45 protein-coding genes, 16 tRNA genes and 1 riboswitch are annotated in these 45917 nt (G+C 47.6%); of the genes, 54 read left to right on the top strand and 7 right to left on the bottom strand.

Annotated features, from left to right (window positions below; genetic code table 11):
- The first annotated feature begins 149 nt into the window (after positions 1 to 149).
- The 23 genes from HQN90_RS34210 to HQN90_RS34320 all read left to right on the top strand — a co-directional run bounded on the left by HQN90_RS34210 (position 150) and on the right by HQN90_RS34320 (position 11145).
- Positions 150 to 225: transfer RNA gene (locus tag HQN90_RS34210), tRNA-Asn, on the top strand.
- Between the two features lie 3 nt (positions 226 to 228).
- Positions 229 to 320 (top strand) — tRNA-Ser (locus tag HQN90_RS34215).
- Positions 321 to 335: 15 nt separating this feature from the next.
- Positions 336 to 410: transfer RNA gene (locus tag HQN90_RS34220), tRNA-Glu, on the top strand.
- Positions 411 to 436: 26 nt separating this feature from the next.
- Positions 437 to 509 (top strand) — tRNA-Val (locus tag HQN90_RS34225).
- Positions 510 to 568: 59 nt separating this feature from the next.
- Positions 569 to 645, top strand: a tRNA-Met gene (locus HQN90_RS34230).
- A 35-nt stretch (positions 646 to 680) separates the two neighbouring features.
- Positions 681 to 757: transfer RNA gene (locus tag HQN90_RS34235), tRNA-Asp, on the top strand.
- A gap of 22 nt (positions 758 to 779) precedes the next feature.
- Positions 780 to 855: transfer RNA gene (locus tag HQN90_RS34240), tRNA-Phe, on the top strand.
- A 16-nt stretch (positions 856 to 871) separates the two neighbouring features.
- Positions 872 to 947 (top strand) — tRNA-Thr (locus HQN90_RS34245).
- A gap of 6 nt (positions 948 to 953) precedes the next feature.
- A tRNA-Tyr gene (locus HQN90_RS34250) sits at positions 954 to 1035 on the top strand.
- Positions 1036 to 1047: 12 nt separating this feature from the next.
- A tRNA-Trp gene (locus HQN90_RS34255) sits at positions 1048 to 1121 on the top strand.
- Between the two features lie 24 nt (positions 1122 to 1145).
- Positions 1146 to 1218: transfer RNA gene (locus HQN90_RS34260), tRNA-His, on the top strand.
- A gap of 29 nt (positions 1219 to 1247) precedes the next feature.
- Positions 1248 to 1319 (top strand) — tRNA-Gln (locus HQN90_RS34265).
- Positions 1320 to 1327: 8 nt separating this feature from the next.
- A tRNA-Gly gene (locus HQN90_RS34270) sits at positions 1328 to 1402 on the top strand.
- 10 nt (positions 1403 to 1412) lie between these two features.
- Positions 1413 to 1486: transfer RNA gene (locus HQN90_RS34275), tRNA-Cys, on the top strand.
- A 13-nt stretch (positions 1487 to 1499) separates the two neighbouring features.
- Positions 1500 to 1588 (top strand) — tRNA-Leu (locus tag HQN90_RS34280).
- A gap of 18 nt (positions 1589 to 1606) precedes the next feature.
- Positions 1607 to 1685, top strand: a tRNA-Leu gene (locus HQN90_RS34285).
- A gap of 128 nt (positions 1686 to 1813) precedes the next feature.
- Positions 1814 to 3607: a sensor histidine kinase gene (locus HQN90_RS34290; protein WP_173227363.1), complete on the top strand. Its 1794-nt coding sequence runs from the start codon at positions 1814 to 1816 to the stop codon at positions 3605 to 3607.
- Positions 3582 to 5198: a response regulator transcription factor gene (locus HQN90_RS34295; RefSeq protein WP_173227364.1), complete on the top strand. Its 1617-nt coding sequence runs from the start codon at positions 3582 to 3584 to the stop codon at positions 5196 to 5198. Before HQN90_RS34290 ends, HQN90_RS34295 begins: the two co-directional genes overlap by 26 nt.
- Before the next feature lie 191 nt (positions 5199 to 5389).
- Positions 5390 to 6364, top strand: coding sequence for an ABC transporter permease (locus tag HQN90_RS34300; protein WP_411830289.1), 975 nt, complete (start codon positions 5390 to 5392; stop codon positions 6362 to 6364).
- A 35-nt stretch (positions 6365 to 6399) separates the two neighbouring features.
- Positions 6400 to 7311: a carbohydrate ABC transporter permease gene (locus tag HQN90_RS34305; protein ID WP_173227365.1), complete on the top strand. Its 912-nt coding sequence runs from the start codon at positions 6400 to 6402 to the stop codon at positions 7309 to 7311.
- Positions 7312 to 7382: 71 nt separating this feature from the next.
- Positions 7383 to 8951 carry an ABC transporter substrate-binding protein gene (locus HQN90_RS34310; RefSeq protein ID WP_173227366.1) on the top strand — a complete coding sequence of 523 codons (1569 nt, stop codon included), beginning with the start codon at positions 7383 to 7385 and terminating at the stop codon, positions 8949 to 8951.
- Between the two features lie 136 nt (positions 8952 to 9087).
- A complete protein-coding gene (locus tag HQN90_RS34315; protein ID WP_173227367.1) occupies positions 9088 to 9858 on the top strand; it encodes a class I SAM-dependent methyltransferase in 771 nt (256 codons plus the stop codon).
- Between the two features lie 78 nt (positions 9859 to 9936).
- Complete coding sequence (locus HQN90_RS34320) at positions 9937 to 11145, top strand: ROK family protein (RefSeq protein ID WP_173227400.1); 1209 nt, start codon at positions 9937 to 9939, stop codon at positions 11143 to 11145.
- Here the strand turns inward: HQN90_RS34320 and HQN90_RS34325 are convergent.
- Complete coding sequence (locus HQN90_RS34325) at positions 11135 to 11929, bottom strand: alpha/beta fold hydrolase (RefSeq protein ID WP_173227368.1); 795 nt, start codon at positions 11927 to 11929, stop codon at positions 11135 to 11137. The genes HQN90_RS34320 and HQN90_RS34325 overlap by 11 nt on opposite strands.
- A 234-nt stretch (positions 11930 to 12163) precedes the next feature.
- On the opposite strand from HQN90_RS34325, the gene HQN90_RS34330 reads away from it, so the two are divergent.
- The 12 genes from HQN90_RS34330 to HQN90_RS34385 all read left to right on the top strand — a co-directional run bounded on the left by HQN90_RS34330 (position 12164) and on the right by HQN90_RS34385 (position 22966).
- A complete protein-coding gene (locus HQN90_RS34330) occupies positions 12164 to 12547 on the top strand; it encodes a hypothetical protein (RefSeq protein WP_079414360.1) in 384 nt (127 codons plus the stop codon).
- A 110-nt stretch (positions 12548 to 12657) separates the two neighbouring features.
- On the top strand, positions 12658 to 13893 hold the full coding sequence (locus HQN90_RS34335) for an MDR family MFS transporter (RefSeq protein ID WP_173227369.1): 1236 nt from the start codon (positions 12658 to 12660) through the stop codon (positions 13891 to 13893).
- Between the two features lie 127 nt (positions 13894 to 14020).
- Entirely contained in the window at positions 14021 to 14743 is a 723-nt protein-coding gene (locus HQN90_RS34340; protein ID WP_173227370.1) for a response regulator transcription factor, read from the top strand.
- Positions 14744 to 14889: 146 nt separating this feature from the next.
- Positions 14890 to 15786, top strand: a complete 897-nt coding sequence (locus tag HQN90_RS34345) for a sensor histidine kinase (protein ID WP_173227371.1) — start codon at positions 14890 to 14892, stop codon at positions 15784 to 15786.
- Between the two features lie 146 nt (positions 15787 to 15932).
- Positions 15933 to 16349 (top strand): copper amine oxidase N-terminal domain-containing protein, encoded by a 417-nt coding sequence (locus HQN90_RS34350; protein ID WP_173227372.1) that lies wholly within the window; start codon positions 15933 to 15935, stop codon positions 16347 to 16349.
- A gap of 436 nt (positions 16350 to 16785) precedes the next feature.
- On the top strand, positions 16786 to 16980 hold the full coding sequence (locus tag HQN90_RS34355) for a hypothetical protein (RefSeq protein ID WP_173227373.1): 195 nt from the start codon (positions 16786 to 16788) through the stop codon (positions 16978 to 16980).
- Positions 16981 to 17475: 495 nt separating this feature from the next.
- Positions 17476 to 18831: a molybdopterin-dependent oxidoreductase gene (locus HQN90_RS34360; RefSeq protein WP_173227374.1), complete on the top strand. Its 1356-nt coding sequence runs from the start codon at positions 17476 to 17478 to the stop codon at positions 18829 to 18831.
- Positions 18832 to 18925: 94 nt separating this feature from the next.
- The gene (locus tag HQN90_RS34365; RefSeq protein WP_173227375.1) at positions 18926 to 19570 is read left to right on the top strand and encodes an MOSC domain-containing protein; all 645 of its coding nucleotides are present in this window, start codon (positions 18926 to 18928) and stop codon (positions 19568 to 19570) included.
- Positions 19567 to 20178, top strand: coding sequence for a molybdenum cofactor guanylyltransferase (gene mobA / locus HQN90_RS34370; RefSeq protein ID WP_173227376.1), 612 nt, complete (start codon positions 19567 to 19569; stop codon positions 20176 to 20178). The genes HQN90_RS34365 and mobA overlap by 4 nt, the downstream gene beginning before the upstream one ends.
- Before the next feature lie 65 nt (positions 20179 to 20243).
- Entirely contained in the window at positions 20244 to 21248 is a 1005-nt protein-coding gene (gene moaA / locus HQN90_RS34375; protein ID WP_173227377.1) for a GTP 3',8-cyclase MoaA, read from the top strand.
- A 26-nt stretch (positions 21249 to 21274) separates the two neighbouring features.
- A complete protein-coding gene (locus HQN90_RS34380; RefSeq protein WP_338042424.1) occupies positions 21275 to 22537 on the top strand; it encodes a molybdopterin molybdotransferase MoeA in 1263 nt (420 codons plus the stop codon).
- 213 nt (positions 22538 to 22750) lie between these two features.
- The gene (locus HQN90_RS34385) at positions 22751 to 22966 is read left to right on the top strand and encodes a hypothetical protein (RefSeq protein ID WP_079414371.1); all 216 of its coding nucleotides are present in this window, start codon (positions 22751 to 22753) and stop codon (positions 22964 to 22966) included.
- A gap of 195 nt (positions 22967 to 23161) precedes the next feature.
- Here HQN90_RS34385 and HQN90_RS34390 read toward each other — a convergent pair whose 3' ends face one another.
- Together HQN90_RS34390 and HQN90_RS39125 are read right to left on the bottom strand one after the other, a co-directional pair.
- The gene (locus HQN90_RS34390) at positions 23162 to 23488 is read right to left on the bottom strand and encodes a hypothetical protein (RefSeq protein ID WP_173227378.1); all 327 of its coding nucleotides are present in this window, start codon (positions 23486 to 23488) and stop codon (positions 23162 to 23164) included.
- Positions 23489 to 23620: 132 nt separating this feature from the next.
- Positions 23621 to 24406 carry a stalk domain-containing protein gene (locus HQN90_RS39125; RefSeq protein WP_246362975.1) on the bottom strand — a complete coding sequence of 262 codons (786 nt, stop codon included), beginning with the start codon at positions 24404 to 24406 and terminating at the stop codon, positions 23621 to 23623.
- Positions 24407 to 24418: 12 nt separating this feature from the next.
- A riboswitch (cyclic di-AMP (ydaO/yuaA leader) is annotated at positions 24419 to 24571 on the bottom strand.
- Between the two features lie 160 nt (positions 24572 to 24731).
- Here HQN90_RS39125 and HQN90_RS34400 point away from each other — a divergent pair.
- The 6 genes from HQN90_RS34400 (at position 24732) to lepB (ending at position 28905) form a co-directional block, all read left to right on the top strand.
- Positions 24732 to 25028 carry a hypothetical protein gene (locus tag HQN90_RS34400; protein WP_173227379.1) on the top strand — a complete coding sequence of 99 codons (297 nt, stop codon included), beginning with the start codon at positions 24732 to 24734 and terminating at the stop codon, positions 25026 to 25028.
- Positions 25029 to 25056: 28 nt separating this feature from the next.
- The gene (locus tag HQN90_RS34405) at positions 25057 to 25698 is read left to right on the top strand and encodes a PspA/IM30 family protein (protein ID WP_173227380.1); all 642 of its coding nucleotides are present in this window, start codon (positions 25057 to 25059) and stop codon (positions 25696 to 25698) included.
- A 187-nt stretch (positions 25699 to 25885) separates the two neighbouring features.
- Entirely contained in the window at positions 25886 to 26548 is a 663-nt protein-coding gene (gene liaF / locus HQN90_RS34410; protein WP_173227381.1) for a cell wall-active antibiotics response protein LiaF, read from the top strand.
- 25 nt (positions 26549 to 26573) lie between these two features.
- Positions 26574 to 27638, top strand: a complete 1065-nt coding sequence (locus HQN90_RS34415; protein WP_173227382.1) for a sensor histidine kinase — start codon at positions 26574 to 26576, stop codon at positions 27636 to 27638.
- 42 nt (positions 27639 to 27680) lie between these two features.
- On the top strand, positions 27681 to 28328 hold the full coding sequence (locus tag HQN90_RS34420) for a response regulator transcription factor (RefSeq protein ID WP_216855547.1): 648 nt from the start codon (positions 27681 to 27683) through the stop codon (positions 28326 to 28328).
- 28 nt (positions 28329 to 28356) lie between these two features.
- Complete coding sequence (lepB, locus tag HQN90_RS34425) at positions 28357 to 28905, top strand: signal peptidase I (protein ID WP_173227383.1); 549 nt, start codon at positions 28357 to 28359, stop codon at positions 28903 to 28905.
- Positions 28906 to 28983: 78 nt separating this feature from the next.
- Here the strand turns inward: lepB and HQN90_RS34430 are convergent, their stop codons facing one another.
- On the bottom strand, positions 28984 to 29703 hold the full coding sequence (locus HQN90_RS34430) for a flagellar filament capping protein FliD (RefSeq protein WP_173227384.1): 720 nt from the start codon (positions 29701 to 29703) through the stop codon (positions 28984 to 28986).
- 166 nt (positions 29704 to 29869) lie between these two features.
- Between HQN90_RS34430 and HQN90_RS34435 the strand changes: the two genes are divergently transcribed.
- On the top strand, positions 29870 to 30316 hold the full coding sequence (locus tag HQN90_RS34435; RefSeq protein WP_173227385.1) for a GNAT family N-acetyltransferase: 447 nt from the start codon (positions 29870 to 29872) through the stop codon (positions 30314 to 30316).
- Between the two features lie 69 nt (positions 30317 to 30385).
- Here the strand turns inward: HQN90_RS34435 and HQN90_RS34440 are convergent, their stop codons facing one another.
- Positions 30386 to 30751 carry an LSm family protein gene (locus HQN90_RS34440; RefSeq protein WP_173227386.1) on the bottom strand — a complete coding sequence of 122 codons (366 nt, stop codon included), beginning with the start codon at positions 30749 to 30751 and terminating at the stop codon, positions 30386 to 30388.
- A 182-nt stretch (positions 30752 to 30933) separates the two neighbouring features.
- Between HQN90_RS34440 and zwf the strand changes: the two genes are divergently transcribed.
- The 5 genes from zwf to HQN90_RS34465 all read left to right on the top strand — a co-directional run bounded on the left by zwf (position 30934) and on the right by HQN90_RS34465 (position 37382).
- Positions 30934 to 32469 carry a glucose-6-phosphate dehydrogenase gene (zwf, locus tag HQN90_RS34445; protein WP_173227387.1) on the top strand — a complete coding sequence of 512 codons (1536 nt, stop codon included), beginning with the start codon at positions 30934 to 30936 and terminating at the stop codon, positions 32467 to 32469.
- Positions 32470 to 32572: 103 nt separating this feature from the next.
- Complete coding sequence (locus HQN90_RS34450) at positions 32573 to 33643, top strand: metallophosphoesterase family protein (protein ID WP_173227388.1); 1071 nt, start codon at positions 32573 to 32575, stop codon at positions 33641 to 33643.
- Between the two features lie 42 nt (positions 33644 to 33685).
- Positions 33686 to 35269 carry a peptide chain release factor 3 gene (locus HQN90_RS34455; RefSeq protein ID WP_173227389.1) on the top strand — a complete coding sequence of 528 codons (1584 nt, stop codon included), beginning with the start codon at positions 33686 to 33688 and terminating at the stop codon, positions 35267 to 35269.
- Between the two features lie 153 nt (positions 35270 to 35422).
- Complete coding sequence (locus tag HQN90_RS34460) at positions 35423 to 36685, top strand: glycosyltransferase family 4 protein (protein WP_173227390.1); 1263 nt, start codon at positions 35423 to 35425, stop codon at positions 36683 to 36685.
- Positions 36627 to 37382, top strand: a complete 756-nt coding sequence (locus tag HQN90_RS34465) for a YheC/YheD family protein (protein ID WP_173227362.1) — start codon at positions 36627 to 36629, stop codon at positions 37380 to 37382. Before HQN90_RS34460 ends, HQN90_RS34465 begins: the two co-directional genes overlap by 59 nt.
- On the opposite strand, the gene HQN90_RS34470 is transcribed toward HQN90_RS34465, so the two are convergent.
- Positions 37369 to 38727: a putative bifunctional diguanylate cyclase/phosphodiesterase gene (locus tag HQN90_RS34470; protein ID WP_173227391.1), complete on the bottom strand. Its 1359-nt coding sequence runs from the start codon at positions 38725 to 38727 to the stop codon at positions 37369 to 37371. The two genes, HQN90_RS34465 and HQN90_RS34470, sit on opposite strands and share 14 nt — an antisense overlap.
- A gap of 248 nt (positions 38728 to 38975) precedes the next feature.
- Between HQN90_RS34470 and HQN90_RS34475 the strand changes: the two genes are divergently transcribed.
- The 5 genes from HQN90_RS34475 to HQN90_RS34495 all read left to right on the top strand — a co-directional run bounded on the left by HQN90_RS34475 (position 38976) and on the right by HQN90_RS34495 (position 43867).
- On the top strand, positions 38976 to 40007 hold the full coding sequence (locus tag HQN90_RS34475; protein ID WP_173227392.1) for a LacI family DNA-binding transcriptional regulator: 1032 nt from the start codon (positions 38976 to 38978) through the stop codon (positions 40005 to 40007).
- A 67-nt stretch (positions 40008 to 40074) separates the two neighbouring features.
- Positions 40075 to 41235 carry a Gfo/Idh/MocA family protein gene (locus HQN90_RS34480; RefSeq protein ID WP_173227393.1) on the top strand — a complete coding sequence of 387 codons (1161 nt, stop codon included), beginning with the start codon at positions 40075 to 40077 and terminating at the stop codon, positions 41233 to 41235.
- A gap of 33 nt (positions 41236 to 41268) precedes the next feature.
- Positions 41269 to 41898: a ThuA domain-containing protein gene (locus tag HQN90_RS34485; protein WP_173227394.1), complete on the top strand. Its 630-nt coding sequence runs from the start codon at positions 41269 to 41271 to the stop codon at positions 41896 to 41898.
- A 21-nt stretch (positions 41899 to 41919) separates the two neighbouring features.
- Positions 41920 to 43014, top strand: a complete 1095-nt coding sequence (locus HQN90_RS34490) for a Gfo/Idh/MocA family protein (protein ID WP_173227395.1) — start codon at positions 41920 to 41922, stop codon at positions 43012 to 43014.
- 112 nt (positions 43015 to 43126) lie between these two features.
- Entirely contained in the window at positions 43127 to 43867 is a 741-nt protein-coding gene (locus tag HQN90_RS34495; protein WP_173227396.1) for an MtnX-like HAD-IB family phosphatase, read from the top strand.
- Between the two features lie 73 nt (positions 43868 to 43940).
- Here the strand turns inward: HQN90_RS34495 and sspI are convergent, their stop codons facing one another.
- On the bottom strand, positions 43941 to 44144 hold the full coding sequence (gene sspI / locus HQN90_RS34500) for a small acid-soluble spore protein SspI (protein ID WP_079414468.1): 204 nt from the start codon (positions 44142 to 44144) through the stop codon (positions 43941 to 43943).
- 161 nt (positions 44145 to 44305) lie between these two features.
- Here sspI and HQN90_RS34505 point away from each other — a divergent pair, with 161 nt between their 5' ends.
- The gene (locus tag HQN90_RS34505; RefSeq protein ID WP_173227397.1) at positions 44306 to 44965 is read left to right on the top strand and encodes a potassium channel family protein; all 660 of its coding nucleotides are present in this window, start codon (positions 44306 to 44308) and stop codon (positions 44963 to 44965) included.
- A 10-nt stretch (positions 44966 to 44975) separates the two neighbouring features.
- On the top strand, positions 44976 to 45779 hold the full coding sequence (locus HQN90_RS34510) for a TrmH family RNA methyltransferase (protein ID WP_173227398.1): 804 nt from the start codon (positions 44976 to 44978) through the stop codon (positions 45777 to 45779).
- The last annotated feature ends 138 nt before the right edge of the window (positions 45780 to 45917 follow it).

Below are 45917 nucleotides of genomic sequence, written 5' to 3' on the forward strand. Positions count from 1 at the left end.
GCTGACGAATACTAATCGGTCGAGGGCTTAACCAATAGCTGACTAAGCAGCAAATGAAACTACGCCAGTCGTAGTAGCGTTGATCTTACCTTTACGCACGTTTCGTATCTAGTTTTCAAGGAATAAATCCTTGTACTAAGTTTTTCTATTCCCTGATAGCTCAGTTGGTAGAGCACTCGACTGTTAATCGAGTTGTCACAGGTTCGAGTCCTGTTCGGGGAGCCATATGGAGAGGTGTCCGAGCTGGCCGAAGGAGCACGATTGGAAATCGTGTAGGCGTCACAAGCGTCTCGAGGGTTCGAATCCCTCTCTCTCCGCCACTATCTTTCTAGCAAGGCCCGTTGGTCAAGTGGTTAAGACACCTCCCTTTCACGGAGGTAACAGGGGTTCGAGTCCCCTACGGGTCACCATATATTCACACAGATTAACATCCCATGGAGGCTTAGCTCAGCTGGGAGAGCATCTGCCTTACAAGCAGAGGGTCGGCGGTTCGATCCCGTCAGCCTCCATCAAGTTTCCTTCAAAAGTGAGACTTGCAAAGCTTGGAAACGTGAATTATAATTAACGACGCGGGGTGGAGCAGCCCGGTAGCTCGTCGGGCTCATAACCCGAAGGCCGCAGGTTCAAATCCTGCCCCCGCAACCAATTTATCTTCATCATGAAGATATTTTAACTAGCATGGAGCTGTGGTGTAGTGGCCTAACATGCCTGCCTGTCACGCAGGAGACCGCGGGTTCGAATCCCGTCAGCTCCGCCATTTTTCTTCAAATGTTAAGCAAGGCTTTGTAGCTCAGTCGGTAGAGCAGAGGACTGAAAATCCTCGTGTCGGCGGTTCGATTCCGTCCAAAGCCACCATTTCTTAATTAAATACGCCGTTGTAGCTCAACTGGTAGAGCAACTGACTTGTAATCAGTAGGTTGGGGGTTCAAGTCCTCTCGACGGCACCATAGCATGGAGGCTTAGTGAAGTGGCTAAACACGGCAGACTGTAAATCTGCTCTCTCCGAGTTCGGTGGTTCGAATCCATCAGCCTCCATTTACTTTTTCTAGGGGCATAGTTTAAGGGTAGAACAAAGGTCTCCAAAACCTTTGGTGTGGGTTCAATTCCTGCTGCCCCTGCCAAAAAAGTAAAAACTTAATATTGTGGCGGTCGTGGCGAAGGGGTTAACGCACTGGTTTGTGGATCCAGCATTCGCGGGTTCAAGTCCCGTCGTCCGCCCATTATTACCTAATCAAGTATCAAGATAATGGGGATTAGCCAAGCGGTAAGGCAACGGACTTTGACTCCGTCATGCCAAGGTTCAAATCCTTGATCCCCAGTTTTATATGCGGAAGTGGCTCAGCGGTAGAGCATCGCCTTGCCAAGGCGAGGGTCGCGGGTTCGATCCCCGTCTTCCGCTCCATTATTACTAAGGCGCCATAGCCAAGTGGTAAGGCAGAGCTCTGCAAAAGCTTTACCCCCAGTTCGAATCTGGGTGGCGCCTCCACATTACCTTATAAGCCGGAGTGGCGGAATCGGCAGACGCACAGGACTTAAAATCCTGCGGTAGGTGACTACCGTACCAGTTCAAGTCTGGTCTTCGGCACCATTGTTTTACAACGTATATGCCGGCATGGCGGAATGGCAGACGCGCTCGACTCAAAATCGAGTCCGAAAGGGTGGAGGTTCGAGTCCTCTTGCCGGTATAGCAAAGAAGCTTATGAAATCAATTGATTTCATAAGCTTTTTTTATTTGTCTTGACGGCTGTCCATCACGAAGGTTACCCTAGAATTGGTATTCGGGGAAGATGTCACGTAAAGGATGCGATAGCGGTTGAACTGGAGAAAATCTCTGACTTTTAAATTTGTCGCCGGATTTGTGATCATTATTTCTCCACTTATTCTTTTCTTGTACTATAATAACCTATACGCGATTAGTGTCGTGAGGGAGCAAGTCTCAGGAGCCAACCGAAACCTGTTGGCGGATTATGTGAAGCAAGTGGATAAGCAGATGAAAGAAATCAATAATTACTTGAATTTGGTCAATGATCGCGAACCGGACGTGAATCTCTTGAATTTCATGGAGTATGGTACGGACGATTATATGCTGACGAAGCAAAAGATTTTTACGCGATTTCAGGTGGATTTGGGATACTTCCAGGTGATCGACACCATTTTTCTATATAATATCAAGGATAAAGATATTGTTCTGAATACACGATCCGACTATTACTTAAACGAGAAAGTGATCGCAGATTACATCGAACAGCATCCCAAAGATGACGAGATGCAGAAGATTGGGTCTTGGCAGCTCATTAAGGTGGGCGATGAGACCGCTTTCCTCAAACTAATCAGAAACAATAATTTAGTGGTTGGCTGTTGGATCAAGGCGAACACAGTGGCTGAGCCTTTGAAGTTCCTGGACGCGGAGAATGGCGGTGGCGGGGCTGCGCTAGTGAGTATGGAAGGCGAAGTGGCATCAGTAACCAAATTGACGGAGCAGCAAATCGCGTTGGCAGCCAAAGTGCCGGAGCAGCAAGATAAGCCGTATCAATCTGTAACCGATTACACGAAGGAGCTTTCGTATCTGCTTGTTGCTATTCCCGCAACGATGGTTCCTATCAAGTATGTTGTTCTGATTCCGGAAGCCAGCATGCTGAAGAATTTGCCCTTTTTTCGACTGGCCATTTATATTATTCCACTTGGCGGGCTGCTGATTTTATCCTTTTACTTCATTTTCGTTAGAAAAGTATTGCTAACGCCGATGAAGAAGCTTATCCGCGGGATGCAGCGCATTACGAGAGGGGATTGGGATGTTCAACTCGAACAGGACAATACGACGGAGTTCGCTTTTGTGATACGTACATTCAATAACATGGTCGGAGAAATTTCCAATTTGAAAATCGACGTCTATGAGCAGCAGCTGCTTACGAAGGAAGCCGAATTTAAACATTTGCAGGTGCAGATTAAACCGCATTTCTATTTGAATTCTTTGAACATTATTACAAGTCTCGCGGCAACCAAGCAATACGATATCATCCAGAAAATGGCCCGATATTTGGCTGAATATTTCCGATTTAATATCTCAACATCAAGACGAACAGTGACCATAGAAGCAGAGCTTAAGCATATTCAGAATTACTTGGAGATTCAGAAGCTGCGCTTCCCAGGCAAGCTGACCTATGAAATCAGCCTTCCAGAGGAGCTCGCGCATTGCTCGATGCTGCCTCTTACGATCCAAACGCTCGTAGAGAATTCTATCATTCATGGCTTTATGAATCGGCGTGAGCTTTTTACGATCAAGATTGAAGTGAGAGAAAGCCAAGTAGTTAAAGAGGGAATTAAGGAGAAAACGGTTTGGGTGCAAGTGGCTGATAATGGGGTTGGTTTTAAGCCGGAGATCCTTGATAAACTTCAAATGAATCGCTGGCACGAACATTCAGGTGAAAATGGACATCTTGGTCTTCATAATGTGTTATTAAGGCTGCAGATGCGTTATGGCGATCGGGCACAATTGTTATTCCGTAATCAGGCTGACAAAGGTGCCGTTGTACAAATCGGCATTCCGGCAATCTACTTGGAAGATGAGGCTGAGGAAAACGATGACATATCAGATTATGGTCGTTGATGATGAGTTTTATGCGGTTCAAGGCGTGACACAAGGGATTGAATGGGTGAATCTAGGGATCGAGCAGGTGTATGAGGCCTATGATGCTGAAGAAGCGAAGGAAAGGCTTCTAGAGTCTCGTATTGATGTCATGATTTGTGATATTGAGATGCCGAATATGAATGGACTTGAGCTGATTAATTGGGTAAAGGAGCATTCACCGTGGACGGAGACGATCTTCCTGACGGGGCATGCTGATTTCTCTTATACGCGAACGGCGCTGCAAGCAGGGTCTTTTGACTATATGCTGAAGCCCTTTGATTATGATGAGCTGCAGGTTGTTGTGGGGCGGGCGCTGAAGAAGATTCAGGAATCAAGGGAGGCGCAAAGCTTTCACGAGGTTCAGCAAAGATATTACTCCCTGTTCCAAACACATAAACCGCTGCTGGAGGAAAAGTTTTGGCAGGATCTCTTGGCAAGGCGGATACCGCCATCCCGCTCATCGTTAGAGTCGCTCATTGCTTTGTATGAGCTGGGCTTTTCGCCAGAGAGCTGTGTACTGCCTGTGCTGATCTCGGTGGAACTGTGGAAAAAGGAGTTAAGCGCACGCGACGAAGATATTATGGAATATGCGCTTCGCAATGCCGCAGGGGAACTGATCTTGGCGAGCGAGGATGGCGCAGTTCTGCAAGACCGCAGTGGGAATAACTTGGTGCTGTTCTACCTGCCACCGGAGCCTTCTTACAACATGAGCAGTCTCGCGCAGCGCTGCGAGCATTATATTCGTTCCTGCAACGAATATTTCTTTTGCGATTTAAGCTGCTACATGGGGGAAGCGACTGAATTTGGCAGCTTTTTGGAGATGTATGTGCAGCTGCTCGAAGCCGAACGAAGCAACGTTACTCTGTCCAATCGTGTTATCCCATTAGACGAGCATCGGGAGTCGTCCGGACAGGCGCTTTTGATACCTTGGGTGTCAGGTATTTCGGTTTTATTCGATTTGGGCAGCAGGGAAGATGTGAAGCGCAAGCTGGATGACATTTTTGCCATGCTGGAGGCAGAGCCAAGCTTAACGATTGAGACGCTGGAATCTTCGTATCATGCTTTGCTGCATATGGTGTTTCAAGTGTTTCATAAACGAGGCTTCACCTTGCAGGAAGTTTTTGCGCCACGTGATCTGTCCGACAGTGCCTCGGCAACACGCTCCCTGCTTCAGTTCAAGGCATGGTGTTACCGCATTATTCTAAATGGAATGGACTTTATCCTGCATAATGAAAAAGGCGAGGCGTCCGTCATTCACAAGATTTCCTCTTATATTGACGAGCATTTGCGAGAGGATATAACAAGGGAACAAATCGCGGAGTATGTTCATTTTAACCCGGCTTATTTATCCCGATTATTTAAAAAAGAGACGGGGAGCTCCCTGACCGATTATATTTTGGCCAAACGCATGGAGAAGTCCAAAGATTTGCTGGTCTCCTCCCAGCTCAAAATAGGGGATATTGCAGAAATTGTCGGGTATGAGAACATCCCTTATTTCACGAAGATGTTTAAAAAGTCAACTGGGCGCACGCCAAGAGAGTATCGCAAAGAACAAACAGCCTCCATATGAACGGTGAGCCATTTCCATTTGAGATGGCTCTTTATTTTGCACAAAAGGAAGATGCAGGAAGAGAAAAGTAACAAAAGTAGCAGAAATGAGGTCACAATCGGGTATAGAGTGGAACTACATTCGCTTCTATAATGAAGACATAAGAGAGAGAACACACACATACGAACTCAGAGCAGATAGGGGGAAGATCAATGAGCAAAGCAGTAGCAGGGCAATCAGCTGCCAAGATCAGTGATCCACATGAAGTTAAACCGAAGAAAATGAGTTACTTTTCGCAGAAGAAGGCCCTGTATTTCATGCTTTTACCAGGTGTGCTTTATTTATTACTGAACAATTACTTGCCGATGTTTGGCATAATTATCGCTTTTAAGAAAATCAACTATACCGATGGTATTTGGGGAAGTCCTTGGGCAGGACTAGAGAATTTCAAATATTTGTTCGCCACCGCGGATGCTTGGACGATTACACGAAATACTTTGTTGTACAACGCCGTATTTATCATTCTCAATCTTGTTTTTGGTGTTGCCATTGCTATTTTATTAAATGAAGTGAAGCAAAAGTTGATGTCCAAATTCTATCAATCGGTTGTCTTTCTCCCCTACTTCTTATCCATGGTTGTCGTTGGTTATGTGGTGCTGGGATTTCTAAGTATGGAAACAGGATTCATTAATAAATCCATTCTGGAGCCGCTTGGCTTCGAGGGCATTGACTGGTACTCCGAATCGAGTTACTGGACGCTCATTCTTCCTATCGTGAACACGTGGAAATATGTCGGATACTCATCGGTGATCTACTTAGCGGCAATCGTCGGTTTTGACCAAGAGCTATATGAAGCGGCTACACTTGATGGCGCCAGTAAAATGCAGCAGTTCCGCTACATTACGATCCCGCTTTTGTATCCCTTAATCATCATTACTACGCTGCTGGCCATAGGCCGGATCTTCTACTCGGACTTTGGACTTTTCTATCAGGTTCCCTTGAACTCAGGTACGTTATTCCCAACAACGAATGTTATCGACACTTACGTCTATCGCACGTTTCTCATTAACGGTGACATCGGAATGTCGTCGGCAGCTGGATTGTATCAAGCGATCGTTGGTTTTGTGCTCATTCTTGCCAGCAATATGCTTGTCCGACGAGTCAGCAAAGAAAATGCCTTATTTTAAACCACATATGAGGTTAGTTCTAGGGGGTTAACAAGATGTCACAAGCATCTGCGCAACATAAAAAAACTAGCGGACTTGATATATTCGTCCACATTCTCTTTATTGTCATCTCCATTCTGTGCATCGCGCCGCTTATCTTGGTGATATCGGTCTCATTCTCAGATGAAACGTCCATTATTGCCAATGGATTCAAGTTCTACCCCGAAGTATTCAGTCTAAAAGCTTATGAAATCCTATTTAAGGATTTTGAGCAAATTCTGCGCTCCTATGGCATTTCGTTATTCGTAACGATTGTCGGATCGATCTTGAGCTTACTTTTAATTGCTCTTTACGCCTATCCGTTATCTAGGGAGGATTTGAAATATCGGAATGCTTTTGCCTTCTTCATCTTCTTCACGATGTTGTTCAATGGTGGATTGGTACCATGGTATCTCGTTTACGTGAATATCCTCCATCTCAAGAATACCGTGTGGTCATTGATTTTACCGCTGCTAATGACACCATTTTTCGTCATTGTGATGCGCACCTTTTTTGCAACGACGATCCCCACCGCTTTGCTCGAATCCGCCAAAATCGATGGTGCGAGCGAGCTGAAGACATTTATTAGAATCGTTCTTCCACTGTCCTTGCCGGTTCTGGGAACGATCGCCTTATTCAATACAGTGAATTACTGGAATGATTGGTTTCTCAGCTTGGTGTTTATCAGTGACAGCCATAACATCAGCTTGCAATATTTAATGTACAAAACGCTGCTGAACATTCAGTACATTACTTCAAACTCTGCTGTTCTAAATGGGATCTCAAGCGGGGGCGGCCAAATTGATTTGCCCTCCAGAACGCTTCAAATGGCTATGGCTGTTGTTGGTATTGGACCCGTCGTTATTGCTTATCCCTTCTTCCAACGATACTTCGTAAGAGGACTAACGATTGGCGCTGTAAAAGGCTAGCCCCGGGCGCCCCCCGGTTACGATAAAGGTTAGTATTCATGTATAAAAACATATCTTAGGAGGGTTATTAGATGAAGACAATGAACAAAACAATGCTAACGACGCTTTCAGGCATGATGGCCATTAGCATGGTTCTAGCTGGGTGCGCCAAATCGAATACAACAGAAACGACAGCGGCGCCTGCGGCAACAACAGCAGCAACGGCGGCGGCTGCAGCCACACCAGAAGCTAAGCCAAGCGCCAAAACAGAGCTGGTCACTTTGTATTATCCTGGCGCTGAACAGAAAGACGTCAAATCCGTCGAAGAAGAAGCGAATAAATATTTGAAAGATAAACTCAATGCAACGATCAAAATCAATGCGATTGATTTCGGCCAATGGAACGATAAATTAAACTTGATGATTGCTTCCGGGGAAGAAGCCGATATCATTTTCACAGCAGCATGGCAAAACTACACCGTGAACGTGGCCAAAGGCGCGTTCCTGCCTTTGAATGATTTGTTGGCCAAAAACGGCCAGGATATCGTGAAAAACCTCGACCCAGCTTTCCTCGAAGGCTCCAAAATTAACGGCAAAAACTACGGAATACCAACAAACAAAGAACTTGCAGCTACACGTGGCGTGCTCCTGCGTAAGGATCTTGTTGATAAATACAAAATGGATCTGACGAACGTTAAAACGTGGAAGGACCTTGAGCCGCTTTTGAAAACGGTGAAAGACAAAGAACCGGGCATTACACCATGGTTTATTGCGAATCAAGGAAACGGCGGCAGCAGCGGTATACTGGATAACCTGGATTGGGATTATCTCGGCGATGCTTCCGTGCCAGGTGTCATTTCCAAAACGGGCAAAAATACGAAGGTACTTAATGCGCTTGAAACACCGGAATACAAAGAAGCAGCAAAGCTGATCCGTTCCTACTATAAAGCAGGCTATATCAACAAAGATGCCGCCACAACTACGGTGTTCCCCAAAGACCAAGCGAAAGCCGGCAAAGTATTCATGTGGACAGATGGACTGAAGCCAGGTAAAGATGCAGAAACAGAAGGTTATGTAGGCTTTAAGTTAACCCAGCTCGATTTGACGGTTCCCACCATTTCAACGGGGGATGCATCCGGGGCCATGCTGGCGATCTCCAAGACATCCAAGCATCCTGATTTGGCTATGAAAGTGATTAACCTTTTGCACTCGGATAAAACGTTCAATAACTTGATTAACTTCGGTATTGAGGGTAAACACTATGTGAAAAAATCAGATACGATTATTGATCTGCCTGCCGGCAAAACGGCGCAAGATACAGGCTATAACCCAGGCGCTCAATGGGAGCTTGGCAACCAGTTCTTGAACTACCTATGGACCAATGAAGATCCGAACAAATGGCAAAAATTTAAGGATTTTAACGCAAAAGGGGTAAAATCTCCTGCACTTGGCTTTGCTTTCAACAGTGAACCGGTTAAAAATGAAATCGCAGCTTGCGCTAACATCGCCAACCAATATGGCCCGGCACTGTCCGCAGGCACCGTGGATCCGGATGAAGTCATTCCCAAATTCCTCGAGAAATTGAAAGCCGCAGGTGTGGACAAAATTATCGCGGAAAAACAAAAGCAGTTGGATGCTTTTCTGGCAGCGTCGAAAAAGTAATGTTATGAATAAGGAGCCAGGTTCAAATGAACCTTGGCTCCTTATTTTTTGGGCCTAAGGCCTGCGGAATGTTTAGGCAGCAGCCTTTTTTTCGAAAATAACGCTGGAATCTGAACAAGAGCCAGCAGCCTTCCATATGGTAGAAAAGAGAATGAGATGCCATTATGGAGGTGCAAGTGCTATCGAATACCTAGATATGTTAGCTAAGCTTGGGGTGGGAAATGCGCATCCCGGGGGGTTCGGAGAGACGATTGAACAATTGAAGAAGTACCCGATAGAAAAAGGGAAGCGTGTACTGGAAGTTGGCTGTGGGACTGGAAGGACGGCATGTTATCTTGCTGAGCAGGGCTGTGAGGTAACAGCCATTGATATTCGCCCGGAAATGATTGCGAAAGCGAATATCAGAGCTGCGAAACAAGGGATACAGGTTCAGTTTCAAGTAGGTGACGTTTGCGACTTGCCTTTTGAAGACCAAACATTCGATGTGGTTATGGTGGAGTCGGTAACGAATTTCGCGGAAGCACAGAAGGCTGTAGGCGAGTACTACAGGGTGTTGAAATCGGGAGGCAAGCTTTATGATCGCGAGGTTATTCGGGTCAAGAATATGTCAGCGGGCGTGCACCGTGCACTTTGCAGCTTCTATGGCGTAAGTAAAATTTACAGCATGGAAGAGTGGCGGGAGTTGTTGGAAAAGGGGAAGTTCAGCCCCGTACAATTTTCAGGAATCCATCCCTTCCCATTGACGATGTTCGAAGATCAGGTACAGCACCCCGACCCAGTTCACTTGTCAGATAAGCAATCTTTTATGGACCCAAGGATATGGCAGCTTACGGCGAGATACGATGAGCTTGTCAGTAAGTATCACCCTTATATGGGTTACACACTAATGATAGGTTCGAAGGAATAAGGGAAGGCGAGGCAGGATTTTGGCTCCCGATGGCGAAATAGATGAGAAAGATTATCATTGGGGGCTGTTTCTTTGAATATGGATGTCATAACGGAACGAATTCCGAATCGGAAGGCCAAAGAAATCTATGACCGCATTTGTCGTCAAACGACCGTATCCAAAACAGACCTATTAGAGCAAAGCGGGATGACCGTATCTACGCTGACACGGCTGTTGGAAGAATTAACGAGCCAAGGCCTTATTCTTGAATCGGGGTTTGGGGCATCTACTGGTGGGCGTAGGCCGATTCTGTATGAGAAGAATACGGCCTACGCTTATATATTTGGTTTGGAAATATCAAGAACATTATCAAAGCTCGTTCTTGTCGACCTAGGTATGAAGAAATTAGATTCGTACAGTTGGGCGATGACGGCAGAGATGACACCGGACGCGCTTATTCGTCTGATTGCCGAAGAAGCCAATCGGATGTTGGAACAGCATCGCATTCCGAAGGCATCGCTGCTTGGTATTGGTATTGGAGCTGTCGGACCCGTGGATCGACAATCTGGGGTAATTCTGGAGCCAGCTTATTTCCAGGCTAAGGGGTGGAGGCATGTAGAGATTTGCAGGCTCCTGACAGAAACGTTAGGCATACCGGCGCTGCTCGACAATGGAGCTAATACGGCCATTTTGGGCGAGTCCTGGCATCAACGTACGCAGAGCTTCAAGCATCTGCTGTATATCCATGCCGGTGTAGGCTTACGGTCCTCCATGGTTTCCGAAGGGAAGCTAATCTACGGGGCCGTTGATATGGAAGGCTCCGTTGGTCAAATGATTATTCAAACCGACGGTGTAGCTCATCGCAATGCTTCCGGCAACTACGGAGCCCTGGAGTCCTATGCCTCCTTATATGCGATCGAGAAGGCGGCAAGGTCATCGTTTAAAAAGGGACGATCGACGATATTGTCCCATTACGTGGATGATCCGGATAAGCTGACCTATCAGCATGTTCTCGATGCACTGCGAAAAAATGATCCCCTGGTTGTGGAGATCATTACAGAAGCTGCTACCTATTTTGGCATTGGACTAGCCAATTTGTTGAATATTTTGCACCCCGAGAAAGTGATTTTAGGGGGGCCGTTAATTGCAGGCGGAGAATTGTTTTTCCAAACCGCTACCCAAGTAGCGATTCGGAAAACATATTACTACCCCGCGTATCAAGTGGTCTTCAGCAAAGGGCAGCTTGGTGAAGAAGCCCTTGCCATTGGGGCAGCCGTGTTGGTCATGAACCAATTGGTTAGGCTGTAGCGTTCTTCAAGAACTCTACGAGCAGCGCGTTGAACGCTTCCGGATTTTCCATCGGAGTCAGATGCGCAGCACCCGGAATTACATGAAAGCTGGCGTCGCTAATTTGATCAGCCATCTTGTTCATCACATCCGGAGGAGCAACGGCATCGTGTTCACCTGCAATGACGAGGGTAGGAACCGAGATCGTACTGAGCAGGTCGACCGAGTCCTCACGGAACGCCATAGCTAGACTTGCGTGGACAAGTCCTTCCCCGGCCATCGATTCCATCACAAGGCTTAGAGAATCGACAAGCGCAGGCTGATCTTGCCTTGTTTGTTCGGTGAGCAGCTTCGGCAGCATCGCATCTTTTGCCGCGGCAGCGCCTTTGTCATACAACGAAACGGCCATGTTCATCCGATTCTTCCGAGCCTCTTGTCCATCAGCTTCAGGACGCGTATTGGCGAGAATAAGGGAAGTAAATCGTGAAGGAGCTTTGCGCAGAAGTGCGAAGGCCACATATCCCCCCATGGAGAAGCCGCCCAGTGCGGCTTTTTGTATGCCCATTTTATCCATCAATGTCAAAATGTCGTCCGCATATGTGTCGATCGAAATGTTCGTTACCGGAACATCAGATTGACCCATGCCGCGCAAATCAGGTGTGATTACCCGGTAATGAGGTGCCAAGGCCTGGACTTGCGATGCCCACATGCGATGATCGAGCGGAAAGCCGTGCAATAAAATGACAGGTGCTCCTTGTCCTTCTTCCTCTACAAACAGTTCAGCTCCGATAATATGATGTTTCATGTTTTCACCCTCCAATAGTTGTTGTTCACACTCATAAAGTCCTAAATTGCGACAAATTAATAGTTCATTAGACACAATATAGTGAAAATTAGCGAAAAAGTTATGTCTTCATACTTTCATTATGGTTAACTCATACTTCTTTAACATTTGGTTGGTATTCTCAAATTATACCTTTTGTTAGTAACCATATAAAGCTAAAACGAAACATTCATTTTAAAAAGTGAGGTTATTAATATGACTAAAAAGCCGTGGTCTACACAAGAATTGGACAAGCTAATCCGCTTATCCTCTGAATGTCCGCCTGTCGTTATTGCCAGAGAATTGTCTCGTCCTGTCACATCCGTACGCAAAAAAATGCGTGAAATCGGTGTAAGTTATGTAACAGGGGAGCAATGGAAAAAAAGTCAAATTCAATATCTCATTTCAGATGAAGGAACTTCGTATAACAATAAACATAAACTGACACAAGCGCCAAAGGAAAACGAATTTGAATCCCCTGTTCTTGATGAGTTCTGGACAACCTTAGTGAAAATGGCCAGAGTAGCGAAAAAGAGGGGGAAAAGAGTGGATGTCCTTTCCTTTATCGATACATATCGCAAGATTCGTATTGGCGGGTAATAAAATGAAAGTACCTCATAAAAGGTGAAATCCGTTATAACGAGATTTTATCTTTTTCTTTTGTCTATTTCCTTCTAAAATGAGAGGACCACAGACAACCAGGAGGTAATATGCACAGAATTCCACTCTTCTCATTAATAAACAAATATGACACGGCCATTTGGGTTCGTGTTATTGGAACGATTTTAACTTCATTAGCCGGATTTATGATGAGACCTTACTTGGTTTACTATTTATATGATAAGCTGGATGGTTCCATTTTGTTATCCATGCTGATCGTCGGGCTGCAGCCGTTATGCGGAATTTTCGTGAATTTATATGCAGGCAGTTTAAGCGATCGGTATGGGCGAAAGCCAATGATTTTGGCAGCGTTGATTATCCAAGCACTCGCTGTTGGCGGGTATATGTTCGCCAGCCATGTATGGGAATTCGCGCTGATTTCGATTGTTAACGGAATTGGACACGCAATGTTTCAACCTGCGGCAAACGCACAAATCTCCGACGTGGTTCCAGAGGAGAAGCGAGCGGAAGTTTTTGCGCTTTTGCACACCGCCTTAAATATGGGCTCAGCGTTCGGACCGCTGCTTGGATTGCTGCTCTTCACTTGGAATCCGACGATTATCTTCCTTTCTTGTACGGTCGCTTTACTTGCCTACGCATGGCTTGTCATTTGGAAAGTTCCCGAAACATTGCCTGTGAAAAGCACGGAGCAAAAAGCGGCAGCGAGGAGTAAACCAAAAATCAGATGGCTGGATCACAAGCCATTGCTGTGGATCACACTGATGATGATGCCGGTTTCAGTGTTGTATGCGCAAGTTGAAACAACGTTTCCGCTGCACTTGCAGCAGCATTTTGAGAATTACAAAACGGTTTTTGCCACAATCATAACCTTTAACGGCTGCGTAGTGATCGCACTGCAATTATGGATTGCCAAGCGAACCGAGCATATCACCCCTTACATCATTATCGCCGTGTCTTATTTATTATTTGCTGTTGTGTCAATTGGATACGGATTTGTGCCAATCTTTGCATGGCTGCTTGTCGTTGAGTTTTTATTTACCATTGGTGAAATGTTGAACGGGCCGCATATTCAGAAAGTGATATCCGTTATTGCGCCTGAGGATCAAAGAGGATGGTATTTCTCCATTTTCGGCATGAATTGGCAGGTTTCTCGTGCTCTAGGGCCTGTGCTTGGTGGCTTGCTTTTTAGTCACTATGGAGGGAAAGTGATGTTTGGGATTTTGGGTGTCATTCTGGTGATTGCCGGCATTGCCCAGACCAGATACATCAGAGGACTGAATCGCAGCCAGGAGGAGTCCAGAGCAAAGGCAGTCCTCCAAGCATAAGGATGAGGTTGAAAGCTCCCGGTTCGTTAGGGAGCTTTTAAGCTTTTTAATGCTTTTGTAAGACATACGTAAGCTTCATTTCGAAAATCTGCGGTATAATAAAACCAGATTCGAGGAGGGAATACGTATGAGCTCGCTTATTCTCGTTGTAGATGATGAAACGAATATCATTGATGTGTGTACCGTGTATCTGAAGCGAGAGGGGTACGAGGTTATATCGGCGGCGAATGGCGAGGAAGCCATCCGTTTATGGCGGCTGCACAGTCCGCAGCTGATCGTGCTTGACCTCATGATGCCGGGCAAAAATGGCTGGCAAGTTTGCGAAGAAATTCGCAACGAGCAGGACGTGCCCATCATCATGTTAACAGCTCGAGGCGACGAAATGGATCGGCTCATGGGGTTGACAATGGGCGCAGACGACTACCTGACGAAGCCTTTTTCGCCGCGCGAGCTGGTGCTGCGAGCGAAAGGTATTTTGCGCAGGCTGCAGCGCAGCAAGGCGGAGGCCGTGCCCGGTGCGGTCGCGCAATTGCCCGCGCATATCATGAAATTTCCGGGCATCGAACTCAACGTGCTGCACCGCAGTGTTCGAGTGAACGGGAAGGAAATTGAGCTGACCGTGAAGGAATTTGAACTTTTGCATTTGTTCGCGGGTCATCCGGAGCAAGTATTTTCACGGAACCAATTGCTGAGCAAAGTCTGGGATATCGATTACTATGGGGATACCACGACAGTAACCGTCCATATCCGCAGACTAAGAGAGAAAATTGAGCTTAATCCTTCACAACCTCGTTACATTAAAACCGTATGGGGCATTGGGTATAAATTTGAAGGGAGGGACCCTTCCTGAAACTTCGCGTTTATTTGCTCATTGCAAGCGGTGTGAGTACCGGGATAATATTACTCACACTATTTATTTGCTATCATTATATGCTGCTGAAATGGAAAGACGTAATCCTCCTTAGCACAGTGACCTTAGGCGCGGCGGGCGTTTCCATGCTGATTCACTATTATATGACGCGTCCCTTGGAAAAGGCGATACATGCGATCACACAGGAAACAACCCAGATCTCAGAAGGACATTTCGAAGGCCAAGTACCGCAGATTGGGCCTATTGAATTTCAAAGATTAGCTGGTCAATTCAATTATATGACAGGGAAGCTGAACGAAAGCTTTCAAAAATTGCGTTCCGCAGAAGTATCTCGTAAAGAGCTTGTCGCCAACGTTTCACATGACCTGAGAACCCCTATGGCGTCCATTCAAGCCTTTGTTGAAGCTTTGCAAGATGACGTTATTCAGGATAAAGCTACCTTTGCAAGATATCTCCAAACGATTCGCCTGGAAACAGGGCGCTTAGATGGATTGATCCAAGAACTATTTAAGCTTTCTCAGTTAGATGCAGGTGGAACCGAATTCGTTCCCGAACGCTACCATGTTGATCACTTGCTGCTTGATAGCTTGCAGAGCCTAGCCTTCCAGCTGGAGGAAAAGCAACTGCAGATTGACATCGATCTGCCTGATCGACTGCCCCCCGTAGCCATCATGCCGCAAGAAATGAAGCGGGTCCTTTCTAATATTTTGGACAATGCCATAAGACATTCGCCAGTGGGCGGGACTATTTTGATTCAAGGAAAGCAACTATCAGCACCGTATGTGCAGCTCAATATACAGGATCAAGGTCAAGGTATGGAAGAAGCAGACAGCAATAAAATTTTCGATCGCTTCTATCGCGCTGACCCTTCCCGAACAAGGACGAGCGGTGGTGCAGGCCTAGGACTTGCGATTGCTAAATCGATCGTTGAGCTGCATGGAGGAACCATTGGCGTAGAAAGCCAAACAGCGATAGAAAGTCGTGGAAGCAGATTTTGGTTTACATTGCCAATTGATAAATAAGCCGCAAGAGGAGAATTCCTTCTTGTGGCTTTTTTATTGTTAGTCTCTCGTAAGGAATCTGTAATCATTTCGTTAGTGTTTCTTAAGTTCGCTGCGTTATCTTAGTTCCTAGGAAGACGTAATGAAAACTTAGGAGGAATAAGAAGATGAAAACATGGAAAAAGGTCATCACAGTAACCGTAGTAGCGTGCACACTTGCCCTGCCTACCTTGGCAAGCGCTGAAGAAATGATGAAGTCAAAGTTCGATTACAGCGGAGTTCAAACGATTACCCAAGATGGAACACAGCTTGTTCCGCTTCGTCAAGTTGCCGAGTCACTAGGCTTTAAAGTAACTTGGAACGGAGAGAATCGTTCTGTTACCTTGATGAAGTCAACCATGATGATGGAGGACAAAAGCATGGCTATGGGCACAGGCTACACGATCCGCATCGACAGCAAAACCTTTAAAGCTGGCGATATGGATAACATGCTCATGACAGCTCCGATGATCGTAAACGACATGACCTATGTACCCAAAGAATTTGTAGATACATATTTATTGAAGGAAATGATGATGAAGTAACATGTTGCAGGCTAGCTGGCATTTAGTAGAATAAAACTGAACCAGGGGTAAACTTCGATATGAAGTTTATCACTGGTTTTTCGTTGTGGAGTTGGGCTCAGTGGATTGGTGGGAAAGCGATCTATGGTCATTATCCCTGTGGCTCAGTGGTTGGTGAGAAAGCGACCTATGGCCACTATCCCTGTGGCTCAGTGTGATGAGAAGGTGATCTATGGGCACTATCCCTGTGGCTCAGTAGTTGGTGGGAAAGTGATCTATGGTCACTATCCCTGTGGCTCAGTGGTTGGTGGGAAAGCGACCTATGGACACTATCCCGTTGGCTCAGTAGTTGGTAGGAAAGCGATCTATGGACACTATCCCGTTGGCTCAGTGGTTGGTGGGAAAGCGACCTATGGACACTATCCCGTTGGCTCAGTGGTGGGTGGGAAGGCGACCTATGGTCACTATCCCTGTGGCTCAGGTGGTAGTTGGTGGGAAAGCGACCTATGGACACTATCCCTGTGGCTCAGTGGTTGGTGAGAAGGTGATCTATGGACACTATCCCGTTGGCTCAGTGGTTGGTGGGAAAGCGATTTATGGTCACTATCCCGTTGGCTCAGATGTTGGTGCCGAAAGATTCGTACGCTTGTAGGCTATCCTTTTGATTCTGGGAGCAGGTAGTTAAGGGATCGACTTTATGATTGTATAAAATAGATGATTTTAAGAAGTGAACAAGGTTTTCAATGGGAAGGTTAGTGGAAAAGGAAGCATTTCTTTTAGGTGAGATTGGATGAAGGATGTTGATTAAGACTAAGTTATTACCGTTAGGAGATAACTGGCTAAGCCGATTAGTAATCTACGATTAGGAGATAACTGGCAAAACTGATTAGTAATCTACGATTAGGAGATAACCGGCTAAGCTGATTAGTAATTAATGATGTGACAGGAGTCGGGATGTTGTTACTGAGGCAAGGGGATAGTGGTCATAGAGGATGGAAGAAAGAAATATCCCACTAACCAAATGGAATATAACGTTAATTTTAGAAATGGAGAGAAATGGTTTGAATATTAGCCTAAATGTAAGCCTTTTTTAAGATTTGTACGTTATGATAAGAGAAGTCAAAGTGTTGTTAAAGGATGTGGGGATATGGATTCGAAAAGAGGCTGGTTAAAGCAATCTTTTGGTAAGCGTTTGAATTCGATTCATAGCTGGAATGCTTGGATTTTGCTGCTTTTGACGATAACAGGCATCATACTGAGCATAGGAGCTATCCGAGGAGAGCTGGGGAGTTTGCGTGTGACGCTTAAGCAGCTTCATATTTATTTGGGGGTTGCTTCGATTGTGCTCATTGCGCTTTATGCGCCGATGATTCGGAAACATTGGCATCAGATTCGCGCGCGGCGCAATCAACGCGTGAATCTGGTATTCGTGCTCGCGCTGCTGGTCGGCTGGACAGCGTCTGGGGTCATTCTTTGGCAGTTCCGCCACCTGCCGCCGGCTCTCAACAACTCGGCACTCTTCGTGCATGACCTGCTCACCTGGGTCGGAGTGCCGTATGCAGTGTACCACGCCATCTCGCGCAGTCGATGGCTGAAGCGCCAGCAGCGGCTGGAGCAAGCCGCCGCTGCTGCTGCAAGACCGCCGGCTGCGCAGTCGGTTCCGGCAGCACCTGCGGCCGCGAGCACGCAGGCGGCAGAGCAAGTACCCGCGGCCGCAGAGGACGCCGCCGCGAAACGCACTGCAGCGCAGGCGGTTATCGCCGCGCTGAAAGAATCGCCGATCACACGCGCATCGTTCCTGCGCTTAGTCGCAGGCTTGCTGCTCGTGATCGCGGTGGGGCCGGCCTTTTATCGTTGGATAAAAGGGGCTTTTGACACCGGCGGCTCGACGACGGCCGAGTATATGGCCAGTGACGGCAATAAGATGCTGCCGCCACCGGCGCCACTTCCAGACTCCGCTGCGGTCGTGGGCGGAGGGGCAAAAGGGAATTTCCGTATTTACACGGTAACGGAAATTCCCGCGTTTTCCTCGGATACGTGGAAATTCGCGATATCCGGTCTCGTTGATCATCCCAATACGTGGAATTGGGAGGAGTTTTTGAACATGCAGCGTACGGTGCAGGTCAGTGACTTTCATTGCGTGACAGGCTGGTCGGTCTATCAATGCACATGGGAAGGCATCCCGCTCAAACAGTTGTTGGCGGCTGCAGGTGTCCAAGCCAAGGCGAAGTATGTGAAGTTTTATTCTGGAGATAAGGTATATACAGATGCACTATCCTTAGATCAAGCCAGCGGCGATGATATTATGGTCGCAGTGCTGATGGACGGGAAGCCGATTGCGCAGAAATTAGGCGGTCCTGTCCGGCTGATTGTTCCCCAGATGTACGCCTACAAATCCGTCAAATGGCTTCAAGGCATTGAGCTTATCGAGAAGGAGCACATGGGATACTGGGAAGTAAGAGGCTATGACAATGATGCTTGGGTAGATGCTTCCAAAGCATGAGCGAGAGTAGGAATGAGGCAAGGGATAACTGACTTTCCAAGTGGTTTTTGGTATAGTAAAGCTAAGAAACTTGCTTGGAAATGAGGAAATCGTGATGGAAATCGTATCTGTGAACGTTGGCTTACCTCAATCAATTGTATATCAAGGAAAAGAGCTGGTTACGGGGATATACAAAACTCCGGTCAGCTCATCTTTGTTTGTATCCAAGGAACAATTGGAAGGGGATGGGCAAGCGGATTTGGAAGTCCATGGTGGACCGGACAAAGCGCTTTGTGTCTACCCGGTGGAGCACTACGCATTCTGGGAGCAGGTGCTGGGTCAAACGCTGGAAGCGGGTACGTTTGGTGAAAATCTAACGGTGCGTGGTCTGGTTGAAACGGAAGTTTGTATCGGTAATACGTATGCGATCGGAGAAGTTATCGTTCAAATCACGCAGCCCCGTCAGCCATGCTTCAAGCTGGCTAAGCGTCTTGATTTGGGAAATGCTGCTTTGCAAATGCAAGAAACCGGGTATACCGGATATTATTTTAGAGTGCTGCAAGAAGGCAGCTTTTCTAAAGATTCTAAGCTGAAATTGATCTCTAAGGATGAAGCGGGAATTACTGTTGCCTATGCCAATCAAGTGAAGTACCATGATAAAACGAATGCTGAGGCGATCCTTCGTGTCGCGCAAACACAAGCTTTGTCAGCAAGTTGGAAAAAATCTTTTTTGAAGCGGCTAGTGGAGCTTCAAGCATGATAACAGGAGTGATTCTAGCAGGAGGGCTCAACCGACGTATGGGAGGAAAGCCGAAGGCGCTTTTACCTGTGCAAGGGGAGCCTTTGCTCGTTAGGCAGCTGAAGGAAATGTCGAAGATCTGCAAGGAAATCATTGTTGTATCGAATGAACCGGAGATCTTGCATCCTCATATCTTAGGTGTATCCGGTTTGAACGTCCAGTGCATCAGAGATCATTATGTACAAAAAGGACCGCTGAGCGGCATGCATGCAGCTTCGCTGGAAGCGAGGGAGCCGCTGCTGTGGGTCGTCGGGTGTGATATGCCGTTTATTTCAGCCAAGGCTGCTTGGGTCATGGGAGAGTTGTGCCAAGAAGCGAACAGGGATGCTGTTATACCTAGCTTAGAAGGAAGAATTCATCCGCTTCATGGTGTCTATACAAAACTAATTGGTTCAGAAGCGGAATTGCTGCTGAAGCAAGAGGAGTATCGGTTAATGGGCTTGTTGGATCATATTGACTGGCAGTCTGTAGAGAAAGACTTTTTTGAAAAGCATGAGATATCTACTCATTTCGCAACGAATGTGAATACACCCGATGACTACGAAGAGATGTTAGTTAATCTATCATAAACTATGAAATCTAGGATTTTGTAAGAAAATATGCCATAATGGTTGGAGAGAGAAGGTGACCTCCGATGCCGAAGCAGTTAATGGATCGCTTTGGACGCATGCATGATTACTTGCGTATTTCTGTAACTGATCGCTGTAATTTACGATGTGTCTATTGCATGCCTGAAGAGGGAATGGAATTTGAACCTGATGAAAAGCTGATGACCTTTGAGGAGATTGCCGAGGTTGTCCGAGTGCTCGCAGGACTTGGCGTGCGCAAACTGAGATTAACCGGTGGCGAGCCTCTTGTACGTAAAAACTTGGAGCAGCTGATCGGAATGCTTGCGCAGATTCCCGGGATTGAAGATATTGCATTGACAACGAATGGGATTTACTTTGCTTCACGAGCGGAAAAGCTGCGTGCAGCAGGGTTAACCCGTGTAAATATTAGCTTGGATTCTCTTAAAGCGGATCGGTTCTCTTTGATAACCAGAGGCGGTGATATTCGTCGTGTCCTGGCTAGCATTGAAGAAGCATACCGTGTGGGCATTACGCCAATTAAGCTGAATGTCGTCTTGATGAAAGGCATCAACGATGATGAGATTGAGGATTTCTTGCAAATGACGATTGATCGTCCCATTCAGGTGCGATTTATTGAATATATGCCGATTGGTCATCAGGATGAGAACTGGAAAGCCCGCTATCTATCTCTGACTACGGTGCTGGATCGCTGTAAAGAAAAAGGTTGGAATGCGACAGCTTCCGACGCGGTTTATGGGAATGGTCCTGCTCAGAATTATCGTATTGACGGGGCACTTGGATCATTTGGGCTGATCCATCCGATTAGCGATCATTTCTGCGAGACCTGCAATCGTCTGCGGATCACGGCTGATGGCAACGTGAAGCCATGTCTTTACTGGTCAGATGAATTCAATGTACGTAAATATATTGGCAATAATGAGGCTGTGGAAGATTTATTCTTCCGCGCGCTGGATATCAAACCGCAAAATCATGAGATGGCGCAAGCGCTGATGAATGAGGAACAGTCGCACACACCGACGCTTCGCAGAATGTCACAGATTGGCGGATAACGATAGGCTAGGAGGAACAGACGTTAGTGAACAGCGATACGAAACTTAGATTCGGGCGAAACGTGATTTCTGTTGAGGAAGCTCGAAGCCTGCTTTATGAGTATGTTAATCACATGGAAGCAGAGTCTGTTTCCCTAGCTTCTGCCTTCGGCAGAAGGCTGGCTGTAGACATTTATGCGGATCATCCTGTACCTCATTTTCGCAGGTCGGGTGTTGATGGCTATGCGGTTTGCGCTGAGGATATCGCGCAGGCTTCGCCGGAGCAGCCCGTCATGCTGCGCGTGATTGAGCGTATTCCCAGTGGTACGGTTCCCCAGTGGAACGTCCAAGTAGGACTAGCCGCCCGGATTATGACAGGCGCTCCTGTTCCAGATGGCGCGGATACCGTCGTGATGCTGGAGATGACGGACTTGCTGCAGGATGAAGGCAGGAATGCGAGTTCTGTTCGCATCAAAAAAAATGTTCAAGCCGGCAGCAATATTACCCCGATAGCCGGTGAAGTTGCTCAAGGCGAGTTGTTGCTGGAGAATGGGACACTGATTGGCCCTGGGGAAGCCGCGATATTGGCTACATTCGGCCATGCGGAGGTACCGATCTATCGGAAGCCGAGGGTCGCTATTTTCTCAACAGGATCAGAATTACTGAACGTCGACGAAGCGCTGCAGCCAGGACGTATTCGCAACAGCAACAGCTATATGCTGGCTGCTCAAGTAGAAGCAGCTGGCGGATCTGCTGTTATTATGCAGGCTCTTTCCGATGATCCCCTTCAAGTAGAAACGGCCTTGCGGGAAGCACTTGGTCAAGTAGATTTGGTATTGACCTCCGGCGGCGTTTCCGTTGGGGATTATGATGTGCTTGTCGATGTCTTTGGTCGTTTTGAAGGCAAGCTGCTGTTTAACAAAGTTGCTATGCGGCCAGGTACGCCAACGAGTGGAGCTATATGGAACAATCGGCTGCTGCTGGCCTTATCTGGGAATCCTGGCGCCTCTTTCGTCGGATTCGAGCTGTTTGCCAAGCCTATGATTAAGGCTATGTCTGGCTGCAAGGCGCCTTGCTCTGCGGCAATATCGGCTTTTTTGGATGTTGATTATGCTAAAGGCTCAGCTTACCCGCGTTATGTAAGAGGGACAACGCTTGTCAAGGATGGCTGCTTGAGAGTTAGGCCTTCCGGTATTGATAAATCGAGCATAATGGTCTCCATTAAAGATGCGGATTGTTTGATCTATCTGCCTGCCGGAGGCCAAGGTTTTGTACGAGGAGAAGCTGTTCTTATATATCCGATTCAATAGACAAAAAAGCCGCAAACGAGTACGACTCGCTTACGGCTTTTTGTTTGATTTTAATGTGTATGTGTTTCTAGTTAAAAACCGATAAGATTAATAGGTATTTAGGGAATAATTTTATAATATATCATGAAAATCAGGGTAAATGCAAGAAAAAGATTGATTAATTGAGGGAAGTATAGTATTTTTTAGAAGAGTAAAATTAGAGGAGGAAGTAAAATGGAAAAAATGTGTATGCAAATGATGATGAACATGTGTATGGACGACATGATGAGCCGTATGAAGTCTATGAAAATGATGATGAACACAATGAAAGACATGAACATGATGGAAAGCATGGACATGGACAGCATGATGATGAACATGCAAGAGTGCGATGAAATGATGACAATGATGATGAATATGATGCGTGAAATGAAACAAACAGCCATGTAAGACGATTGGCATAAGAATCTCCCAAATTCTTATGAAAACCAGACGGCAGAGCAGTCATCTGCATGCCATTCACAACGAACCAGCTAACCATGCCAGTGGAGCTGACCTCTTCAATGCCTTCATGGCAAAACAGTCCTCTGTATGCCATACTCAACTTCTATTTTTTATCCCGTCCGAACATTCTAATACAAACCCCTAAGCCTTGTTAGCTTTAATCAATTTCACAATTTCAAGTCGTTGCAGCTTGAGCTCCCATACTTTTTCTCTTAATTGCTCTTCTTCCGTGGAGTTCTGCTTGTGATCTTTCAATTGTTGAAACAGCTTCAGCATATTTCGGTTGATGGAATCAAACATTTGCCACAATTGAAATTCAAAATGACGTGTCAGATGATGTTCGAATTGCTGCAGTGTTTGCAGGATTTGTTGCTGCCATTCCGTATCTCCAAGTGCTAGAGCATAATTGTATAGATCAAGATGATCGTTAATCCAGGTTTGGGCGATGGGGTGTTTGTAAGTAATCATCTTGAACAGCTCCTTTGTATAAACCTTATACCGAGTATTATACTAGGAATTATAAGGATTTCAAGTGGGAAAATAAAAAAAGCCGGATTTTGAGAGAAAGTTCTCAAAAATCCAGTTTGTATTGGTTTCATTTTATTCAGCTAATTTAAATACTTTAATGGTTTGGATTCCGAATTTTTTTAATGTTTGTTGAGAACCTGGCACAAAGATATCCAGATGCTTTCCTTTGACAGATCCGCCTGTATCGGTTGCGTAAGCATACATACCGCCTGCTGGAAGACCATTAAACGTATAACCTTCTATATAGAGCTTAGACCCAAGTGGTATCACAGAAGGATCAACCGCTACTGTTCCAATGGATAGAGGATTGCCCATAAAGTCGAGTGCAGCGTAACCGCCATTCTCTGCCGGATCTGCAGAATAGACCGTAGATTGAAATAATTCATAATCAGGTGCATGATGATTGCCGTCTTTGCTCAATATCGCTAATTTACTGCTCGGATCCCACTGTACGGGGATATCAGATGCATTGCTTAGAAAACGAAGCGGCACATAAACACGGCCATCTTGGAATTCAGCATGTGTGTCCATCGTGACTCGGTTATTATCGATTTCAGCTTCTTTTTGCCCGGAAACCAAGGTGATTGTGTGTTTGTCGTTATTCAGCGTGACTTTGACTTGGTCGCCTTCTTTTTGCCATTGAACGTCATACCCCAGCTTCTCGGTAACGAAACGAACGGGCACTTGTGTAGCATGATTGTCATCCAGATACGGCTGTGCATCCGGGAATTGAATCAGGTCGTCATTGACTTGCACTTTCACATCCATCTCGGCCGCATGTGCAGAAAATGGGGAAAGAAAGCCTCCTGCCAAGACTGTCAAGGACACAGCAAGGCTAGTTAACCCTTTTGTAAGCATATTCAATTGGTGAGCCTCCTTCATTTGAGCCTTCGAGGTTAGTTGACGGGTTCGGGAAGAAGGTTCTCCCTAGTCTGCTCTCCTTCAAGAGCAAATATTCACCCCAAGTAAATCGTCCCCCGTACCGGCACTTTGTCTGTGCACCGGACTCGGCTTCAGATAGTTTAACATTGATCATCCACGCGGAACAACGACCAAAATATGGATGGTCTGATTGTTATACTGGACTTAGGTCTAGGAACAAAACAGTCGCGAGTCCGTTTTGACGGGAAGATGTTTCAGCTAAGATAGAGACATGAAGAACACGTGAAGGGCGGTTGGCAAGATGAGGTTGGATCGATCGAAAGGATTGGCTTTGCTAATGATAGCAGCAGGTTTTCTCATTTGTTTACATCAATTTGGTCACTTTATGGGGTGGCTAATCCCTATTTCGATGGTTGGGTTAGGCTATGTGGGCATCAGCTATGGCAGGAAGGTTGGATGGTTGATCTTCGGACTAGGTGCTTTGATTCTGACGATTAAATTATCCGGATTACTGGTACTTGCCTTCGCTGTCTGGATGTTCGTATATGGCATTCGCTTGCTAAAGCGACAACAAGTTTCGTCTAACCACGAATTTTAATCAATAGGAACACTGGGGGTGTGGCATAATGAGCATATTGAATCGGATAGGTAAAATGGCGGAAACGGCTTGGCAGGAAACAGCCTGCAAGCTTGATCTGCATGAACGTGGGGGCAACGGTTCAAGTAATGAAGCAATTGAAGCGCTGGAGCAGCGTTACCAGGATGCGCTCCAGCGAACGATAGAGCTGCGGCGGCAGAGCGTAGACGCCGAGGAGATGGCGCAGCTGCGCGGCGAGCAAGCGGAGCTGGCGATGCGCGCTGGCGAAGAAGATCTCGCGCGCATGGCACTGCAAGAGAAGCTGCGCGAGGAAGGCGCTGCCCAGCACTACCGCGCGCAGTACGCGAGCAGCCAGGACTTGTGCCTGGCGCTCGCTGAGGAACTGCGCGAGCTGCGTGCAGGGCACGCAGCCACAGGCGGGCAGCCGGAAAGCGAGCTGCCCCCGAAGGACGCTCGCGACACATGGCGCGAGCTGGAAGTCACCGGCCGCGAGCTTGGCCGGGAAGCGCTGCAGGGGCTCCGCGAAGCGGGCCGCCTGTCGAAAGAGACGCTGAAGGAAGCCGGCGGCAACCTTCAGCAGGAGCTGCGCACGCTGCGCGGCAAGCTCCAGCAGGATTGGCAGCAGCACCAGCGCTCCAGCGATGAGCAAGACCCGCGCGGCAAGAAGTAGGCCGCGTGTTCCTGTCTAACGCCGTTGCCAAGCTTACGGCGTGCACGGATCATAGTCGATGACCATCCTCCAAGATTCACGAAAAAGCCTTGCGGATTAAGGATTTTCATCTTGGAGGCCGTCCATTCTTATGGTATGCTAGGAATCTATATCAACTATTATAATGGCAGCCAGAGGAGGTGCAGCGATGGGTGAAGAAACCAAAAATAACCGCAGCCGGAATACAGCATTAGTGCTGATTGGAGCCGGTCTTTTTTTGCTTCTTGATCACACGATAGGCTTTTTCCCCATTCTTGCGATAATCCTCGTCTTGCTTGGTATTCATCGAGTCCGTTCACGTAAAGAGCGCAAGGGCTATGTGTTGATCGGGATCGGAGCCGTGATCTTGTTTGGTGATCATATTACGATTGTGTTGTCTATTGTTTTGATTTCGCTAGGCTTGTTTTTCATAAAGTCTAAGCAGGTTCATAAGGATGACACGTACATTCAAAAACAGAAGCTGATGGACAGCGTTCGTCTAGGCCGTGAGCCTTGGATTTTGCGAAATAGCTCGACTTGGTACATTATCGGGGAAACCTATATTGATCTTTCCCTGGCGATATTGGAGCAGAGGGAAACGACGGTTATTTTTCAAGGCATAGTGGGTGATGTGGATATTAAGGTTCCCGATGATATTGGGATCTCTGTTACATCTTCCGTTACCTTTGGACAAATTCAGGTCGGCAACGAGCGTGAGTCCGGTGTGATGAATAAGCTGACTTGGCAGTCCGCAAATTATGAGCACTGTGACCACCGAGTGAAACTTGTTCTTTTTTACATCGTAGGAGATATCAAAATCAAAGTATTGTAACGATAACAAGGAGGTTCAGCACCTATTGGACGGCTATAAAAGACGGTTAACGAATATGATATGGCGCAGTATGGCTGAATCGATCATCTTTAGCTTTGTTGTATTCGGCGCTATTATTTATTTTTTGCAATCACGTGACTTGATTGTGCCCTTTACGAGCTGGCAGGAGGGCGTTAAATTTACCTTTATGGCGATTGTCGTCATAGCTGGCATAGGCGCCGGATATGGCTATTGGAACAGCAGCCGGATTACAAGGCGACTTGAGCCCATGATGGAAACGATGATTTTGTTGGAAAAAGGAACGTTTACCCGCGATGGCTTCCAGAACGGAGAAGATGAGATCGGTCGCTTGGGTGAGCAGCTGGGCCGTATTATGAAGCGTTGGGAAGAACAGGTCACTTCCTTGCAGCGTTTATCCAATGATAATGCGGAGCTTGCCGAGAAGGCGAAGCTTTCTGCCGTTATTGAAGAAAGACAGCGCTTGGCACGAGAGCTTCACGATGCTGTAAGTCAGCAGTTATTCGCCATTTCGATGACGGCAACGGCGGTTGGGCGAACCTTGGACAAGGACTTCGAGAAAGCGAAGCGGCAAATTCATCTCATTGAGGAGATGGCTTCTGTGGCGCAGTCGGAGATGAGAGCATTGCTGCTGCACTTGCGCCCGATTCATCTCGAAGGGAAACGACTGTCAGAAGGGCTTGTAGAGCTGCTCAAGGAGCTCGCGGCTAAGGTTCCGATGGCGATTACGTGGGATATGGACGAAGAAATTCGTTTAAATAAAGGGATTGAGGATCATTTATTCCGGATTGTGCAGGAGGCGCTCTCGAATGCTTTGCGTCATTCCAAGGCGAATAAGCTGGAAGTGAAGCTGCTGCATCGTCCGGACGGTGTTCGTCTGGCCATTCGTGATGACGGAATCGGGTTTGAACTGGATGCTAAGAAACTGACCTCCTATGGCATTGTCTCTATGAAGGAGCGGGTGAATGAAATCGGCGGTTCCGTAGATATCATTACCGCGCCGGATCGCGGGACACGCATTGAAATTCGCGTGCCTATCCTGGCTACAGAATTAGCGCTTGAAACGACGTAGATAATGATGAACACTTTATTTTCTTAACGAGAGGAGAAGCAAATGGACGACACTTTGATTAAAGTTTTGCTTGTCGATGACCATGAAATGGTAAGAATCGGCCTTGCCGCCGTGTTAGGAACAGAGGATGGCATCGAAGTGGTCGGTGAAGCAAGCAATGGACACGATGGTATTCGGCTTGCCCAAGAATACCGGCCTGATGTTGTCCTCATGGATTTGGTCATGGAAGGCATGGACGGTATTGAAACGACGAGGAGGCTGCTGCAATTGTATCCGGATTGCAAAGTCATTGTGTTGACGAGCTTCCTGGATGATGAGAAAATGTATCCAGTGATCGAAGCTGGGGCTTTCAGCTATTTGCTGAAAACGTCCCGCGCTTCCGAGATTGCTCAAGCGATAAGAGCGGCAGCCAAAGGGCAGTCCATTCTCGAATCGCAAGTGGCTTCGAAGATCATGAACCGGTTTCGTCAGCCGAAGCCTGTCGCGGAGCCTCATGAGGATTTGACCGAGCGGGAAATGGAAGTGCTGCGGTTGATTGCCAAGGGCAAGTCGAATCAAGAATTAGCGGATGATTTATTTATCGGTGTGAAGACAGTTAAGTTTCATGTCACGAATGTACTGGCCAAGCTTGGTGTAGAGGATCGTACTCAAGCCGCTATTTATGCATTCAAACATGGTTTGGCTGAGTAGCATCGAAGCTGCAAGGGAGCGATAAGGGATGAATTTATTAAAGCAAATTTGGAGCTGGTTTGGTTCCATTGCGATTTCGTTTATTTTGGTCGTATTTCTTGGTGTATTCGTGTTCCAGTCCACGAAGGTGATGGGACATTCGATGGACCCAACGCTTCATGACAGCCAGCGTGTGTATGTATCCAAGCTCTCTCATACATTTAGTTATGAACCCAATTATGGTGATATTGTCATTATCGACTCGAGGGTTGATATGAAGCGAACGTTCAAGAACGATTTGCTCGACAGCCCCTTGCTCAGCTTGTTTACCAAAGGTGACGACAAACATGTCTGGATTAAACGTGTAATTGGCAAGCCAGGAGATCAATTAGAGCTCAAGGACGACAAGATGTATCGGAACGGCCAGCTGCTCGACGAGCCGTACATCAACGAAGCTATGAGAGCCAACGGCAACAAGCAGTGGACGGTGCCCGAGGATCACGTGTTCGTGATGGGAGACAACCGCAACAACAGTATGGACAGCCGAGTAATTGGATTTGTGCCGCTGGATCATGTGTTAGGCAAAAAGCTTTTCTGATGCCAAAACAGCCCTCAAGATGAACATGCAGGAGCATGAACCATCACGAGGGCTGTTTTTGGTTTGGCATTTTCGCTGTTACATCTGGGCATCGAGGAGAAGACCACTCATCGGAACCGGCAAATACGCTTGAAGCTTAGCGCGATATTGGCCGTAAGGCTTAAGCTCGGAGCTGGACAGCTGGAAGAGGGATTCCGCCGGAAGCTCCTGCAATTGTCCAAGCGAGTTGGCGAGGGACGCGGCGAAGCTCGTGATGCTGCCGAGACTTTTGCGAAGGGAGCCTGCTGAATGGTTGATCTGTTGCTCCAGCTCTTCTTCGTTCAGCTCCAAGGTCCCGTCATCAAGCTGGGTAATTCCAAGCTCTTGCAAGGAATACGGCTTAGCTGCTTGTTCCAGTCCATTGAGCAGAGAGCGGTTCAGGTATTCCGGTGAGTTGCTTAGACTATGTTGAAAGGCATTATAGGTATCTACAAATTGGCGTATAGGCTCTTTGACGGTCTCGCTATCTGTTTCTTCCAGATAGGATGCTGTAAAAGCGGAAAGGGCAGGCAGGCGAGTATTGACCAAGGATTGCGCAGATTGTTTAACAACCTGAGCAGACTGAATAAATCCAGCTACGTCTTGAGCTGCTTTTTGGGCGAATTGCTTATAGGGCAGTCCTTCGTAGGGCATATTCAAAGAGCCCTTTATCGTCGTTGAATTACCGCCGGAGACGCCGCGGACTGCGCTGACACGATAATAGTCCTTATGGGTTTTATAGCTGTTTACAGCCATGATCGGCAGATAGGCATTGATCATTCAAAACACCTCATTTTCGCTTATGTATAGTATAGCATTCGTAGTGACTGGGGTAAATTGGAATTTGTCTTGCAGGAACAATTCGGAAAGTATTGAACCCAGCGGAGTCAATTGCGCGATAACCGACATAAGATAGCATTATTGCTTCTTGTGGAGGCGGTGTCAGATGATTCGTAAACGATTGACTTCCATTGACGATCGGTCCATCCATCGATTGGTTATTGAACAGTTAGTACCCTTTTCCCGACTATATGACACAAGCGCTTCCGTAACTTTTTCGGACATACGCAAGCGGTTGAACCATAACAAAACATTTGTCCTAGCCAAAGGGTTGAAACAGCCTTTCGGTTTCATTTCCGTTATTCGCAAATCACACACGCTATTCATTGATATGCTGGCTATTGACGCTCGCGAGCAAGGAAAAGGCTGGGGGAGTGATCTGATGAAGATGGCTGAGGACTATGGCAGAAGCGAGCGCTGCCGTACGGCTGAGCTTTTTGTTGATGAAAGCAACCCCAAGGCGATTGGCTTCTACGCAAGCAAAGGGTATCAGATCAAGGATTATCTTCCTGAACTTAGCTGCTACAAGATGAGCAAGCGTATCGCCCGCTAATTGGCGAGATAGCTTGAAAGTGGGCTGTCTTCTTCAAGTAGAAGTTCTACTTAAGAGACAGCCCTGTTTTCATTCACTGAAAATCGCTGCAACGCGATCAAGCGGAATTTCGAGGGCTCCTAATGGACCGGGTGCAGGGCCGAAAAGGGGGAGACCGAAGAACGAATATCCGATCGGAGGCTCATTCAGAGCCGGATTTGAAGAGACCGTTTTGGACTGCTTTGTTTTTACAGTTTTGGCTGTGGATTTGCCTCTTTTTTTGGTGGAGTTGAGCTTGGGACGGGCTTCTTCGTTGAGGATCAAGTTGTTTTTGTCCAGGCGGCTGAGAACACCGAAAATTTGTGAACCATCGTTCAAATAAATAAGGACGGGTTTCCCGCAAAGGCTGCGGCAGGACTTTGCCGTTATCGGATGAATGGGTTGCATGTGAATCATGGCACCTCCGTTTTGTTATGTACTGTAGCCTATTCGGTACCGATGAGATCGGTATAGACAGATGACTATTTTTATATAAGAAATTGTTATTAATAAAATACTCAGAAAAGTTGAATAGCTTGCCTATTTTAGGTATGCTAAGCTTATTGACTTTATCCTAATAGAGAAAGAATGATGAATAGATGAGTGGAGCTGTATTTTACATTTTTGGAGCAACAGGAGATTTGGCCAAAAGAAAGCTGTTTCCAGCCTTTTATAGCCTCTACCGTGAAGGCAAATTAGGTGAAAATTTTGCTGTGGTGGGTCTGGCCCGCAGACCACGGACGAACGATCAATTCCGTGATGACGTGAAGAATTCGATTGAAGATTTTGCTCGTTACAAAATCACGGACGAAGGCGAATGGGATCGTTTCGCGCAGCGCTTTGAATACATGTCCTTGGATATTAACAATGTTGCGGGATTCCATGATTTGAACGTACTCACGAACAAGCTGGATGAGAAGTATCAAACAGGCGGCAACCGCTTGTTCTATCTGGCCTTGGCACCTGAGCTGTTTGGCAACGTTTCATACAACTTAAGCGAAGGCGGCTTGCTGGAAACCAAAGGTTGGCACCGTCTTGTCATTGAGAAGCCTTTCGGCTACGATTTGCCGTCGGCAGAACGCTTGAATGCTCAACTGCGTCAAGTATTTGAGGAAAAGGATATTTACCGTATCGATCATTACCTGGGCAAAGAAATGGTGCAAAATATCGAATTCGTACGTTTTGCGAATGCCTTCTTTGAACCGCTTTGGAACAATAAATACATAGCTAATATTCAAATCACGCTCAGTGAGACCGTTGGTGTTGAAGAGCGCGGTGGTTACTACGATCATTCCGGAGCACTGCGAGATATGGGGCAGAACCATATGCTGCAAATGCTCATGATGATGGCTATGGAGCCGCCAAGCCGCCTGCATCCGGAAGATATCCGTGATGAGAAGGTAAAGGTTCTGCGTTCCCTGCGCTTATTCGAATCCGGTGATGATGTACGTGCCAATGTGGTGCGTGGGCAATATGCGGGCGGGTCCAGCAGAGGCAAGGATCTTCCGGCGTATCGCGAAGAGGATTCGGTTAATCCGGAATCGACGACGGAAACTTATTTTGCTGCTAGAGTGCACGTGGATAATTTCCGTTGGGCAGGCGTTCCTTTCTACATCCGTACAGGGAAAAGGCTGCCGGTCAAAACGACGGAGGTCGTTGTTGAATTCAAAAACATCCCGAATAACGTTTACTTAGCCAAAAAGCATGATTTGGAACCAAACTTGCTTGTTTTCCGTGTGAATCCGATGGAAGGCATTTATTTGAAAATGAATGCCAAGCAGCCAGGATCCGAGGGTGTCATCGTGCCTGTGGCGATGGATTTCTGCCAAAGCTGCCAGATCGGGATCAACACGCCGGAAGCTTACGAGCGGTTGTTGTATGATGCTACGCGTGGGGATTCGACGTACTTCACCCGTTGGGATGAGGTTGCGCTTGCTTGGTCTTATGTTGACCGCATCGCAGCGGCTTGGGCTGAGCAATCCAGCGATTTGAAGCACTATCCCGCTGGTTCATGGGGACCTGTCGAAGCAACAGAGATGCTAAGTCAAGATGGCTTCAAGTGGTGGCCGATTAACGGTCAGCATGAAGGCGAAGTTGATTGGGCTGCTGTTCAGAAAACGACAGTTTTAACCTAAGACGACAAGCATATTATCCAACAGGGCGACTCTGCCTGTTGGATTTTTTGTGGTATAATAGCGATTACGGAGTAAATCTTATTAGTATACTTGGGGTGCGTTTATGTCGCGAAGAGCTTTTATCAGATGGCTGCTTGCAATCGGGGCCGCGTTGGTTGGATTAAGTGCCTTTTTTAGTCAAAAGGTGAAGCAAGCATTTCTGCAGGAAGATCAGGCTGCTGGTTCTACGATAATGCCCGAGCCTGCTCAAGCTGTAGCGCAAACGACGGCAGAACCTTTGCCAACGGGCCCGCTGATGTCTTATTTTATTCTAAGCGATCTGCATGTTAGTGTTGGTGATCCGTCGACAGGGAAGAAATTGAAGCAAGCGTTGGATGATATCACGCATTTCGACGGACCGGTGGATGCCATTATGCTAACCGGCGATTTGACGGATACGGGTACGGAACGAGATTATAAAGAGCTGCGTACCATTGTAAGTGAATATAAACTTCCGCCTGTTCATGGGAACATGGGAAATCATGACTATTACACGATCTGGATCAACAAAGCGAATAACTGGGATCAAGCGGCTGTCCCGAACGGCAAGAGTGATGCCATGAGCAGAGAGCAGTTCAAGAAGCATTTTGGCTATTCGCAAGTCTACAATGACTTTACGACCAAAGGGCATTCGATTCTGCTGCTTTCACAAGAAGCTTATGTGCAGGAGAAGCCTGAAGTCGGTGAAGGTGCATGGTATTCTGATGAACAGCTGGCATGGTTTAAGGAGCGGGTGAAGAGCTTGTACAAGCCGGGAAGGCCGCTGTTCGTCATGACGCATCAACCGCTTCCGCCCAGCGGTACAGATGGGGGATCGCATCAATTAATACGTGCCATCCAATTCCGTGAGATTCTGAAGCCTTATAAGAATGTTTTCGTTTTCTGCGGACACCGCCATCAGGATTTCCAGAATGGGACACCGCATTATGTGCAAGAAACATTCCATTTTTTCCACAATGCTTCCGTGGGAAGAACATTAAACCGCGCTTATCAACAAGAAGCCAAGACGAAGGCACAGGGCATGTATGTACAGGTGTTTGCCGATAAGGTCGTCGTGCGAGGCAGAGAATTCAGCAATCGTACGTTCCTTGAAGAAGCGAATTGGAGTATCAATTTGCAGAAAGCTCAAGCGTAAGGTTAAGCATTTATGTAAAAGAAGAAGGGAATAAACTAACAAATGACAACGCAACTGACCAAACTTCTCGAAACGGAAGTCGCCAAGCGACGCACGTTCGCGATTATTTCTCACCCGGATGCGGGGAAAACGACACTGACAGAGAAGCTGCTTTTATTCGGAGGCGCGATTCGCTTAGCTGGTACAGTGAAAGGCCGCAAGGCGAGCAAGCACGCTACATCGGACTGGATGGAGATTGAGAAGCAGCGTGGAATCTCGGTTACGTCCAGCGTTATGCAGTTCGACTACGAAGGTCATCGTGTGAACATTCTGGATACACCAGGTCACCAAGACTTCAGTGAGGACACCTACCGGACACTCACTGCCGCCGATAGCGCCGTCATGCTCATCGACGTGGCCAAAGGGGTAGAGACACAAACGAAGAAGCTGTTCCAGGTGTGCCGGTTGCGCGGTATTCCGATCTTCACGTTCATTAATAAGCTGGACCGTGAAGGACGCGATCCTTTTGAACTGTTGGAAGAGCTCGAGGAAGTGCTGGGCATTCGTTCTTATCCGATGAACTGGCCGATTGGTTCGGGCAAACAGTTCTGCGGTGTGTATGACCGCGGCAAATCGCAATTAGAGCTGTATCAAGGCGATGACCACAAAGACATTCAAGTTCGCAAGGTAGATGGTGTTGACGATCCTTTAGTCAAGCAGATTGCCGGTGAATTTTTGCATAAACAATTAAGTCAGGATATCGAATTGCTTGATGTAGCTGGCGATCCTTTTGATATGGAGAAAGTGCTGAAAGGCGAACTGACACCCGTATTTTTCGGAAGCGCAGTGAACAATTTCGGTGTGCAGACGTTCCTTGAGAATTTCTTGCAGCTTGCTCCCAAGCCGGAACCGCGCAACAGCACAGCAGGTGTCATTGAGCCAACCAAAGAGAAGTTTTCCGGTTATGTATTTAAAATTCAAGCGAACATGAATCCGGCTCACCGTGACCGTGTAGCTTTCTTGCGTATCGTATCCGGTAAATTCGAACGCGGGATGTCCGTGAAGCATGTTCGCATCGGCAAAGATATTAAGCTTGCGCAGCCGCAGCAATTTTTGGCGCAAGATCGAGATATCGTAGAAACAGCTTTCCCTGGCGATATTATCGGATTGTTCGATCCCGGCATTTTTAGAATCGGCGATTCCTTAAGCGAAGGGGAAGAGATTGTTTTCGATGAGCTGCCGACCTTCTCGCCGGAGCTGTTCAGCAAGGTTTCGATCAAAAATGCGTTGAAGCAAAAGCAGTTCCTCAAAGGGATCGATCAGTTGACTGAAGAGGGAATGATCCAAGTGTTTACGACATTTGGCTTCGAGGACATGATCCTTGGCGTCGTAGGGCAGCTGCAATTCGAGGTGCTTGAGCATCGGATGCGATCTGAATATGGCGTAGATATTCTTTTGCAGCGCCAAAACTACCAGTTCGCACGTTGGATCGTGGACGAGAAGATCGATCCAGGTAAGTTCCGCATCAATTCCCAGCTAGTGAAAGACAAAAAAGGCAACTACGTGGGCTTGTTCGAGAGCGAGTATGCGCTGAGATCTTCCATTGAGAAGAACCCGACGGCCAAGTTTTTAACGAGCGCGCCATAACACATAGCAATCAAGATGAGGCTAGCCCCAGATCACCATCTGGGGTAAGGCCTCTTCTTTCATTTTAGGGTCGCCAATGGACAGTTTGCTTCATACAATAGGTACGGGTAAAAGTAATCACGAAGTCGACTGTTTAAGGAAGTGAACTCAGAGATGCATCTCTTGATTATTGCTCCTGAGCAAATCCCAGTACCCCCCATTCTGGGTGGTTCCGTCGAAATATGCATAAATGCTATTGCTCGCGAGCTCGCCAGGCACCACCCGGTTACCGTTATATCGCGGCAGCATGCATCGTACAGCAGAGTGAGCAGAGAAGGCCAGCTCACGATTATCAGAGTTCCGTCAGGGAAATCAACGCGTTATATGAATGAAGTGATTAAGGCCATCCAAGGCAAGTCGTTTGATTGGATTCAAGTGGATAACAGACCCCGCTATGCGGCTGCCATCAAGAAGCATTTCCCGCATACACCGGTTTCTCTCTTCATGCACTCTTTGACTTATGTAAGGCCGCCTTATGCGCGGGTTGCCAGCTGCGCGAAGCAATTAGCGAAGGTGGATTGGATTATAGCTAACAGCAGCTCACTGGAACAAGAGTTGCGAAGACTTTATCCGACACAGACCCGTCAGCTTCACAAAATTCATCTCGGCACCGATGTAGCTAGATTTTGTCCTAACTCAACAATGAGCGTCAGGCGCTTGAGAAAAAAATATCGTGTCAGCAGCGGCTTCCAGGTTCTTTTCGTAGGGAGATTGATTAAGCGCAAAGGGATATCAGAGTTGATACGTGCTGTCCATATGGCGAGGAAATCAGCTCCTCAGGTAAAGTTGTTAATTGCGGGAGGGCAGCAAGGCAAAGGCTATAAGGCTGCGCTGCAAAAGAAAGCGAAAAGGCTTGCTGTGCCTGCGAAATTCTTAGGCAATATCCCGCATCGAAGGATGCATCATATCTATGGCCTTGCGAATTGTTTCGTCTGTCCGTCTCAGAAGCATGAGGCATTCGGACTTGTGAACGTAGAAGCGATGGCCTCTGGACTTCCTGTTATTGCCTCAGCCATTGGCGGGATCAAAGAAGTGATTCGGCATGAGCATAATGGCGTTCTAATTGACTCGTTCCGAGATCCGCGCGCATTCGCAAGGGGCATCGTTGCAGTCGCCACACAGAAAGCATGGGCGGAGGACTTAGCGAAGCAAGCGCGGAATGATGCCGTGGAACAATTCAGCTGGCAGGCCACAGCACAATCATTGGCCGACTTCTATAGAATGAAGCTGGAGGAGAAACATGAAAAAGATAGGAAAGAAATCGAGTGGAATCCGCTATTCCAGATACGTCATGAGCAAAATGAGGAAAACGAAGGCAGTGGAAGCGAAAGCGTCGCTCCGGCAATATGTGCCGACAACGAAACGAATGACGCATGAATCCCTAAAGCAGATGCTTGCTCAGCATAAAATGATTTATATCAAACCGGATATTGGGATGTTTGGAAACGGCGTTATCCGTGTAGAACAGACTGAAGCCGTGGCGAGGAAAGAGAAGGAAAAAGAAGAAAATAATGTTGAGTCGCTGTATGCGTATCAGTCTGGCGTGAAGGTGAGAAAGTTCAAAACTTTCGATGAGATGTATGCTTCCATCATTAAATTGACGAAAAATCGGCCTTATTTAACTCAGAAAGGGATTCATCTGCTCAAACACAAAGGGAACCGATTCGATCTGCGCGTCATGGTTCAGCAGACGCCGACGCGTGCTTGGGAGACGACTGGTGTCATTGGACGCGTTGCGCATCCGAGCAAAATCGTGACCAATTTCCATAATGGGGGAACCTTGAAATCGGTGGAAACGCTGCTGCGAAGTTATTTGCCCGTAAGTCAGCGCAAAGGGTATGTGAAGAAGCTCCAAGTGCTCGGTCAGCAGGTAGCACAGGCGATTAATTCGCGGTATAAAGGGGTTAAAGAAATCGGTGTGGATGTCGCACTGGATCATGAGCTGCATCCATGGATTCTAGAAGTAAATACGAGCCCGGATCCTTATATTTTCCGGCGTTTGAGCGACAAAAGCATTTTCAACAAAATGAGACGCTACGCGAGAGCCTACAACAGACCGGTTAAGAAATCATAACCGGTCTGTTGTATTGGTTAAAGCTTTGTTCAATGTCGAAGACAGAGACGGGTGGACTTAATAAATAACCCTGAATCGTCGTGCAGGTGGTTTCTTTCAAGATGGCGAGCTGGCTCAATTCTTCAACGCCTTCGGCAACCACTTGCACATTCAGTGCATGTCCAAGGTGAATGATCGCATTGGTAATGGCCAAGTCATCTTTATTAGACTGTATATTTTTGACGAAGGAGCGGTCAATTTTCAAACAATGAATAGGGAAATGCTTCAAGTAATTAAGGGAGGAATAACCAATACCGAAGTCATCTATGGAGATGGAAATGCCCATCTTGCAAAGCTTGTCCAGGACAGCAACGGTAGTCTCCATATTCTGCATGATCGAGCTTTCGGTGATTTCGAATTCCAAATAAGAAGGATCAATGCCAGTTTTTTCAATGATGTGGATAGCCTTGTCCGAGAAGTGCTCATCCTGGAACTGGCAGGGCGAGATATTGACGGCAATCTGATAGTTTAAAATGCCAGCTTCGAGCCATCTTACCTTCTGCAGGCAGGCCTCCCGGAGCACCCACTCGCCCAGCGGCAATATCAAGCCGCTTTCTTCGGCAAGCGGGATGAAATCGTTTGGCGCAATGAGGCCAAGCCTAGGATGGTTCCATCGTACCAAGGCTTCCAAACAAATGATGTTGCCTGTTGAGAGTTCGAGTCGCGGCTGATAGTAGAGAATAAGCTCATTCTCTAGAATGGCTTGGCGCAGCTCGGTTTCCATCTGGATATGATTAACGGACGTTAGCTTGTTCAGCGAGTTGTAGGCTACATGTTTGTTTTTGCCCGTATGTTTAGCGGCTAGCAAGGCTTGATCTGCTTGATGCAAGCTTTGTTCAATGGAAGCTGAGGATTCAATGAAGCTTGATCCTATGCTGACGTTGATATAGCACATCTGCTCCATGACGTTAAATGGCATATGAAAGAGGTTTTGTACACGTTGTATGATGGGGGAAAGCTGATCTTTCCCGTCGGCACGCATCAGAAGTCCGAATTCATCATCGCCTGTTTGAACGATAAGATCACAAGGGGAAAGAGTTTGCAGTCTGCCTGCGATTTGTTGGAGCAGAAGATCTCCATAGGTATAGCCAAGGGAGAAATTCACTTGTCGAAAACGATCAATGTCAAGAAGCAACAAAATACGCAAAGGCAAGGGGGATGTTGTTCTATGGTGACGTCGCATAGTTTTGCGAATCGCGTCTTGAAGCTCAAGCCGATGGTGGATGCGAGTGACTTTAGGGGTGCTCCGCAGAGTACCTAGGGTTGTTGCTGTGGCCAAGTGAAGAAGGCGCCAGACTGCTTTCATTGCGATCACTCATTCCCACATCATAGTTGTAGCTTTCACCTTTATCATAAAACGAAAGGTAAGGTCTAGACAATATTATAATTTAGTTTATTTGACATATAATAGGAATTTTCTGGGATCGACTTTATTAAAACTTAATATAATTGTCGTAATTTGACGAAAATCTTTCAAGTCGTTAGGTATTGACAAAAATACGTTCGAAATGAGAAAATGTACGCGTGTACATAATGGTGAACGGAGGGTTCTGCATGGTAACAAGAAAAGAGGTTGCTGAATTGGCAGGTGTCTCCGAAGCGACCGTTTCTCGTGTATTTAATGGGCTGGGCCCGATGAAGCCGTCAACCAAAGAGCGTGTGTTAGAGGCAGCCAAGCAGTTGAATTATCATCCCAATGCGATTGCTCAGAGTTTTGCTCGAAGACGCAGTGGAAATCTAGGCGTTGTGCTTCCCTACATGCCCAAGGTGCATCTCTTCTCTGCGTATTATTTCTCGGAAATCTTAAGCGGAATAGGTGAGCAAGTGAGGGAGCTAGGGTATGATATGCTGCTCTCCCTTTTGAAACCGGATGAAAGCTTGGATTACTCAGCCTTATACCGGTCGCAGAAAGTAGACGCTTGCGTCATTCTAGGCGCCAGAGATACACCGGAACAGCGACAATCGCTGATGAAATTGCAAGCTGAGGGCCATCCGTTTTGCTTAGTGAATCAACGCTTCGAGGGTTTATCCTTTCGAGAGGTAGATGCCGATCATATTGAGGGCAGCTATCAGGCTGTTCGGCATTTGCAGGAGGAAGGGTATCGGAAGATTGCTTTCTTAAACGGTTCCTTAGGGTATTCGAACTCTGTCGATCGGCTAGAGGGCTTTCACAAGGCAATGAAGGAAGCGGGGTTGGATGTGATGCCAGAGCTGCTGCTAGAGGGCAACTACAGCCGCAAAAGCGGATATGAAGCGGCTGAGCGACTTTGGGAGCAGCGTGAACACGTTGAAGCCGTGTTTGCGGCCAACGATCGAATGGCGATTGGCTTAATGCAAGGACTTCGCGAACGAGGCTGGATCGCTGGTCGAGACTTTGCTGTCATTGGCTGCGATGATTCCGATGCTGCAAAGCTGAGTGATCCCTCGCTAAGCAGCATTAATGTTCCTTTTTATGAAATGGGGAAAGAAGCAGCTCGAGGCGTTCTTGCAGGTGTCCTGCAGGGTGAAGCTGCAAACCATACGAGGGTGAGGCTGCCTACACAAGTCGTTGTACGACAATCATCGAAGAGAAATCCCTCCAAGTAGAAGTCAAAAGGCGTGAAATTGGGTAATCCATGTGAGAGACCTAATGAATCTAAGGAGGAATTATCATATGAAATCATTCAATGTCGGTATGGTTGGCTATAAGTTTATGGGGAAAGCGCATAGTCATGCGTATAAGGATATGCGGATGTTTTTCCCGCAGACAGCGGTGCCTAAGATGAAGCTTCTCTGCGGCAGAGATGTGAACGGTGTCAGCTCAGCAGCCGAGCAATTCGGCTGGGACGGGTACGTCACCGATTGGCGCGATCTGGTCTCGCATCCCGAGATCGACATCGTCGATATCAATGCGCCCAGTGATGCGCACAAAGAGATTGCGATTGCCGCCGCCAAGGCAGGCAAACACTTGTTCTGTGAGAAGCCGCTGGCGCTGACCCTTGCTGATGCAAGGGAAATGCTGCAAGTGGCGGAGGAGGCAGGCGTGAAGCACATGGTGGGCTTCAACTATCGCTTTGCTCCTGCGGTGCAGCTTGCGAAGAAGCTGGTCGAGAGCGGCCGCCTCGGCGACATCTATCACTTCCGGGCCTGGTTCCTCCAGGACTGGATCGTAGATCCGACATTCCCGCTCGTATGGCGCTTGCAGAAGGAGATCGCAGGCTCTGGGGCGCATGGGGACTTGGGTGCGCATCTCATCGATCTGGCTCATTTCTTGGTTGGTGAGATGAAAGAAGTGATCGGGATGAGTGAGACGTTCGTCAAGGAGCGTCCGATGCCGACAGAGATGACAGGACTTAGTGCAAAAGGCAGCAAAGACGCACCTATGGGAGCCGTCACCGTGGATGACGCAACGCTATTCATGGCACGTTTTGCGAATGGCGCTTTGGGCAGCTTTGAGGCTTCGCGGTTTGCACCAGGGCACAGGTGTACCAACGCTTTTGAAATCAATGGCAGCAAGGGCAGTGTGAAGTTTGATTTTGAGCGATTGAATGAATTGCAGGTCTTTTTTACTAGCGATGACGAGGATGTTCAGGGCTTCAGACGCGTTCTGGCGACGGACCCGCCGCATGCCTACATGGATGCTTGGTGGCCGACAGGTCATACGATTGGTTATGAGCATACCTTCGTTCACGAGGTGGTCGAGCTGATGACGGCGATTGCCGAAGATCGGCAGCCCGTTCCGAATTTCTATGATGGCGTGAAGTGCCAGGAGGTGCTGGAGGCTGTGGATCAATCCATTGCCGAGCGCCGCTGGGTAAGTATTAGTGATGTTTAGGATAGAGCGTCAATGGAGAGGAGCAAGCGGCAAATGAGCAAACAAGCTTTAATTGTCTGGGGTGGCTGGGATGGGCATCAACCGGAGGAAGTAGCAGGAATTTTCGCTGAGCTTCTGCGTGCAGAAGGGTATGGCGTGGAAGTATCGGATACGTTGGATAGCTTCAAAGATGTGGAGCGCTTAGCAAGTGTTGATCTCATTGTGCCTGTATGGACGATGGGGAAAATCGAGGGTGAACAGTTGAAACCGCTGCTTGCAGCAGTCAAAGAAGGCGGAACGGGCATAGCAGGATGCCACGGCGGTATGGGGGATTCCTTCCGGAATGAAGTCGAATTTCAATACATGGTAGGCGGGCAGTGGGTGGCGCATCCGGGCAATGATGGTGTAACGTATACCGTTCGGATCAAGGACCGCGGACATCTTTTGACAGAAGGCATGGAAGACTTTGTTGTTGTTTCTGAAAAGTATTATATGCATGTAGACCCTGCGATACAGGTGCATGCGGTGACTGATTTCGGGGATGTGGAGATGCCGGTCGTTTGGACGAAAAACTATGGAGCGGGCAAAGTGTATTATAATTCGCTTGGCCATCAGGCTGCTATTGTTCGGATGCCGGAAACGCTGGAATTAATGCGACGCGGCTTGTTGTGGGCTACACGATAACCATTAGGGGGAACGACATCAATGAGTAAGAAAAAGGTAGGGATTATTGGTTGCGGAAATATTAGCGCCATCTACATGAAAAACATCCCGCAATTTGAACATTTGGAGCTGCTCGCATGTGCCGATATCGATAGGGGCCGGGCTGCGGCGCGAGCGGAGGAATTCAACATTCCTCATGCTTATTCGGTACAGGAGCTTTTGCAGGATGCCAGCATTGATATTGTTATCAATTTAACGATCCCTGCCGTGCATGCCGAAGTGTGTATCCAAGTCCTTGAAGCGGGCAAACACGTCTATGTGGAGAAACCGCTTGCCGTCACACGGGAAGAAGGGCAGCAGATCCTAGAGGTGGCTCAGCGCAAAGGACTGCTGGTTGGCAGTGCGCCGGATACGTTTCTGGGCGGCGGCATACAAACGTGTGCGAAGCTGATTAACGACGGTTGGATTGGCACCCCGATAGCGGCAACAGCTTTCATGATGGGCAAAGGTCATGAGCATTGGCATCCAGATCCTGAATTTTATTATGCCAAAGGCGGCGGACCTATGTTCGACATGGGGCCGTACTACTTAACAGCACTAGTGGCCTTGCTTGGACCGATTCGCCGGGTGACAGGCTCAACGAACATTAGCTTTCCGGAACGAACCATTCAAAGCGAGAAGAAGCGCGGACAGAAAATAGCCGTCGAAACGCCGACGCATATTGCGGGTGTGCTGGATTTCCACAGCGGGGCGATTGCCACATTGGTTACAAGCTTCGATATAATGGGGGGCACGCAGCTGCCGAATATCGAGATTTACGGCAGTCAAGGATCGCTTCGTGTGCCCGATCCGAATAACTTTGGCGGTCCTGTGATGATTCGCAAGAACGGTTCCGATTGGGAACCGATTCCGCTTTCCCATGGCTACAAAGACAACAGCCGCGGCTTAGGTGTAGCAGCAATGGCAGAAGCGCTGATCACCGGCGAACAGGGTGCGCATCGGGCGAATGGCGAGCTGGCTTATCATGTTTTGGAGGCTATGCATGGCTTCCATGATGCGTCTGACTCAGGCAGGCATTACGTGATGCATAGCAGCTGTGAAAAACCTGCTCCGCTGAAGCCGGATGCTGTGTTATAATGAGTAGTAATTGCATCCTCCTCTTCGAGTAAGAGGGGGATTTTTGTTATTTTACTGGTGGCAGCTTGAGACTCAGTAGGGCAGCGCTGCAGCAGAAAGAGGGGATTACCGAATGAGCATGAATAGGCCGAAAATAGCCGTGGTCACGGATTTTGACGGCACTTTGATGGAGCAGGATGTTGGGGATGTCCTGATGGAGGAGTTAGGCATCGTGCATGCGCCGCAGGTCATGGAAGCATCGCGGCTTTTTCGAGAGAAAAAGGTCGGGTCCTTAGCGTGGATTGAAGCAGCATATCCCTTGCTTGCAAGCCGGCAGGCACAGGTGGATCAACTGCTGAAAAGCGTTCATTTGCGCGATGGGGCGCAGGAATTCCTGGATTTCTGCGAGCAGAAGGAAGTGCCGGTAACCGTATTGAGCGATGGTATGCAGTATTATATTGAGCAGATCCTGAGGAGTCAGCAGGTGCAGGTTACGAAAGTCATTGGGAATCCCATCACGTATTCGGCGGCAGGCCAATTTCAATTCGGGGTTCAAAATACGAATCCAGCGTGTCAATGGTGCGGCTGCTGCAAAGCAAGTGTCGTGAAGCAGATGAAAGCAGACGGATGGCTCATTATGTATATCGGAGATGGCAGCAGTGACTACTATGGGTCTGCCTTTGCCGATTGGATTTTTGCGCGAGCGAGTCTGGCTAACTATTTGCGCGAAGAAGGAACGGCTTATTATCCGTTTGAAACGTTCCATGATATTTTGGCAATATTACGAGCGAATTGGCCTTTATATCAGGATGGGACGGCGGCTGGAAGGCTAAGCGGAAGATATCCGGCGGCCTGTCAGTTTCCTGTTTCATGATTGTATAGGAGAAAACCAGCCAGGGCATGCATGATGCAGTCCCTAACTGGCTTGAAATTATTTTTTATCAAGTTTATTCCAGATGCTCTTTGAGCGTTTCGACCAGCTGATTTTGAATAGTCGCTTCGCTATGCTGCCATATGATTTCGAAAAGCACACCAAGTCCTGGCAATACTCGTTCCTCTCCGCCGATGGAATCCTCAATGACTTCTTGAAGTTCATCATTCGATTTATTCTGGACTCGCTGGACGATGGCCTGTCTTAAGGTAATGTTCATTCTGGAACCTCGCTTCCATGTCGTTATCGCTATTAATATGCGCAAGTTTATGACCGTTCATCCTCCCATCCTTCACCGCCCTAGAGAGCAAAGTTAGCTGTCAGGCGCAAATATGTTATAATTTGAACATAAACATGGGGATATGGAGGACGTTTCAGCCGATGAGAAAGCAATTTGCAATTATTGGGATGGGAAGATTCGGATCCAGTGTCGCAAGAACATTGTCGCAGTTAGGGTTTGAAGTCATGGCTATTGATTCTCGAGAGGATACCGTGCAGGAGATTTCGTCGATCGTCACACATGCTGTACAAGCTGATTCTACGGACGAAGAAGCGCTGCGGGCTCTTGGCATTCGTAACTTTGACGTTGTTGTTGTGGCGATTGGCGAGGATATTCAGGCCAGTATTCTGACTACATTAATTCTCAAAGAGATGGGCATACCTACAGTTGTCGTGAAGGCTGTTAATGATCTGCATGGCAAAGTGTTGAAAAAAATTGGCGCAGACAAAGTCGTATATCCGGAAAGAGATATGGGGCAGCGGGTGGCGCATCATCTGATATCATCGAATATTCTTGATTACATAGAGCTATCTAATGATTACAGCATCGTGGAGATGAAAGCTTCAAACCAGTTGGTGGGCCAAAGCTTAAGACAGCTCGACATTCGGGCCAAATATGGCTGCAATGTTATTGCCATCAAGCAAAATGATAAGCTGATCATTCCGCCAAGTGCGGAGGAAATGCTCAGATCGGACGATATTCTCGTTCTTGTCGGTAAAAATTCGAATCTTCAAGCATTTGAAGTGACTTTCGCGGAGTAGGTACAAGGAAATGACAAAAGCACATACGGAAATCATGTCGGTTCAAAATGCCAGAGTCAAAGACTGGGCGCAGCTGTTGGAGCGTCGCGGCAGGGATAAGCAAGGGAAATATCTGATTGAAGGTTATCATCTGGTGGAAGAGGCGCTGCGTGCCGGAGCTAGGGTGGAAACGATTGTTTACAGCTTGGAAAAGGGTGCACCAACGGGCTGGGATGAGCTTGAGCAGGCAGCATCTCCGGTGGAATGGGTCGGCGTTAGCCAAGCCGTTCTGGCCAAATGCTCGGATACGCAGACGCCGCAAGGCGTGCTGGCTATTGTGGCTCGGCCGCAGCTGGGCATGGACGAGCTGCTCGCAGGCGAGCACGATCTTGTTGTTGTCCTGGACGGCGTTCAGGACCCCGGCAACCTCGGCACGATCATCCGCAGCGCGGATGCCGTCGGGGCCAAAGCGGTTGTTCTCGGCCGCGGCACGGTCGATCTGTACAATCCCAAGACGATCCGCTCGACGATGGGATCGATGTATCATCTGCCCATTCTGGAGGCAGATCTGAGCTTGCTCTTGCCGCGCGCGCGTGAGCGCGGGGTGCGGCTCGTGACGACGAGCCTGCAGGCGGAGCGCTCGTGCTACGACACGGACCTGCGGCAGCCGACGTGGCTGATCCTCGGCAACGAAGGCAAGGGCGTGTCGCCGGAGGTTGCTGCGCAGTCGGATGTGCAGGTGATCATCCCGATGCAGGGCAAGGCGGAGTCGCTGAACGTGGCGATGGCGGCGACGGTTTTGCTGTTTGAGGCTTCGCGGCAGCGGTTGTTGTGAGGTTTGGAAGATAAAAAATTTGTAACGTAGATTTGTCATAGCTAAGTCGGTCCCGATGTGGCTCAAAGCCTTGATACATCGGGATTTTTTTGTTGAACATATTAAACAAGAACATATTATGAAATCGAGAAGAAATGA

Origin of the sequence: Paenibacillus alba (assembly GCF_013204855.1) — a bacterium.
Taxonomy (GTDB): domain Bacteria; phylum Bacillota; class Bacilli; order Paenibacillales; family NBRC-103111; genus Paenibacillus_E; species Paenibacillus_E alba.

What these genes read in the sequence shown, in the direction of transcription:
- HQN90_RS34295 (WP_173227364.1), top strand. Translation starts at nt 3,582, where the DNA reads ATGACATATCAGATTATGGTCGTTGATGATGAGTTTTATGCGGTTCAA.
- HQN90_RS34300 (WP_411830289.1), top strand. Translation starts at nt 5,390, where the DNA reads ATGAGCAAAGCAGTAGCAGGGCAATCAGCTGCCAAGATCAGTGATCCA.
- HQN90_RS34305 (WP_173227365.1), top strand. Translation starts at nt 6,400, where the DNA reads ATGTCACAAGCATCTGCGCAACATAAAAAAACTAGCGGACTTGATATA.
- HQN90_RS34310 (WP_173227366.1), top strand. Translation starts at nt 7,383, where the DNA reads ATGAAGACAATGAACAAAACAATGCTAACGACGCTTTCAGGCATGATG.
- HQN90_RS34315 (WP_173227367.1), top strand. Translation starts at nt 9,088, where the DNA reads ATGGTAGAAAAGAGAATGAGATGCCATTATGGAGGTGCAAGTGCTATC.
- HQN90_RS34320 (WP_173227400.1), top strand. Translation starts at nt 9,937, where the DNA reads ATGGATGTCATAACGGAACGAATTCCGAATCGGAAGGCCAAAGAAATC.
- HQN90_RS34325 (WP_173227368.1), bottom strand. Translation starts at nt 11,929, where the DNA reads ATGAAACATCATATTATCGGAGCTGAACTGTTTGTAGAGGAAGAAGGA.
- HQN90_RS34330 (WP_079414360.1), top strand. Translation starts at nt 12,164, where the DNA reads ATGACTAAAAAGCCGTGGTCTACACAAGAATTGGACAAGCTAATCCGC.
- HQN90_RS34335 (WP_173227369.1), top strand. Translation starts at nt 12,658, where the DNA reads ATGCACAGAATTCCACTCTTCTCATTAATAAACAAATATGACACGGCC.
- HQN90_RS34340 (WP_173227370.1), top strand. Translation starts at nt 14,021, where the DNA reads ATGAGCTCGCTTATTCTCGTTGTAGATGATGAAACGAATATCATTGAT.
- HQN90_RS34345 (WP_173227371.1), top strand. Translation starts at nt 14,890, where the DNA reads ATGCTGATTCACTATTATATGACGCGTCCCTTGGAAAAGGCGATACAT.
- HQN90_RS34350 (WP_173227372.1), top strand. Translation starts at nt 15,933, where the DNA reads ATGAAAACATGGAAAAAGGTCATCACAGTAACCGTAGTAGCGTGCACA.
- HQN90_RS34355 (WP_173227373.1), top strand. Translation starts at nt 16,786, where the DNA reads ATGGTCACTATCCCTGTGGCTCAGGTGGTAGTTGGTGGGAAAGCGACC.
- HQN90_RS34360 (WP_173227374.1), top strand. Translation starts at nt 17,476, where the DNA reads ATGGATTCGAAAAGAGGCTGGTTAAAGCAATCTTTTGGTAAGCGTTTG.
- HQN90_RS34365 (WP_173227375.1), top strand. Translation starts at nt 18,926, where the DNA reads ATGGAAATCGTATCTGTGAACGTTGGCTTACCTCAATCAATTGTATAT.
- mobA (WP_173227376.1), top strand. Translation starts at nt 19,567, where the DNA reads ATGATAACAGGAGTGATTCTAGCAGGAGGGCTCAACCGACGTATGGGA.
- moaA (WP_173227377.1), top strand. Translation starts at nt 20,244, where the DNA reads ATGCCGAAGCAGTTAATGGATCGCTTTGGACGCATGCATGATTACTTG.
- HQN90_RS34385 (WP_079414371.1), top strand. Translation starts at nt 22,751, where the DNA reads ATGGAAAAAATGTGTATGCAAATGATGATGAACATGTGTATGGACGAC.
- HQN90_RS34390 (WP_173227378.1), bottom strand. Translation starts at nt 23,488, where the DNA reads ATGATTACTTACAAACACCCCATCGCCCAAACCTGGATTAACGATCAT.
- HQN90_RS39125 (WP_246362975.1), bottom strand. Translation starts at nt 24,406, where the DNA reads ATGCTTACAAAAGGGTTAACTAGCCTTGCTGTGTCCTTGACAGTCTTG.
- HQN90_RS34400 (WP_173227379.1), top strand. Translation starts at nt 24,732, where the DNA reads ATGAGGTTGGATCGATCGAAAGGATTGGCTTTGCTAATGATAGCAGCA.
- HQN90_RS34405 (WP_173227380.1), top strand. Translation starts at nt 25,057, where the DNA reads ATGAGCATATTGAATCGGATAGGTAAAATGGCGGAAACGGCTTGGCAG.
- liaF (WP_173227381.1), top strand. Translation starts at nt 25,886, where the DNA reads ATGGGTGAAGAAACCAAAAATAACCGCAGCCGGAATACAGCATTAGTG.
- HQN90_RS34420 (WP_216855547.1), top strand. Translation starts at nt 27,681, where the DNA reads ATGGACGACACTTTGATTAAAGTTTTGCTTGTCGATGACCATGAAATG.
- lepB (WP_173227383.1), top strand. Translation starts at nt 28,357, where the DNA reads ATGAATTTATTAAAGCAAATTTGGAGCTGGTTTGGTTCCATTGCGATT.
- HQN90_RS34430 (WP_173227384.1), bottom strand. Translation starts at nt 29,703, where the DNA reads ATGATCAATGCCTATCTGCCGATCATGGCTGTAAACAGCTATAAAACC.
- HQN90_RS34435 (WP_173227385.1), top strand. Translation starts at nt 29,870, where the DNA reads ATGATTCGTAAACGATTGACTTCCATTGACGATCGGTCCATCCATCGA.
- HQN90_RS34440 (WP_173227386.1), bottom strand. Translation starts at nt 30,751, where the DNA reads ATGATTCACATGCAACCCATTCATCCGATAACGGCAAAGTCCTGCCGC.
- zwf (WP_173227387.1), top strand. Translation starts at nt 30,934, where the DNA reads ATGAGTGGAGCTGTATTTTACATTTTTGGAGCAACAGGAGATTTGGCC.
- HQN90_RS34450 (WP_173227388.1), top strand. Translation starts at nt 32,573, where the DNA reads ATGTCGCGAAGAGCTTTTATCAGATGGCTGCTTGCAATCGGGGCCGCG.
- HQN90_RS34455 (WP_173227389.1), top strand. Translation starts at nt 33,686, where the DNA reads ATGACAACGCAACTGACCAAACTTCTCGAAACGGAAGTCGCCAAGCGA.
- HQN90_RS34460 (WP_173227390.1), top strand. Translation starts at nt 35,423, where the DNA reads ATGCATCTCTTGATTATTGCTCCTGAGCAAATCCCAGTACCCCCCATT.
- HQN90_RS34470 (WP_173227391.1), bottom strand. Translation starts at nt 38,727, where the DNA reads ATGAAAGCAGTCTGGCGCCTTCTTCACTTGGCCACAGCAACAACCCTA.
- HQN90_RS34475 (WP_173227392.1), top strand. Translation starts at nt 38,976, where the DNA reads ATGGTAACAAGAAAAGAGGTTGCTGAATTGGCAGGTGTCTCCGAAGCG.
- HQN90_RS34480 (WP_173227393.1), top strand. Translation starts at nt 40,075, where the DNA reads ATGAAATCATTCAATGTCGGTATGGTTGGCTATAAGTTTATGGGGAAA.
- HQN90_RS34485 (WP_173227394.1), top strand. Translation starts at nt 41,269, where the DNA reads ATGAGCAAACAAGCTTTAATTGTCTGGGGTGGCTGGGATGGGCATCAA.
- HQN90_RS34490 (WP_173227395.1), top strand. Translation starts at nt 41,920, where the DNA reads ATGAGTAAGAAAAAGGTAGGGATTATTGGTTGCGGAAATATTAGCGCC.
- HQN90_RS34495 (WP_173227396.1), top strand. Translation starts at nt 43,127, where the DNA reads ATGAGCATGAATAGGCCGAAAATAGCCGTGGTCACGGATTTTGACGGC.
- sspI (WP_079414468.1), bottom strand. Translation starts at nt 44,144, where the DNA reads ATGAACATTACCTTAAGACAGGCCATCGTCCAGCGAGTCCAGAATAAA.
- HQN90_RS34505 (WP_173227397.1), top strand. Translation starts at nt 44,306, where the DNA reads ATGAGAAAGCAATTTGCAATTATTGGGATGGGAAGATTCGGATCCAGT.
- HQN90_RS34510 (WP_173227398.1), top strand. Translation starts at nt 44,976, where the DNA reads ATGACAAAAGCACATACGGAAATCATGTCGGTTCAAAATGCCAGAGTC.